This is a genomic window from Ferdinandcohnia jepli, from assembly GCF_047246645.1.
Taxonomy (GTDB): Bacteria; Bacillota; Bacilli; order Bacillales; family Bacillaceae_L; genus Ferdinandcohnia.
Window position 1 is genome coordinate 115,343 of record NZ_JBFOKR010000013.1, and the last position, 49,965, is coordinate 165,307.

Annotated in this window: 51 protein-coding genes, 1 tRNA gene, 1 other RNA gene and 1 riboswitch; of the genes, 10 read left to right on the top strand and 43 right to left on the bottom strand. The window is 37.1% G+C overall.

All coding sequences use genetic code 11. The features are described from left to right. Positions 1-8 precede the first annotated feature (8 nt). The 3 genes from AB3M96_RS15065 to uvrB all read right to left on the bottom strand — a co-directional run bounded on the left by AB3M96_RS15065 (position 9) and on the right by uvrB (position 5,963). Positions 9-317: a magnetosome magnetite crystal formation protein family gene (locus AB3M96_RS15065; RefSeq protein WP_412968448.1), complete on the bottom strand. Its 309-nt coding sequence runs from the start codon at positions 315-317 to the stop codon at positions 9-11. Positions 318-1,102: 785 nt separating this feature from the next. Beyond that, entirely contained in the window at positions 1,103-3,976 is a 2,874-nt protein-coding gene (gene uvrA / locus AB3M96_RS15070) for an excinuclease ABC subunit UvrA (RefSeq protein WP_412968449.1), read from the bottom strand. A gap of 7 nt (positions 3,977-3,983) precedes the next feature. Further along, positions 3,984-5,963, bottom strand: a complete 1,980-nt coding sequence (gene uvrB / locus AB3M96_RS15075; protein WP_412968450.1) for an excinuclease ABC subunit UvrB — start codon at positions 5,961-5,963, stop codon at positions 3,984-3,986. Between the two features lie 227 nt (positions 5,964-6,190). On the opposite strand from uvrB, the gene AB3M96_RS15080 reads away from it, so the two are divergent. After that, positions 6,191-7,204, top strand: a complete 1,014-nt coding sequence (locus AB3M96_RS15080) for a DUF3231 family protein (RefSeq protein ID WP_412968451.1) — start codon at positions 6,191-6,193, stop codon at positions 7,202-7,204. Between the two features lie 87 nt (positions 7,205-7,291). On the opposite strand, the gene AB3M96_RS15085 is transcribed toward AB3M96_RS15080, so the two are convergent. The 9 genes from AB3M96_RS15085 to AB3M96_RS15125 all read right to left on the bottom strand — a co-directional run bounded on the left by AB3M96_RS15085 (position 7,292) and on the right by AB3M96_RS15125 (position 18,005). Then, positions 7,292-7,519: a DUF2198 family protein gene (locus AB3M96_RS15085; protein WP_412968452.1), complete on the bottom strand. Its 228-nt coding sequence runs from the start codon at positions 7,517-7,519 to the stop codon at positions 7,292-7,294. Between the two features lie 105 nt (positions 7,520-7,624). Further along, positions 7,625-9,208 carry a peptide chain release factor 3 gene (locus tag AB3M96_RS15090; protein WP_412968453.1) on the bottom strand — a complete coding sequence of 528 codons (1,584 nt, stop codon included), beginning with the start codon at positions 9,206-9,208 and terminating at the stop codon, positions 7,625-7,627. Positions 9,209-9,708: 500 nt separating this feature from the next. Beyond that, positions 9,709-9,795, bottom strand: a riboswitch (cyclic di-GMP riboswitch). A 29-nt stretch (positions 9,796-9,824) separates the two neighbouring features. Next, positions 9,825-10,364, bottom strand: a complete 540-nt coding sequence (locus AB3M96_RS15095; protein ID WP_412968454.1) for a DNA-binding protein — start codon at positions 10,362-10,364, stop codon at positions 9,825-9,827. A gap of 325 nt (positions 10,365-10,689) precedes the next feature. Further along, positions 10,690-10,977 carry a hypothetical protein gene (locus tag AB3M96_RS15100; RefSeq protein ID WP_412968455.1) on the bottom strand — a complete coding sequence of 96 codons (288 nt, stop codon included), beginning with the start codon at positions 10,975-10,977 and terminating at the stop codon, positions 10,690-10,692. Between the two features lie 215 nt (positions 10,978-11,192). Continuing rightward, positions 11,193-12,056 (bottom strand): peptidylprolyl isomerase, encoded by an 864-nt coding sequence (locus AB3M96_RS15105; RefSeq protein ID WP_412968456.1) that lies wholly within the window; start codon positions 12,054-12,056, stop codon positions 11,193-11,195. Positions 12,057-12,089: 33 nt separating this feature from the next. After that, positions 12,090-13,502 (bottom strand): S1C family serine protease, encoded by a 1,413-nt coding sequence (locus tag AB3M96_RS15110; protein WP_412968457.1) that lies wholly within the window; start codon positions 13,500-13,502, stop codon positions 12,090-12,092. A 637-nt stretch (positions 13,503-14,139) separates the two neighbouring features. After that, positions 14,140-15,693 carry a hypothetical protein gene (locus AB3M96_RS15115; protein WP_412968458.1) on the bottom strand — a complete coding sequence of 518 codons (1,554 nt, stop codon included), beginning with the start codon at positions 15,691-15,693 and terminating at the stop codon, positions 14,140-14,142. 159 nt (positions 15,694-15,852) lie between these two features. Beyond that, positions 15,853-17,256 carry an ATP-binding protein gene (locus tag AB3M96_RS15120; protein WP_412968459.1) on the bottom strand — a complete coding sequence of 468 codons (1,404 nt, stop codon included), beginning with the start codon at positions 17,254-17,256 and terminating at the stop codon, positions 15,853-15,855. A 44-nt stretch (positions 17,257-17,300) separates the two neighbouring features. Next, on the bottom strand, positions 17,301-18,005 hold the full coding sequence (locus tag AB3M96_RS15125; protein ID WP_412968460.1) for a winged helix-turn-helix domain-containing protein: 705 nt from the start codon (positions 18,003-18,005) through the stop codon (positions 17,301-17,303). 212 nt (positions 18,006-18,217) lie between these two features. Here AB3M96_RS15125 and AB3M96_RS15130 point away from each other — a divergent pair, with 212 nt between their 5' ends. Both AB3M96_RS15130 and AB3M96_RS15135 read left to right on the top strand, forming a co-directional pair. Then, entirely contained in the window at positions 18,218-19,651 is a 1,434-nt protein-coding gene (locus tag AB3M96_RS15130; RefSeq protein ID WP_412968461.1) for an ABC transporter permease, read from the top strand. Positions 19,652-19,664: 13 nt separating this feature from the next. After that, positions 19,665-20,363, top strand: a complete 699-nt coding sequence (locus AB3M96_RS15135; RefSeq protein WP_412968462.1) for an ABC transporter ATP-binding protein — start codon at positions 19,665-19,667, stop codon at positions 20,361-20,363. Between the two features lie 327 nt (positions 20,364-20,690). On the opposite strand, the gene AB3M96_RS15140 is transcribed toward AB3M96_RS15135, so the two are convergent. Genes AB3M96_RS15140 through AB3M96_RS15155 form a run of 4 tightly spaced genes read right to left on the bottom strand, consistent with a single transcriptional unit; the run spans position 20,691 to position 24,344 of the window. Continuing rightward, positions 20,691-21,974, bottom strand: a complete 1,284-nt coding sequence (locus AB3M96_RS15140) for a serine hydrolase domain-containing protein (protein ID WP_412968463.1) — start codon at positions 21,972-21,974, stop codon at positions 20,691-20,693. A 51-nt stretch (positions 21,975-22,025) separates the two neighbouring features. After that, positions 22,026-22,976: a cation diffusion facilitator family transporter gene (locus AB3M96_RS15145; RefSeq protein ID WP_412968464.1), complete on the bottom strand. Its 951-nt coding sequence runs from the start codon at positions 22,974-22,976 to the stop codon at positions 22,026-22,028. A gap of 12 nt (positions 22,977-22,988) precedes the next feature. After that, positions 22,989-23,297 (bottom strand): ArsR/SmtB family transcription factor, encoded by a 309-nt coding sequence (locus AB3M96_RS15150; RefSeq protein ID WP_412968465.1) that lies wholly within the window; start codon positions 23,295-23,297, stop codon positions 22,989-22,991. A 3-nt stretch (positions 23,298-23,300) separates the two neighbouring features. Further along, on the bottom strand, positions 23,301-24,344 hold the full coding sequence (locus AB3M96_RS15155) for a flavin-containing monooxygenase (RefSeq protein WP_412968466.1): 1,044 nt from the start codon (positions 24,342-24,344) through the stop codon (positions 23,301-23,303). A 140-nt stretch (positions 24,345-24,484) separates the two neighbouring features. Between AB3M96_RS15155 and AB3M96_RS15160 the strand changes: the two genes are divergently transcribed. Continuing rightward, positions 24,485-24,919: a hypothetical protein gene (locus tag AB3M96_RS15160; RefSeq protein WP_412968467.1), complete on the top strand. Its 435-nt coding sequence runs from the start codon at positions 24,485-24,487 to the stop codon at positions 24,917-24,919. A gap of 17 nt (positions 24,920-24,936) precedes the next feature. Beyond that, entirely contained in the window at positions 24,937-27,414 is a 2,478-nt protein-coding gene (locus AB3M96_RS15165) for a molybdopterin oxidoreductase family protein (protein ID WP_412968468.1), read from the top strand. Positions 27,415-27,601: 187 nt separating this feature from the next. On the opposite strand, the gene AB3M96_RS15170 is transcribed toward AB3M96_RS15165, so the two are convergent. The 3 genes from AB3M96_RS15170 to AB3M96_RS15180 form a co-directional block, all read right to left on the bottom strand. Next, the gene (locus AB3M96_RS15170) at positions 27,602-28,174 is read right to left on the bottom strand and encodes a GNAT family N-acetyltransferase (RefSeq protein ID WP_412968469.1); all 573 of its coding nucleotides are present in this window, start codon (positions 28,172-28,174) and stop codon (positions 27,602-27,604) included. 63 nt (positions 28,175-28,237) lie between these two features. After that, complete coding sequence (locus tag AB3M96_RS15175) at positions 28,238-29,440, bottom strand: MFS transporter (protein WP_412968470.1); 1,203 nt, start codon at positions 29,438-29,440, stop codon at positions 28,238-28,240. An 83-nt stretch (positions 29,441-29,523) separates the two neighbouring features. Next, positions 29,524-29,766, bottom strand: coding sequence for a glutaredoxin family protein (locus AB3M96_RS15180; RefSeq protein WP_412968471.1), 243 nt, complete (start codon positions 29,764-29,766; stop codon positions 29,524-29,526). A 211-nt stretch (positions 29,767-29,977) separates the two neighbouring features. On the opposite strand from AB3M96_RS15180, the gene AB3M96_RS15185 reads away from it, so the two are divergent. Continuing rightward, positions 29,978-30,430, top strand: coding sequence for a hypothetical protein (locus AB3M96_RS15185; RefSeq protein ID WP_412968472.1), 453 nt, complete (start codon positions 29,978-29,980; stop codon positions 30,428-30,430). Between the two features lie 150 nt (positions 30,431-30,580). Here AB3M96_RS15185 and AB3M96_RS15190 read toward each other — a convergent pair whose 3' ends face one another. The 14 genes from AB3M96_RS15190 to AB3M96_RS15255 form a co-directional block, all read right to left on the bottom strand. Beyond that, complete coding sequence (locus AB3M96_RS15190) at positions 30,581-31,537, bottom strand: acetamidase/formamidase family protein (protein ID WP_412968473.1); 957 nt, start codon at positions 31,535-31,537, stop codon at positions 30,581-30,583. Between the two features lie 412 nt (positions 31,538-31,949). Beyond that, a complete protein-coding gene (locus AB3M96_RS15195) occupies positions 31,950-32,162 on the bottom strand; it encodes a hypothetical protein (RefSeq protein WP_412968474.1) in 213 nt (70 codons plus the stop codon). A gap of 19 nt (positions 32,163-32,181) precedes the next feature. Then, positions 32,182-32,535, bottom strand: coding sequence for a VOC family protein (locus tag AB3M96_RS15200; RefSeq protein WP_412968475.1), 354 nt, complete (start codon positions 32,533-32,535; stop codon positions 32,182-32,184). Positions 32,536-32,565: 30 nt separating this feature from the next. Further along, the gene (locus tag AB3M96_RS15205; RefSeq protein WP_412968476.1) at positions 32,566-33,372 is read right to left on the bottom strand and encodes a GNAT family N-acetyltransferase; all 807 of its coding nucleotides are present in this window, start codon (positions 33,370-33,372) and stop codon (positions 32,566-32,568) included. 102 nt (positions 33,373-33,474) lie between these two features. Further along, complete coding sequence (locus AB3M96_RS15210; RefSeq protein ID WP_412968477.1) at positions 33,475-34,254, bottom strand: class I SAM-dependent methyltransferase; 780 nt, start codon at positions 34,252-34,254, stop codon at positions 33,475-33,477. Between the two features lie 40 nt (positions 34,255-34,294). Then, positions 34,295-35,551, bottom strand: a complete 1,257-nt coding sequence (locus tag AB3M96_RS15215; RefSeq protein ID WP_412968478.1) for an MFS transporter — start codon at positions 35,549-35,551, stop codon at positions 34,295-34,297. A gap of 450 nt (positions 35,552-36,001) precedes the next feature. Continuing rightward, positions 36,002-36,367 carry a VOC family protein gene (locus AB3M96_RS15220; protein ID WP_412968479.1) on the bottom strand — a complete coding sequence of 122 codons (366 nt, stop codon included), beginning with the start codon at positions 36,365-36,367 and terminating at the stop codon, positions 36,002-36,004. 1 nt (position 36,368) lies between these two features. Further along, positions 36,369-37,229, bottom strand: coding sequence for an AraC family transcriptional regulator (locus tag AB3M96_RS15225; protein WP_412968480.1), 861 nt, complete (start codon positions 37,227-37,229; stop codon positions 36,369-36,371). Positions 37,230-37,279: 50 nt separating this feature from the next. Further along, complete coding sequence (locus tag AB3M96_RS15230) at positions 37,280-37,738, bottom strand: NUDIX hydrolase (RefSeq protein WP_412968481.1); 459 nt, start codon at positions 37,736-37,738, stop codon at positions 37,280-37,282. Beyond that, positions 37,731-38,255, bottom strand: a complete 525-nt coding sequence (locus tag AB3M96_RS15235) for a GNAT family N-acetyltransferase (RefSeq protein WP_412968482.1) — start codon at positions 38,253-38,255, stop codon at positions 37,731-37,733. Before AB3M96_RS15235 ends, AB3M96_RS15230 begins: the two co-directional genes overlap by 8 nt. 18 nt (positions 38,256-38,273) lie before the next feature. Beyond that, the gene (locus AB3M96_RS15240) at positions 38,274-39,173 is read right to left on the bottom strand and encodes an ABC transporter permease subunit (RefSeq protein ID WP_412968483.1); all 900 of its coding nucleotides are present in this window, start codon (positions 39,171-39,173) and stop codon (positions 38,274-38,276) included. Positions 39,174-39,183: 10 nt separating this feature from the next. Further along, positions 39,184-40,113: an ABC transporter permease subunit gene (locus AB3M96_RS15245; RefSeq protein WP_412968503.1), complete on the bottom strand. Its 930-nt coding sequence runs from the start codon at positions 40,111-40,113 to the stop codon at positions 39,184-39,186. Positions 40,114-40,315: 202 nt separating this feature from the next. After that, positions 40,316-41,359, bottom strand: a complete 1,044-nt coding sequence (locus AB3M96_RS15250) for a DUF3231 family protein (RefSeq protein WP_412968484.1) — start codon at positions 41,357-41,359, stop codon at positions 40,316-40,318. A 94-nt stretch (positions 41,360-41,453) separates the two neighbouring features. Beyond that, complete coding sequence (locus tag AB3M96_RS15255) at positions 41,454-42,164, bottom strand: hypothetical protein (RefSeq protein ID WP_412968485.1); 711 nt, start codon at positions 42,162-42,164, stop codon at positions 41,454-41,456. A 161-nt stretch (positions 42,165-42,325) separates the two neighbouring features. On the opposite strand from AB3M96_RS15255, the gene ssrS reads away from it, so the two are divergent. Then, positions 42,326-42,520: non-coding RNA, 6S RNA (gene ssrS / locus AB3M96_RS15260), on the top strand. An 88-nt stretch (positions 42,521-42,608) separates the two neighbouring features. Here ssrS and AB3M96_RS15265 read toward each other — a convergent pair. The 3 genes from AB3M96_RS15265 to AB3M96_RS15275 all read right to left on the bottom strand — a co-directional run bounded on the left by AB3M96_RS15265 (position 42,609) and on the right by AB3M96_RS15275 (position 44,126). After that, positions 42,609-42,998, bottom strand: coding sequence for a DUF3888 domain-containing protein (locus tag AB3M96_RS15265; protein ID WP_412968486.1), 390 nt, complete (start codon positions 42,996-42,998; stop codon positions 42,609-42,611). Positions 42,999-43,151: 153 nt separating this feature from the next. Further along, complete coding sequence (locus tag AB3M96_RS15270; RefSeq protein ID WP_412968487.1) at positions 43,152-43,352, bottom strand: hypothetical protein; 201 nt, start codon at positions 43,350-43,352, stop codon at positions 43,152-43,154. 63 nt (positions 43,353-43,415) lie between these two features. After that, positions 43,416-44,126 carry an HD domain-containing protein gene (locus AB3M96_RS15275; protein ID WP_412968488.1) on the bottom strand — a complete coding sequence of 237 codons (711 nt, stop codon included), beginning with the start codon at positions 44,124-44,126 and terminating at the stop codon, positions 43,416-43,418. A gap of 259 nt (positions 44,127-44,385) precedes the next feature. Between AB3M96_RS15275 and AB3M96_RS15280 the strand changes: the two genes are divergently transcribed. The 3 genes from AB3M96_RS15280 to AB3M96_RS15290 all read left to right on the top strand — a co-directional run bounded on the left by AB3M96_RS15280 (position 44,386) and on the right by AB3M96_RS15290 (position 45,819). After that, positions 44,386-44,459: transfer RNA gene (locus AB3M96_RS15280), tRNA-Arg, on the top strand. A 265-nt stretch (positions 44,460-44,724) separates the two neighbouring features. Beyond that, positions 44,725-45,102, top strand: a complete 378-nt coding sequence (locus AB3M96_RS15285; RefSeq protein WP_412968489.1) for a PH domain-containing protein — start codon at positions 44,725-44,727, stop codon at positions 45,100-45,102. A gap of 51 nt (positions 45,103-45,153) precedes the next feature. Continuing rightward, on the top strand, positions 45,154-45,819 hold the full coding sequence (locus AB3M96_RS15290) for an Ltp family lipoprotein (protein WP_412968490.1): 666 nt from the start codon (positions 45,154-45,156) through the stop codon (positions 45,817-45,819). A 41-nt stretch (positions 45,820-45,860) separates the two neighbouring features. On the opposite strand, the gene AB3M96_RS15295 is transcribed toward AB3M96_RS15290, so the two are convergent. From AB3M96_RS15295 to AB3M96_RS15325, 7 genes are all read right to left on the bottom strand, one after another. Beyond that, positions 45,861-46,013, bottom strand: a complete 153-nt coding sequence (locus tag AB3M96_RS15295) for a hypothetical protein (protein WP_412968491.1) — start codon at positions 46,011-46,013, stop codon at positions 45,861-45,863. A gap of 125 nt (positions 46,014-46,138) precedes the next feature. Continuing rightward, positions 46,139-46,414: a DUF6958 family protein gene (locus AB3M96_RS15300; RefSeq protein WP_412968492.1), complete on the bottom strand. Its 276-nt coding sequence runs from the start codon at positions 46,412-46,414 to the stop codon at positions 46,139-46,141. Between the two features lie 14 nt (positions 46,415-46,428). Beyond that, positions 46,429-47,559 carry an acyltransferase family protein gene (locus tag AB3M96_RS15305; RefSeq protein WP_412968493.1) on the bottom strand — a complete coding sequence of 377 codons (1,131 nt, stop codon included), beginning with the start codon at positions 47,557-47,559 and terminating at the stop codon, positions 46,429-46,431. A 191-nt stretch (positions 47,560-47,750) separates the two neighbouring features. After that, positions 47,751-48,119, bottom strand: coding sequence for a VOC family protein (locus AB3M96_RS15310; RefSeq protein WP_412968494.1), 369 nt, complete (start codon positions 48,117-48,119; stop codon positions 47,751-47,753). 94 nt (positions 48,120-48,213) lie between these two features. Beyond that, positions 48,214-48,633 carry a DUF1801 domain-containing protein gene (locus AB3M96_RS15315; RefSeq protein WP_412968504.1) on the bottom strand — a complete coding sequence of 140 codons (420 nt, stop codon included), beginning with the start codon at positions 48,631-48,633 and terminating at the stop codon, positions 48,214-48,216. 157 nt (positions 48,634-48,790) lie between these two features. Further along, positions 48,791-48,976, bottom strand: a complete 186-nt coding sequence (locus AB3M96_RS15320) for a hypothetical protein (protein ID WP_412968495.1) — start codon at positions 48,974-48,976, stop codon at positions 48,791-48,793. Between the two features lie 208 nt (positions 48,977-49,184). Next, entirely contained in the window at positions 49,185-49,763 is a 579-nt protein-coding gene (locus AB3M96_RS15325) for a nuclease-related domain-containing protein (protein WP_412968496.1), read from the bottom strand. Between the last annotated feature and the right edge of the window lie 202 nt (positions 49,764-49,965).

Below are 49,965 nucleotides of genomic sequence, written 5' to 3' on the forward strand. Positions count from 1 at the left end.
CCTTATCTTTAGTCCTGAACTAAGACCTTAATCCCTTTTACAACATTCCAAATCACAACACCAATATTAACAATAACTAGAATAATAAATATTAAAAATGTAACGGCCGCAAAAGCTTCAATTGACCAAAAAAAGAAAAACGGAACTACCACAAACACAACCGTTAATGCTGGAATTATATGCGAGATTAGTGCATGCAACGCATGTCTCTTAACTTCTGGGTTCGATACTATAAAATAAACTGCAATTGGTAGAATAAAACCTGCAAAAAAGATACTGAAGTAACACAAAGCTGAAATTAACTTATCAGAATTCATTTATCATCTCTCCCTCTACATGTAATACGGTTGAAAATGATAAATAGTTTCATATAAAAGTAAAAGTTTTTTGAGATATTTTGGGAGGGGGGTGGAGTTGATTATTGTTTTGTGTTTATTTAGTTTCAATGATTTTGTACATGTTGGATAAAGCGGGTGTTTAGTTGGTTAGTTTGACCCAGGCTAGTCAATTGGAATTACAGTTCGACATGGTCAGGGGATAGTACCTTTCTTATCGACCAAAGTTTGGGCTTGCTCTCCGTTTCGGGCGGTTAGAACACCTCTTATCGACCCAACTCTGGGCTCACACTACATCTCGGGCGGTTAGAGCACTTCTTATCGACCCAACTCTGGGCTTGCACTCAATCTCGGGCGGTTAGAACACTTCTTATCGACCCAACTCTGGGCTTGCACTCAATCTCGGGCGGTTAGAACACTTCTTATCGACCCAACTCTCGACTCGCACTACATCTCGGGCGATTAGAGCACTTCTTAACTCTCATTACGATCTAAACAATCGTATTTGACTACCTTTTATTCCAATCTATTCTCGTTAAATGGCTCATAGACTTATTCTATCTTACTTCCATTCCAATCTTCCCTCGCAAAGTGGCTCGTAGACCCACTCTATCTTACTCTCATCCCAATCTTCCCACACTGAATGGCTCGTAGACCCACTCTATCTTACTCTCTTTCCAATCTTCCCTCGCCGAACGGCTCGTATATTTAATATGCTCTCACTAAAACAAAGAATCCCGACTGCACCTGCATGTCGGGATTTCTCATTATTTCGTTACTGCTTCTTTTTCTTGTATGAGCTCTTTCATTCGTTGGCGGTCTCGTTCCAAAATCGGTTTTAAATAGTGTCCTGTGTGTGACTCTTCAATTTTAACGATATCTTCAGGAGTTCCTGTTCCTAGGATTGTTCCACCTTTGTCTCCACCTTCTGGGCCAAGGTCAACAATGTAATCAGCTGTTTTTATCACATCTAGATTATGTTCAATCACGAGAACTGTATCTCCATTTTCAACAAGGCGTTGCAATACCTTTAAGAGTCTTGATATATCATCAACATGTAGACCCGTTGTTGGTTCATCAAGAATATAGAAGGTTTTGCCTGCAGATCGCTTGTGCAATTCAGATGCTAATTTTACACGTTGTGCTTCTCCACCTGAGAGTGTTGTCGCTGGTTGACCTAAAGTAACATACCCAAGACCGACATCAAAAAGTGTTTGGAGCTTACGCTTAATTTTAGGTAGATTTTCAAAGAAAGCGACCGCATCTTCTACTGTCATATCTAAAATATCTGAAATATTTTTGTCCTTGTATTTTACTTCAAGTGTTTCACGGTTATAGCGTTTACCATGACACACTTCACAAGGTACATATACATCTGGTAAGAAATGCATTTCAATTTTAATGATTCCATCACCGCGACATGCTTCACAACGTCCGCCTTTTACGTTAAAGCTAAAACGGCCTTTTTTATAGCCACGAACTTTTGCTTCATTAGTAGTAGCGTAAACATCACGAATGTCATCAAACACTCCAGTGTATGTAGCAGGATTTGAACGTGGTGTTCTTCCGATTGGGGATTGATCAATATCGATAACCTTTTCCAATTGTTCAATTCCTTTAACTTCTTTATGTTCACCAGGTTTACTTTTTGCTCGATTTAGCTTTTGGGCCAATGATTTATGAAGAATCTCATTGATTAACGTACTTTTACCAGATCCGGATACTCCAGTAATTGCAATAAACATACCTAATGGAAACTTGACTGAGACATTTTTTAAATTGTTTTCTTTTGCTCCAACAACTTCGATATAACGCCCATCTGGCTTACGGCGTTCAATTGGTAATGGGATGAATTTTTTACCCGCAAGATATTGACCAGTTAAGGATTTTGGGTCATCCATAACATCTTTTGGTGTACCTGCCGAAATAATTTCACCACCATGAATACCCGCTCCAGGTCCTATATCAATTAAGTAATCCGCAGCAAGCATAGTATCCTCATCATGCTCTACAACAATCAACGTATTACCGGTATCTCTCATTTGCTTTAAAGTCCCAATTAGTTTGTCATTGTCGCGCTGGTGAAGACCAATCGATGGCTCGTCCAGTATGTAAAGAACACCTGTCAACCTTGAACCAATCTGCGTGGCAAGACGGATACGTTGTGCTTCTCCACCTGATAGAGTTCCTGCTGCACGACTCATCGTTAAATAATCAAGACCTACATTAATTAAGAAACCTAGTCTTTCCTTAATTTCTCTAAAAATAAGGTTTCCAATTTGCATATCTTTTTCTGATAGCTGCAGAGTATCAAAAAAGTCTGAGGCTTCTTTAATTGATAACTCTGTCACATGACCGATATGCTTATCTGCGATGATGACCGCAAGAGTTTCTTTTTTTAGACGATAACCTTTACAAGTGTGGCAAAGTTTTTCACCCATGTATTTCTCCATTTGCTCACGAATGAAATCTGAACTTGTTTCCTTATAGCGTCTTTCGACATTACGTAAAACACCTTCAAAGGCCACATAATTTTCACGTAGTTGACCAAAATCATTTTCATAACGGAAGTAGATTTCTTCGCCGTCACTACCGTATAAAATTTTGTCCAACAGATGTTTTGGTACATCCTTTACAGGCACATCCATATCAATGCCATAATGATTACATACTGATTCTAAAAGTTGCGGATAGTATTGAGAGCTTGTTGGTTGCCATGGTGCAATTGCATGCTGTTTTAATGTAAGATCCCAATCAGGTATCACAAGGTCAACATCAACTTCAAGCTTTGCTCCTAACCCATCACAATCAGGACAAGCACCAAACGGACTATTAAACGAGAACATTCTCGGTTCAAGTTCACCAATCGAAAATCCGCACAATGGACAAGAATGTAGTTCACTGAATAAAAGCTCTTCAACATCGATGACATCAATAATGACTTTACCTTCACCAAGGCGAAGTGCGGCTTCAAGGGAATCAGCAAGTCTTGCTGTTACACCGTCTTTTACAACAATTCGATCAATTACCACTTCAATCGAATGCTTCTTATTTTTATCAAGCTCGATATCATCGGTTAATTCCATCATTTCACCGTCGACACGAACCCTAACATAGCCTTGCTTTTTAATAGTCTCAAATACCTTTACATGTGCTCCTTTTCGGCCAGATACAACTGGAGCAAGAATCTGAAGTTTCGTTCTTTCCGGGTATTCTAGAATACGGTCAACCATTTGCTCAATTGTTTGGGATGCAATTTCGATACCATGATTTGGACAAACCGGTTTCCCTACTCTTGCAAATAACAAACGTAAATAATCATAGATCTCGGTAACCGTTCCGACTGTTGATCTTGGATTTCGACTTGTCGTTTTTTGATCAATTGAAATAGCTGGAGAAAGTCCTTCAATTGAATCCACATCTGGTTTATCCATTTGTCCTAAAAATTGCCGAGCATATGCAGACAAAGACTCAACATAGCGTCTTTGCCCCTCAGCATAAATGGTGTCAAAGGCAAGAGATGATTTACCAGAACCAGAGAGTCCTGTCACAACGACTAATTTGTCTCTTGGAATGGTTACATCAATGTTTTTAAGATTATGGGCCCTTGCTCCTTTGACAACTATTTTTTCAATTGCCATTTATGTGTCATCCTTCCGATTTTAACTCAAGAATAAGATCGCGTAGCTCTGCTGCACGTTCAAAATTAAGTGCCTTTGCAGCTTCCTTCATTTCAACTTCCATTTCCGCAATTACTTTATCTCGTTCTTTCTTAGATAATCCTGTTAACTTTGGTGCAGTATCGTAAGCTTCAGTCGTTTCTGCAGCTTGAGTTGCACGAATTACGTCTCGGATTTCTTTTTGAATTGTTTGTGGAGTAATACCATGCTTTTTATTGTATTCTTCTTGTATCTCACGCCGGCGTTTTGTTTCATTGATTGCAATTTCCATGGAATTCGTCATTTTATCTGCATACATAATTACTCTTCCATTTGAATTTCTCGCTGCCCGGCCAATTGTCTGGATAAGAGATCTCTCTGAACGAAGGAATCCTTCTTTATCTGCATCAAGGATGGCCACTAATGAAACCTCCGGAATATCTAACCCTTCTCGCAGAAGGTTAATTCCAATAAGAACATCATGTTTTCCCATACGAAGATCACGTATGATTTCAATTCGTTCAAGCGTTTTAATTTCAGAATGGAGATAGGTTACTTTTATACCAATGTCCTTTAGGTAATCTGTTAAATCCTCTGACATCTTTTTCGTTAGTGTTGTTACGAGAACACGTTCATTACGTTCCACACGTGCCTGGATTTCACCTAATAGATCATCAATTTGACCTTGAATTGGTCTAACATCAATAATCGGATCTAATAATCCTGTTGGACGAATAATCTGTTCAACCATCTCTGGAGTATGTTCAAGTTCAAACGGCCCTGGTGTTGCGGAAACGTAAATTGCTTGGTCAATATGCTTTTGAAATTCCTCAAAGCGCAGTGGTCGGTTATCTAAAGCAGAGGGTAACCGGAATCCATGGTCGACCAACACTTGTTTCCTTGCTTGGTCTCCATTAAACATACCGCGAATTTGAGGTAGAGTTACGTGCGACTCGTCAATTACAATGAGTAAATCCTTTGGAAAATAATCCATCAATGTGTATGGTGTTGAACCTGGTGGCCGTAGTGTCAGATGTCTGGAGTAGTTCTCAATGCCAGAACAGAAGCCCATCTCCCGCATCATTTCAAGATCGTAGTTTGTACGTTGTTCTAGTCGCTGTGCTTGAAGAAGTTGCCCTTGCTCTCTAAGTTCAGCTAATCTCTCCTCAAGCTCTTTTTCGATATTCTCGATTGCAATTTTCATTTTCTCTTCACGTGTAACGAAGTGAGATGCCGGAAAGATTGCTACATGATCTCTTTCACCAAGGATTTCTCCAGTTAATGCATCTACCTCACGGATACGGTCGATTTCATCTCCAAAGAATTCTACACGTATACAATGTTCATCTCTTGAAGCTGGAAAAATCTCAACTACATCTCCTCTAACACGGAACGTACCACGTCGGAAGTCTATGTCATTTCGCTCATATTGTACATCTACTAGTTTATGTAAAAGCTGATTGCGTTCAAGGTCCATTCCTGTTCGTAAGGAAACAACTAATTCACTATATTCTTCTGGAGATCCCAAGCCGTAAATGCAAGAAACACTTGCAATGATAATTACATCTCGTCTTTCAAAAAGTGCAGACGTAGCAGAGTGCCGTAACTTATCAATCTCATCATTCACACTTGAATCCTTCTCAATAAATGTATCAGAAGAAGGAACATACGCCTCTGGTTGGAAGTAATCGTAATAACTTACAAAGTACTCAACTGCATTATTAGGAAAAAACTCCTTAAACTCACTATACAATTGACCTGCTAAGGTTTTGTTATGTGCAATAATGAGGGTTGGTCGGTTTACTTCTTTAATTACATTAGAGATCGTAAAGGTTTTTCCTGTCCCTGTAGCACCAAGAAGGGTTTGATGCTTTTTACCTGCTTTAATGCCTTCAATAAGTTGTTGAATAGCTCTTGGCTGATCGCCCTGTGGCCTATACTTAGAGACTAACTCAAATTGATTGTTCACAAACATCCTCCATTCCGGAATGCAAAGTAACGTTACTGTATGAGTGTTCTAAAAGGTAGTTATTTACATCTTTTATGTTACAAACATTGTACCACAAAACTACATAAAACAAACAAAAATACGAACTGATATTCGATTTTTTATTTAAACTAAAACAAATTCATTTTTTTGTATAAAAGGGTAACCCTAATGATAGATAAGAAATATGAAGTAAAGGTTGGGCTTTTATGAAAACAGAGCATAATATCAAATTAACGTCTGCTGAGCTTGTTAGTCTTTGGTCAACTTACATAGCTGATAGCATGTCCATTTGTATGTTTACCTATTTTTTAAATAAAGTAGATGACCTCGAAATAAAGCCTATACTTGAACACGCATTGAGTATATCGAAGCAGCATGTAGCAAGTATAACTGAAATATATACTGCAGAAGGGCTGCCTATCCCGCATGGTTTTACAGAGGATGATGTGAAACCTGATGCACCCCGTTTATTTCAAGATGGGATGTTTTTATACTATGTTAAGCATATGGCAAAGGGTGGGCTTGCAACATACGGAGCCATTCTTCCGAATATCGTTCGAAAAGATGTGCGTGAATTTTTTTCAAGTTCCCTTGCCTCAACCACAACTCTATATAATGAAGCAACCTCTTTACTGGCTTCCAAAGGTTTAGAGGTAAGAGCTCCTTATATTCCCTATCCGACTGAGGTACAATTTGTAGAGAAACAAGGATTTTTAGCTGGTTGGTTTGGTGAACAACGTCCATTGACAGGATCAGAGATCATGCATCTTTATGCGAATATACAAACTAATAAAATAGGTGAAGCAATTACCCTAGGTTTCGCTCAGGTCGCAAAATCTAAAGAGATTCGGAACTATTTCCAAAGAGGTAAGGAAATTGCAAAAAAGCATATGGAAATATTCGCTGGTCATTTAAGTGAGTATGATCTTCCTGCACCAATGACTTGGGATCATGAAGTTGAAAATATAACAGATGCACCTTTTTCAGACAAGTTAATGCTTTTCCATATAGGAGCATTAACTTCAGCAGGTATCGGAAATTATGGTATGGCGATGTCAATGGCCCAACGTAGAGATCTTGCAACTGATTACGCCCGTCTAAGTACTGAAATAGGAAAGTTTGCTGAAGATGGTTTAAACATTTTGATTGATAAGAAATGGCTGGAGAGACCTCCACAAGCGGCAGATCGCGGAGAATTGATAAAGCATAAAAAGCATTAAGAAAGCATGTATCCTTTCAACGATGTGGCTACTAGGCTCATCGAACTCAAATGCCCAAGACACTTATGTTCTTGGGCATTTGTTTTTTCACGACCTGGCACGCTCTCCCATCCCTTTTGAGTACCAAAATCCTACTGCAAGGGATACGATATCAAGAATGATGATATATATGGAATCACTATAACCCTTATAAATCGATGCACCGATAAGGGCAATAGCAAGGAGCAATCCAACATAATAATTATATGTAACTCTAGTAAAAAGAACGACTAGCAATCCTGGTAGAAGGAGTGCAAGCAAGATTTTTAAAAGCATGGAATCCAACCTTTCAACGTAACTATCTTTACTATAGCAAATCCTTTCATATATTACACTTTTTACTATTAAAAAAGCTGTTCAAGAATCTTGAACAGCTTTTTGTTATACACTTTTATAATCATTGCTTTCGTATAGGTCTATTAACTCGATATCCTTGTTTTTATCCTGGAAGTATCGATACGTAAAGTCATTTTCAAAAAGAACAACCAATCTGTCATGACGGTCACGAACGAGTAAACTTCTAGAGTCAAACAGTCTATGATCAACATCTTTGTTTCCAATCCATCTTGGAATTCGGTTACCAAGGGTGGTGAATTCTACAGAAACATTGTACTCAGCTTCTAGTCGATATTCAAAAACATCATATTGAAGTTGACCAACAGCACCTAAGATGAATTCATCGTTTGATTCTTGCTTGAATAGTTGAATCGCACCTTCTTGAACAAGCTGTTCAATCCCTTTTCTAAATTGCTTTGCCTTCATAACGTTCTTCACTCGAACCTTACGATACATTTCTGGCGGGAAAACTGGCAATTCTTGATAATGAATATTTTCTCTACCTGCTGTTAATGTATCTCCAATTTGATACACATTTGGATCATAGATACCAATGATATCACCCGGATATGCTTCATCAACTGTTTCACGACTAGCAGCCATGAACTGCTGTGTTTGATTTAGCTTTATTGACTTCCCAGTTCTTGTAATCGTTACAGCCATTCCACGTTCAAATTTACCAGAGCACACACGTAAAAACGCGATTCTATCACGGTGCTTGGTATTCATATTTGCCTGGATTTTAAAAATATACCCAGAAAAAGTTTCATCCTCAGGTGGAACAAGACCTTGGTCCGTTTTACGAGGCTTTGGAGCTGATGCAAAACGCAAAAATGTATTAAAGAACGTTTCAACACCAAAGTTTGCAAGTGCACTACCGAAGAATACTGGCGTCAGTTCTCCATTAATCACACGTTCCACATCAAAGTCATTACCTGCTTCATCAAGTAAAAGTAGTTCATCCTGTGTACTTTCGTAAACTGGGTTTTCTGTTATCTCAGGATACTTACCATTTTCAAGATCGTCCATAGATAAAATTTCTTCGTCTTCGTTTCCATTAAAATGTACAAATTCATTGTTGTAACGGTCGTAAATTCCTAAGAAACGTTTCCCCATTCCAACTGGCCAGTTCAATGGGTATGATTCAATACCCAACACCTCTTCGATTTCAGCTAATAAATCAAGTGGCTCTTTTCCTTCACGGTCAAGTTTATTAATAAATGTAAAAATCGGGATTCCTCTCATGCGACAAACTTTAAACAATTTAATCGTTTGTGGCTCGACACCCTTTGTTGAATCAATGATCATCACAACACTGTCTACCGCTGTTAATGTACGATACGTATCTTCACTGAAATCCTCATGTCCAGGTGTGTCTAAGATATTTACATAATAGTTGTCATATGGAAAACTCATTACACTTGATGTTACAGAGATTCCACGCTGTTTCTCAATCTCCATCCAGTCAGATGCAGCATATTTTCCAGTCTTTTTACCTTTAACCGTACCCGCTTCACGAATAACATTTCCAAACAATAATAACTTTTCCGTCATCGTTGTTTTACCTGCATCCGGATGCGAAATAATCGCGAATGTACGGCGCTTTTTCACTTCATCTATATAAGCCATAAATACTTCCTTTCTAAAACACGCACTTTATCCGGTAATAGATGGCCGACATCTTCTCAGCAAAAAGTGAGAGGAAACTGGCCATAGAATCGGATTAGTTTCACTTTATCGAAAAAACTATATCACAATTGGAAAAGAACTACAACGAGATTTGAATCCCATTTCTATTATATAAAAATAGATAAGATTTGTTATTTAAATCAAAAATATCCAAACCTGTGATTTGAATCACAGATAGTATAAGTAGTTCTCACTATAATAAAGGTATCAACAATATTTATATTAATAAGGAGTGACGTACCATGTTTATGGCGTATTTCATTACTTTTGGACTTATTGTAACTTGTATCGGGTTTGCAGTTGCTATTATGAACTCTATTAAGAAGATTGATAACGAATCAGTCTAGGCTCAAAATGAAAGTAAAAAACGGGAAAAAGCTGGTTAGCAGACCAGCCTTTCCCGTTTTTAGTCGTCATCAAATAAAGGTAACCTTCCATTCTATAGCAACCCGGCCGCCGTAGAGACTCAACTCCTTAGGCCCGTGGCTTTGCGTCATCGTCTTTCAACAATTTTGCCTTTTGTATAGTTTGGTTTAAGCTTTTTATCTATGATGAATCATTGAACTACGCTGTTCACACGATTCATGCGCTGATATTTTCGTTGTATACTAATGGGACTTCTATTCAACCTTTTTCCGATATCAGTGAAGGTTGTTCCTGTCGAAACCAATTCAATCATCGAGTGAATTTCAACAGTTGTCCACGCTCTGTAATTGACTCTCTTTTGTTTCGAACGCTCCCCCTCTACCCAAGCAGGCTCAGGAACGATGGTTTGCTTTTCAATTTTTGAGAAATCAACTTTTTCTTTATGATTCTTTGCCCAATCCCAAAAATCTTCAGGCTTGATAAAGTAAAACTTTCTTGTATTACGTGTTGCTTTTCTAGTGTACTTAAGACCATGGTTATCAATCCATAATTTTACAGACTTTGGATCAATTTTTAAAAGAGTAGCTAGCTCATGCATCGTAAGCTGCCCAGTAAAAGATTTAGTGTTTGATAGTCCCAAACGCTTAATCTTCAATTCTACAGCAGTCTCCGTACGATCCAGCTGATTAGAAATTGTTGAGATTTTCATTCTCCCAACGTTATCCTTCAAAAATTCTATCTCCTCAAATGTCCATGCTCGCTTCTTCAAATCAAATACCTCGTTTCATTCTTAAAATTACTAAGAATGAAAGGCCTTTGATGACATACCAACATAATATCATACTATAGTACCAAAAATACAGAAAAAACTATCACTTATCCACATTTTTCACACTACCCACAATGGTGTCAGGCACCCAAGAAATACATTTGTCCACCTCAGGCGGACATCCGGGCGGATTTCCGTTCTTTTTCTAGATTTGTATGTTGTGTGATTCTTATATTTCATGTGTTCCCAAGAAACTATTTTCTAATATGATGTTTTTTCTATGATCCTATCTTCTCACATCGGCGTAGAGATACATAATCAAGCCGATCATGGCAGCTCCCATTGATAGTATTCCATATAATTCAACCCGCTCTGGATCCAGGACAAATATATCTAAGTAAGAGATTGGTTCTCCACCATTTGAAAAAATATCAATATTAAGTAAGCCAATTGCGTTCAACGTGGCCAGAAGCATAATCGCCACACCTGATTGCTTTACGTATTGAGCTTCTTTATTTTTAAAAATCCCAATCACAATAAATAAAAGAATAATAGCTACCAAAAGAAATTTCATAATAACTCCCCCTTACACAAATATTCACTCACACCCAAATTTTAACATATCTTTTCAAACTCGACGTAAAAAACACCAAAAGGCCCAACCTATTACCTGGTTGGACCTACTTATATATAGCTAACTTTTTCCCTCAAACCGTTAAGAGCCAGATTCCGCTAGGGGGTACGGACCTTAGCAACTTGCCGGTCAGGACCTTATAAGTCCCTTTTTATCTATAGTTTTCTATCAATCTTATATTCTTCCGTTTTTTCGCTTAACCAAGTAGAGTACTCAGTTGAAATTTTTTGGTCGAAGAGTGTATCACGAATCGCTTCTTTATTGTCTTCAAACTTAGCTTCAACTGCTTCTTTCTTATTGGCTATTTTAATAATGTGATATCCATATTCAGTTTTAACAGGATCGCTTATTTCATCAATCTCCATAGCAAACGCAGCCTCTTCAAATTCAGCAACCATTTCTCCTTTACCAAAATAACCTAAATCTCCACCAGTCTCAGCATTAGATGTATCAGTTGAGTATTCCTTTGCTAATTCCGCAAAGTCCTCTCCTTCTGCAAGCTTTGCAGCTACTTCATTTGCTGTTTCTTCATCTTCTACTAATATATGACTTGCCTGAATTTGTTCGGATTGGGCAAACGTGTCTTTGTTTTCTTCGAAGTAAGTTTCAAGTTCTTTATCTGTAATTTCAATTCGAGGTTCAAGCAACTTCTTTGTCTGGATATAAATTTTTATATCCTCCTCAACATCGGCACGAGTTGCACCACTTGCCTCAATTGCACTTGTAAATGCTTCTTCGCCTCCGTACGAGTCTATTAACGCCTGCATTTCAGTGTCTACTTCTTCATCTGACACTGTTATCTTTTCTTTTTCAGCTTCTAATCCAATAATTTTATCTGTAATGAGCGATTCAAGTACTTCTGACCCATAAAATTTTTCCAAGGCTGTTTGCAACTCTGCTCTTTCAATGTCTATACCATTTACACTGGCTACAACATCTTTTTTAAATAAAGAAAAACTTAGGAGCACGATGACCACTAGGCAAAGTGCTCCAATCATCCAAACTATTCTTGACTTCATCTATTTATTAAATTCCTCTCCAGCGCAAAAGCGTTATTCGACTCCGAGATTATTACTTGTTAGTGTGAGTTTCACAGTTTGTTTTTGACCATCTCTATATAAAGTTAGTTCTACTTCATCACCAATTTTAGCCTTAGTATATAAGTACTTTCGTAAGTCAACTGAATTCGTAACCTCAGTATCATTAATTTGTACAATGACGTCTCTCATTTTCAAGCCAGCTTTTTCTGCAGAAGAGTTTTGTGCAACACTAGTTACGATAACTCCTCCTTTAACTTCTTCTGGTAAATCACTATAGTACATTCTTGGAATCTCTTCTAAGCTTGCTAATCCAATACCAATGTATGGACGTTCTACCTTACCAGTTTCAATTAAATTGTTTATGATTGGAACAAGGTCATTACTTGGAATCGCGAAGCCTAACCCTTCTACACCACTATTGGTAATCTTTAAGCTGTTAATTCCAATAACTTGTCCTTGTGTATTTAAAAGTGCTCCACCACTATTACCAGGATTAATCGCAGCGTCAGTTTGAATAACGTTTAACTCCCATTCACCTGCAGAAGTTGAGACCGAGATGCTGCGCTCAACGGCACTTACTATCCCTGATGTAACAGTTCGTGATAAATCGAGGCCCAGTGGATTTCCAATTGCTAGTACCTGGTCCCCTGGTCGAAGCTGTGACGAATCACCAAATGAAAGTACTCCCTCAACATGGCTTGCATCGATTTCTAACACAGCCAAGTCTGTTAACGGATCTGTTCCGATTAACTTAGCACCTGTTTTTTCACCGTTGTATAATGAAACTTCAACCTCATTCGCATTCTCAATTACGTGATTGTTTGTTACAACATAGGCTTTGTTTCCATCTTTTTGAAAAATAACACCAGACCCCGTACCGCTCTCAACATTTTGTGAACTACTACGACTGAATGGATTTTGTTGTGCTGTAAGACTGGTAATACCAACAATACCCTTTGAAGCTTGTTCAACCATGTCAGCAATAGAAGATGTTGAATCCTTTACCTGAGTTGGCTGAATTTGTACAGGCCCCGTTGCTTCGATCACTTCTTCCGATTGCTCCGTTTTATGCTCAGCTGAAAATAAACCTTGTAAACCATCAATTTGCGGAGCAACAGCAAGTGTTAATGCAGATCCTAGTACACCTGCCGAAAGCATAGAAAGAAAACTCTTCACCTTTGGATTTGTTTTCTTCTCCTTTGGTTTAGATGAACGAAACTCTTGTTCTTGGACAATAGCTGGTTGGATTGTTTCAGTAGTCTGAGTCTCAGTTCTTTCAACTTCTAGTATTTCTTGCTTTATTTCTTCCGTATTACTTGAATGGATAATCTCCTTATTTTCTTCATCTTCATAAGAATGATCTATGTTGTTAGATTGTTCATTTTCATTATTCATCTCATCAAGTCGTTTATCATGAGTGTCCATATGATTTCCTCCTCTTGTCTTCTTGTTATTATCATATCTAGAAAATATGAACAAATTATTAACAAACCTTGAAAAGACTTAGAAAAATAAGTAACAAATCATGTACAATTATGACTATTTTTCTATATACCACTTTTCCATTATTTTCACTCGTTTTTGGTTTATTTAAACGTTTAAAATGGGAAGCATTATAAACGGATTATTTATAATTGTTGTTACTATTTCCTTTTTACATTACTGAAGGAGCGACGTACAAAGTTTGGTGATTTTCGCTCCTGTCACTCGCTTTCCGCGGGCGGACCGTGAGCCTCCTCGTCGTTACACTCCTGCGGGGTCTCACTTGACTTGCACAGGATGTGCTGACGTCTACGTTCGCCACAGGACGTGGCGGTCGTTAGTAGACGTTCCTTTTAACTTTCCCGCAGGACTTTGATATGCTCCTTTGAATTCTCCCACGCACGAAGAAAATGCAAAGCATTTTCGAGGAGTCTCGTGCCATGCGCTCCAATCACCATTTTTAAATACTTATTCAACTTCATATTTCTTTACAGCTAACAAGCAACATAGTTTACGATAGCAAAAAAAGAGCCATACTAAATGGCCCCCACATTTTCTTACTGTATAAAATTGTATATAACTATATTGTTCTTTCTCCAGTCGCCAAGTAATGACCGTAATATGAAAAAGTAAATGGTTCGTTGCAAATTTGTTCTACCTTTTCATCCCACGAATACATTTCTCCTGGCTCCATAAACTTCTGTTTAATAATTGAAAATGCTTCGTTTTCTTCATACATGCCATCAATATCTAACGTATGAAGAAGCATGTCACGAATACCATCTGCATAGATGTAATCCTGTACATAAATCGGATGTGAAATAAACAACAGCTCTGTTGCTGGATGGTACCCAATATCTTCTCCTCCAAAAACGAACTGATATAAATCATCTGCTACCTTTTTATAATCACAGTTTGGATTTTTATAAAGTGCTTCTTCAACTAAGCTGTAATAATAATAAAGTCTCATTAGAACCAATTCAAACAATTGCTGTGAACCAACGATCTCATTTATTTCTTCGTCGGATAAGTTCCAGAAATCCTTTAACCACTTCTCTTGACTAGAGATAGTTGCCATCACTTCAGCCATTGCTTCGTGGGCGATAATGCTTTTAAATTCATCAAATTCGAAGTTTTGTTTAGAAGCTAAAGCATTAAAGAGCGCATGCCCAAATTCATGGAAAGCCGTAAAATATACAGTGTTTCCAGTACGTTCGTTAATTACAACACGGATATCATCTGGAGAAATAGCCATACAAGCTCCTCCAAATGGTAATTTTGCCACTTTCACATCGATTGGTAATGACTTGTAATCAAGTCCAAATTTCTTTGTTACACATGATAAAGCTTCTATTATTTTTGTTGAGGTAAACAGCTCCTGATTGATATTACTAAAATTGCTTCCGGCAAATAGCCAATCAGAGCTGTAAATCTCTTCCCACCCGAAGCGTTCTTTAATCCGATTCTCCCATAATTGCCACGTTTCCTCAGTGTCTAGCAGAATTTTATTACACTCATTTTTATAACTTTCAAAGTTAATCCCTCTTGATTCACAAGCAAATGCATGATAATCTCTGTAGCCAAATTCTTGTGCTACTTCATTTCTTGCGAGAATTAAATCCCGAAATGACTCGGATACTTCCACCCCATATTCAGCTACCGCTTGGTGGAGATTTCTTCTGAGATTCTTGTCTGGTAATTCCATTCGGCTAGAGTTAATCGTTGCAACCGTAAAGGATTGACCCTCTACATTAAATTCCCTCTGCATCAAGGTCGATTGAAGATTGTTTCTTACTTTTACTATTCTCGGGTCTGAATCTATTATCGTTGCTTCAATTTCGTGGACCATAAGATGTAATCTTTTTCTCCAAACAGAATCCGTTATTTCAAATTCCCACTTCTTCAAAGTTTGCAAAAGTTTTGGATTTGACAGTGTTGCATGAACTTCTGCCTCAAGGTTTCCGTATTCCTCGGACTGCTCATTATTCACATAAAGGTTATAGGTTAATTCCTTTGATTTCTGCAATACCTGTTCTAGTTTTCTAATTTCATCCTCATAAGCAGCTTTCCACTTACTTTCATCTATTTCTTCCGCCAAGCGATTTATATTGATTAACTCTTTTACCTCTGTCATTATAATCTCCTCCTTTTGTTATCGACACCTTTGTCGTTATTATAAACGACATTTATGTCGGTATCAATATAAAAAAAGAAAAAAATTACATTTTATACATATACAGCCTTGGCTTTTATAAAAAAAGCCCACTATCCTAAAATGATAGTAGACTCCCATTTATTCCGTTGGAAAACGTATTTCAAATTTTGTTCCTTTGTCTTTTTCGCTTGTGACTTCAATTGTTCCATTATGCAGTTGAACGAGTTGCTTCACAATTGATAATCCTAAACCAAATTGTCCAAATGGTGTTCCAGTTCGTGAGACATCTGCCTTATAAAAACGGTGCCAGATTTTTTCGATTTCGGCAGGTTCAATTCCCATACCCGTGTCTTCGATTTCAATTATCGTTTCTTTATAGCCTGCTTTCCCCCTAATCCAAATCGTTCCTTCCTGGGTAAATTGAATGCTGTTCTTCGTTATGTTAATTAAAATTTGAATTAGACGGTCATAGTCTGCGTTAATCATTAAGTTTTCAGGCACCTCAATTACAATCTGGTCGTTCTTTTCTTCAGCCTGGGGTTCCAGTTGGTCTTTAATAATTTCAAGTACTTCTATTAATTGGATATTTTCCTTTTGAAGTGTTACTTGGTTTGAGCGGATTTTTTCATAATCCAGATTTTCGTTAACGAGACGTATCAACCGTTTTGTTTCCTGACTAACTAATTGGATTCCCCGTTCTTTTTCTTCCTCTGGGATTAAGTCATTTTTTAAGCCTTCAATCACTCCAGATATTGTCGTCAGGGGTGTTCTCATTTCATGAGATACATCAGCCATAAACTTTCTTCTTCGGCTTTCAAGACTTTCAATTTCCTCCATTGAATAATTGAGCCTTTTAACCATCTGATTAAAATCACTTGAAAGCTCTCCGATTTCATCAAAACTTGACGTAGGCAAATCAACAGAGTAATCTCCCGCGGATACCATTGAAGTTGCTTCTCGCAGCCGTTTAATTCGATGAACATGTATTCTTGATAAAATCCAACTCATTAAGAGAGAAACACCTAAGGTGAATAACATTGTATAAAATAAATATTTATTAATTTCAGTAATCATTTCTCTTGTACCACTTATCGGTGCTGTTAAAAGCACACCCCCAATAAATCGGCCATCGATCAAATAAGGAACAACAACAAAGGTTACTTCTTGTTCAAAGCGTTCCACATCTCGTTTTACGGAAACGATTTCCCCACTACGTACTCGGTCCCATTCTAGCTTTTTAAATTCTACAGTTGGTACGAATCGACCGACAGGATTTATGCTGATCCCTTTTTCATTAAAAACGGAGAAAAGTATATTTTGCTCACTGAGCACGTTGGAATATTGATTTAGTAGTGGGTCCAGTCGGCTTGTACGACCTACATCGTCAAGGATGGCCTCCCCATACGATGTTAATTCCTCCACTTTATCTTGATAGACCAGGTTCTCCACATAATGAGCAAAAATAAAGTTTAATAGTAAAAAAGCAACAACAATAACACTTATGTGGCTAGTTAATTGTTGATACATATATTTGAATTTCATTTTTCATTTACCTTTCGTAATAAGGTTATGACTCTTGCTGCATGTCATTTCTCTTCAATTTCGACTGATTCATCAAATTTGTAACCGACACCCCATACTGTATGAAAAAATGGTTGCGTAACTGTCCCTAGTTTTTTACGAAGTCGTTTAATATGAACATCAACGGTACGTTCATCTCCATAAAATTGATATCCCCAAACACGTTCTAACAATTGTTCTCTTGAAAAGACTTGTTTCGGATGCTGAATAAAATAATACAGCAGGTCAAATTCCTTTGGAGTTAAGTTTGAGATGGGTGTTCCGTTTAGGAGTACTTCCCTTGTATCTCTGTTTATTTTAAAAAACTGAGTTTGAATCACGTTTTTCTCCACTTCATCTGTTGGTACCGCATTATATCGACGGGTGACCGCCTTAATTCGTGCCATCAATGCCAACGGGCTGAACGGCTTTGTTACATAATCATCGGCACCCATTTCAAGGCCTAGAACCTGATCAGATTCACTATCCTTTGCAGTAAGCATAATAATCGGAACCGTACTTTTTTCCTCGCGAATTTTTCTGCAGATCGTTACACCGTCCATACTTGGAAGCATCCAGTCTACAATAAGCAAGTCCCAATTTTCCGATTTGTAACGGTTATATCCCTGCAAGCCATCGTGTACGAATTCTCCCTGAATTCCTTCCTTAGAGAAAAACATCTCTATCATTGAACAAACACTTTTATTATCCTCTATAACTAATACCTTCATTTTTAACATCTCCTACTTTAACTTTTACGCCCTAAATAAAACCTCTTTAAACAAAGTTAAAACGAATTTCAAAAGATATCAACTTTTTTCTAAATTCTTCCCCAATTGTTACAGATTAAGAAATAGATTGGTCATAGTTTTTTCATATTTTCAAAATAAGCTTGTCACTATCAAGGTGGACATTAATCAATTTAATCAAAGGAGATATCAAAATGAATTTTATAAAACGTGCATTGTTAAGTGTTAGTGCTCGAAAAGGAAAGAGCCTACTGCAAATTGTTGTATTTTCTGTTATATGTGTTTTGGTTTTATCAGGGCTTTCGATTCAATCAGCAGCTGAAAAGTCTACCATATTAGCAAGACAACAGCTTGGTGGTCAGGTCACACTGCAGTTTGATATGGAAAAAGCAAGGGAACAACAGGAAGCAAATGGTGAGCGTACTCGATTCCAGGCTACTCCCATTCCAGTCGAATCTGCAACCGAACTACTTAGCTACTCTGAGGTAAAAGGATATAATTTTTACTCATCGGCAAACGCGTTAGCAAAAGATTTTGATTCTATTGAAAGTGATACAACTGAAGAAGCGGCACCAAGCCCAGCACCACCAGGGGGAGAAAGACAGGCTATGTTCGATGCTGATGTTAGTATTCAAGGGGTTACATTTACAGATTCGGTAACAGATTTTATGGAAGAAACCTCTACTCTTGTTGAGGGAAGACATTTAACAGAAAAAGATTTAGATACAAACGTTACAGTTATTGAGAAGTCGTTAGCTGAAGAAAATGAACTTTCTGTAGGAGATACCATTACTGTCACTTCTACTTCAGATGAAACGCTGTCTCACGAACTTGAAATTGTCGGTATATATGAAACAACAGCAACAGGGTCAGACCTTGGTATGAATCTTTCATTCATGAATCCATACAACAAACTCTATGTTCCCTATACAGTTGCTACTTCCTTAAAGGGAACTGATTATACAGAAACTGTTGATATTGCAACTTATTATGTTAATGACCCAGCAAATATCCAAGCTTTCGTTGATGAAGCAACTTCATCTAGTTCGATAGACTTCGATACTTATAAACTTGATGCAAATGACCAATTATATGAACAAATGGTTGGACCAATTGAAAATGTAGCTTCATTTTCCCAAAATGTTGTTTATTTAGTAACAATTGCGGGCGGAGTTATTCTTGGTCTTATTGTCATGATGTCGATAAGAGAACGAAAATATGAAATGGGTGTTCTTCTAGCAATTGGTGAAAAACGCTGGAAGCTAGTAGGACAATTTATAGCAGAGATTTTGATTGTGGCAGTACTTGCCCTTGGAATCGCTACTCTTAGTGGGAATGTAGTAGCAGGACAAATTGGTGACCAGCTGCTGCACCAAGAGCTTGCACAATCTGAGGAAACTGCTGCAAATCCAGCATCATTTGGACGTGGCATGGGAGGGAGAATGGGATTCGGTGCAGTTCAAGTCCAGCAGGCAGATCCAATTGATGAGTTAACGGTTGAAGTGACTTCTGAAGACCTGGGCATCCTTGGTTTAATTGGATTAGCGATTGCAGTTCTATCAACCTTGCTGCCGTCATTATCTGTATTACGACTTCAACCAAAAGCAATCTTAACAAGACAAGACTAAGGAGGAACCAATCATGAGTTCATTACTAGAATTTAAGAATGTTAGCTATTGGTATAAACATGAAAATAAACTTCAGAATATCCTAAAAAACGTTTCCGTAGAATTTGAGAAAGGACAGTTCTATACAATTGTAGGGCCATCCGGCTCAGGTAAAACAACTTTCCTAGCACTTGCATCAGCCCTTGATTTGCCAAAGGAAGGCAGCGTTTTGTATGAAGGAAAAGATATTAAAAAAATCGGCCTTTCAGCGTTCCGCAATAAATACGTTTCAATTGTCTTTCAATCTTACAATCTTTTGCCGTACATGACTGCGTTACAAAACGTATTAACTGCTATGGAAATTACCGGATCATCTATTAAAAATAAAAAGGAGTTTGCTCTTCAGAAGTTGGCAAAGGTCGGCATCGATGAAACTCATGCTCGCCAAAAGGTTCTCACCTTAAGTGGCGGACAGCAACAGCGTGTTTCCATTGCGCGCGCACTCTCTTGTCAGTCAGACTTGATTGTGGCTGACGAGCCAACGGGAAACCTTGATGAAGATACCGCAAAGGATATTGTACGCATCCTTAAAGATTTGGCAAATAAAGAGGGAAAATGTGTGATTGTTGTAACACATGATCCTAGTATAGCGGAGATTTCTGATACTACGATTAAATTTTCAAAAGGTCAGATTACAGTAAAAAGCTTGCGTGATAAAGTAGTTTTGGTTTAAACAGGAAACAAGCACCCGGGTGGGTGCTTGTTTTATTTTAGCATCCAGGAAAGCTGCATAAGTGCAACTACTGCTCTGCTGTCGCCTAAAGGCTCGGCAATCGCCGAGTTTTCTAATGAAAATTGCTAAAAACCGTAAATGTTATTTAAAAATCGTATTTCCTGATTAAAAACCGTAAATCTCAATTAAAAACCGTATTTCCCAATTAAAAATCGTAAATCAAAAATAAAAACCGTAAATACATTCTGCAAGACCAACAAAGCCCTTTTCATCCGCAAATCTTCACCAATTTACGTACTAGTAAACTATAAATCACTCAAAAGCGACTCAATTTCTCAAAAACTCTTGTTCCGTACCATATCCGTTAACATAAATGAGTGATATCCCATCCTCTTTAACTAAGAATATAGCTTTTTCATTAATAAACTCGGCTATATAAACGAGTCGTCCGTTCTCGGCATTCACAAGTTGAAAAGGTATCGTATATGGTACACCATACTTTTTAGGAGCCGTTACAAAGATTGAGGTAGCATCCTTTTGTTCAACACTTATTGTTACTCCATTATTCTTGTATTCTCCCACAACACTTTCAGTATCTGCAACAAGGTGCCCTTCGGGTATTATTTCTACCTCAATAGACTCTCCATTCACTATTTTAGCAATGTCTGCACTTATTTTTTCAACAGGCGTGATATTTACATTCGATAACATAATAATCGTGATTCTATCATCTAAAAATAATTGAAAGTCACTTACAAAACCATTAATATCCCCAGAATGGCTTGCTATTTTTTTAGGCTTGTCCGTTAAAAACCAGCCATACCCATACCCATCCATATTTTCCGTAAACATAAGGTCAAGTAGGTTCTTATTAAGAATGGTTTCATTCATTAATGCTAGGCCCCATTTATGTAAATCTTCTACCGATGAATATAAGCCGTATGCTCCTTGTGGAATGGACATATCAATAAATTCAGTATGAATGATTTCTTTATGAACTGTATGCCCAGCAGCCAACTGAGGGACAATGGTTCTTCCGTTGTCCACACCAGAATCTAGCATGTTAAGAGGTCTAAATATCTCTTCTGTTAGAAACTCAGAAAACGAGATTCCTGTTACTTTTTCAATGATTGCGGTTGCTACCAGATATCCGGAGTTGCTATATTCCATACGTTCACCAGGCGAAAACTCCAACGGCTTTTCTTGAAGTGTCTCTACTAATTTTTCAAGTGTTGTAGGTAGTCGCATATCACGTTCCCAGTAATCAGGTGAAGCCGCAATATCTTCAATACCTGATGTATGGGTTAATAAATGATGGATAGTAATTTTATTTCCCTCTTGAAAACTAGGAAAAAACAAATCAATTGTTTCCGTAAGGTTCAATTTACCTTGTTCCACTAGCTTTAAAATCCCTACGGCTGTAAATGCCTTTGAAAGTGAACCTATTCGAAATTTGGTTTTTGCGGTATTAGGAACCATATACTGAAAGCTTGCCATTCCGTAACCCTCTGAAAGCAGTATTTCTTTATCACAAGCAACTAGTATAGAACCATTAAAATGACCGCTCCCCCCTAGTTTCTCCATATACTTTTGAAGTAACTGTTTACTCATTTTTAATCCCCCTATGTATCAATGAGCTACAGAGGTAGCCCATCAGAAAAATTATACCTTCATCTCACCATGCTGGATGTCTGACTTTTCAATTTGAATGGTTGTGTGCTCTATCTTAAAGGTTTCTCTAATCGTATCGATTGCCTGTTGTAAGACGACCTGGCTATCAGCATCATCTTTAATTGTGATATGGCAGGTTAGTGAGTCTAAACCTGACGTAATCGTCCAAATATGCAAATCATGAACATCAATGACACCTTCAATTCCCTCGATGCTTGTTTTTACTTCATTTTGATTAATCGTGATTGGTGTTCCCTCCATTAAAATATGGACTGAATGTGTAAGAACTCCCCATGCACTTTTTAATATTAAGAGCGCCACAAGTACCGAGATAATTGGATCTGCAATATACCAATCAAACAGTAGCATGACTAAACCTGCGATAATTGCACCTACAGAACCAAGGGCATCACCAAGTACATGGAGATACGCACTTCGAAGGTTAACATTGTTTTTTACATCTCCCTTACTAATAAGCGACCACGCACTAAGTAGGTTTGCGAGTAAACCTACTCCAGCAATCATCATCATTGTGCCGCTTGCTACTGTAGGAGGCTCGAAAAACCGTTCATATGCTTCGTACACAATAAATCCTGCAATGACAAATAAAGTAATTGCATTAAATAAAGCTGCTAATATCTCAAAGCGATAAAATCCATAGGTCTTTGTGGGTGACGCAGGACGTGAGGCAAACCATATCGCAACTAAACTTAAAAACAATGAACTTGCATCACTTAACATATGACCAGAGTCAGACAATAAAGCCAAACTATTCGTAATCAGTCCCCCAAAGAACTCCAACAACATTATCCCTGCTGTGATACATAACGCGATTAGTAAACCCTTTTTATTTCCTTCTCTTGTTTCATCAAAATGGTGATGATGACCATGATGATCGTGGTCATGGCCGTGACCGTGATGATGGTGATGATGGTGGCCCATCTTATTCCCCTCCTATTCATGTTCAATATGATGGATGACTTGGCGAAGCAGTGTGATAACATGATCATCATCATATGTATAAAAGAAACTATTTCCTTCTCTGCGATATTTAACAAGACGTAAATTTCGCAACAGGCTAAGCTGGTGAGAAACGGCAGATTGTGACATTTCCAACACCTCTGCTATATGTGTTACAGAACATTCTTCCTCTGATAATAAGTATAAAATTTTAATTCTTGTAGGATCAGCTAACGCTTTAAAAATACGAGATGCTTCTTCAATCGTAGCTTCTGATAAAAATGAATGCTCTTTTTGTTCCAATGTTTATCCCTCTTTCACTATTTTTTGAACAATATATTCAGCATCATAACCAACGCCTTGTAGTAAAGCAGAACCTCTTCGGTACTGCCAAGGTAATCCAATAAAATACAACCCTTTTTTATCCGTTATTCCTCTTTTGTGGATTGGAAAACCTGTTTCATTAAAAATAGAGGGAATATCAAGCCAGCTATAATCTGATCTAAAACCAGTTGCCCAAATTACATTTGCAATTTTTAGTTCACTGCCATCTTGGAAGTGGACCTTATCATTTTCCGCATGTGTAGCTCTCGCTTTAATATTTACCTTCTTATTTTTAATTGCTCTTTTAAGCTCATATCCAAAGATAGGATCTGGACGTTTTTTTATAAAAGCTCCCAGCTTTGTATTCACATTTGTTTTTAATATACCTAAATTGTCAAACCACCAGAAAATGCTTTTCCCTGCGAAATCCTGCGGTAAGAAAGTTGGATTTTGGCTCACCGATAGAAAAACTTCTCTGTCCTTAGAAAGCTCTACTGCAATCTGAGCCCCTGAATTTCCTCCGCCAACAATTAGAGTTGGTCCATTCTTTAATTGCGAAGGTCTTTGATAAATTGATGAATGGAACTGAGATACTTTATTTGAAAGTCTATTAGCAAATGTAGGAATCAGCGGATTCTGAAATGGTCCTGTAGCAACTACAATGTTTTTACTTTCCAGTTCTCCCTTTGACGTCAGGAGCTTAAAGCCATTATTAAAATGCTTGGATACCGAAATTATTTCTGTATCTTGTTGAATCGGCAACTCTAAGGTATCTGCATACTGTTTTAGATATTCTGCAATCTCATCCTTTGTCGGATAAACCTGTTCATCTCCTATTAAAGGCAGTCCCGGCAGTGAGCTATACATTCTCGGTGTAAAAAGAGTTAGAGAATCATATCTATTTCTCCAAGATTCACCGATTTCTTTACCTTTATCTACTAGTAAAAAAGAAAGTTTCGCACTTTTTAAGAAGAATCCTAAAGCTAAACCTGCCTGACCAGCACCTATAACTATAACATCATACATAATAGACCCTCCAACAAAGTATATGAACATATGCTCATATACAATATATGTTAATTAGTAATTTTTGTCAATAACTCATAAAAAATTATTTTTTCACATACATTAATTTGAATATGGGTTTATAAAGGAGGAAGATGTCTTTGAATTCCATACTTTATCACCACTTATATGAAAGCTATAAAATCGTCCAGGAGCTGCTAAAAGGGTTTCCTGTAAATAACAACCCTCTAGAAATGATACTTTCCCCACTATTCTATGAACAACAGGTAAAACTTTGGGAAGCACTGTTACTCCTCCAGCAATCACCATTAAATACTAGCCAATTCCGTGAAATTATCTCTGTTCTTTATAGAAGTAATGAAGCCTTTGACCCCACTTATCGCGCATGGATACGGGCATCCAGATGGATGGATACAGCAGATTCAAGCCTACTTGAACAGAAAAAAGAATTAGCAAAGAAATTCAGGGAGCATCTAAGGAATGCGGTTCCTCCAATTCAGCAAATCTATGGCAACTTTGAGACAAGGTTCATCATTCCACCATTGTTTAGATCCGAGCCACAACCACTGTATTAGGGAGGAGGACCATATTATTGAAGAATAGTCGTGTTGACATGAATGTTTATTCACAGGGTGAAGTAGATAGATGGGTCTATAATACTTGTAATATTTGTTCTATCGGTTGTGGTTGTTATATTGCCGTAAAGGATAATAAAATAGTTGGGATTAAGGGCAATTCTAACCATGATATTAATCGGGGACGGTTAGACCCAAAGGGTGAAAATCAATGGTATGCAAACAACAGTCCAGACAGACTTTTACACCCTCTAATACGTAACCGGTCTGGTAGACTAGTAACTGCTTCCTGGGACGATGCAATGGGACTAATCGTTGAAAAAGCAAAAGAAACATTGCGGACATTGGGGCCAAATGGGATTGCCATCTATTCCACTGGACAATCTACTCTTGAAACCTATTACACCATCGCAAAAATTGGGAGAGCAGGGTTACGTTCTCATTTATTAGATGCCAATACACGTCTTTGTACAGCAACAGTTGAATGGTGCTTAATGGAGTCTTTTGGCTCAGATGGTGTACCTGCTTCATATGAAGATGTTGATATTGCTGATACAATCATCTTATTTGGTCACAATCCCGCAGAAACAGGAACCGTCTTTTTTGAACGTATCATGTCTCGAAAAAAGAGGACTGGAAAACCATATTTAATAGTCGTAGACCCTCGAAAAACACTTACCGCAAAAGAAGCAGATTTATTCTTACAACTAAAACCGGGAACAAACCTTGCCCTTTTAAATGGAATACTTAATATAATCATAAAATCAGGTAATATCGACCTATCATTTATTGATAAGCACACGATTGGGTATAAAAGTATGGCTGAGTCTATAGAAAATTGGACCCCTGAACTAACTGAAAATATAACTGGGGTGCCTGTTGAACTAATAAAGAAAGCTGCGCAAATAATAGGTAAAACAACGACGCTTGTTACTACAACTCTACAAGGTGCATTTCAAAGTGCTGATGCAACCAGTTCTTGTGTTGCAATTAATAACCTACACCTTATAAGAGGATTAATTGGTAAACCAGGTTGTGGTCCGTTACATATGGCTGGCCAACCAAGTTCATCAGCCAACCGGACAGTAGGCGGAGTAGGAACGTATCCTGGGCAACGTAATTCAAATAATCCTACACATATTAAAGAAATGGCTCAATTATGGAATGTCGATCCTTCCATGCTGGAAATCGGCCCTGAAAAAGGAATTGAAGAAATTGTTCATTTAATGGATATAGGGGAGATTGGACTGTTTTGGAATATCTTCACAAACCCAATGGTTTCCCTCCCCAATAGAAATGAGGCACGTAAAGCTTTTGAGAAAACATTTGTCGTAGTCCAAGATCCTTTTCTAACTGAGACAACGGAAGTTGCAGATGTGGTCCTTCCACCTGCAATGTGGGGAGAGATTGAAGGAACGTTAGAGAATGCGGACCGCACTATTAACTTAATGAGAAAAGCAGTAGATCCTCCTAATGGCGTTCGTTCTGACTTCGAAATTCTAATCGACTTTTCAAGAAGAATGGGATTCAAGGATAAGGAGGGCAATCCTCTTATTAGCTATGAGACACCGGAGGAATGCTTTGAGGAATGGAAAAAGGTTTCAAAAGGTAGACCAGCAGATATGACAGGAATTACGTATGAAAAACTTGAGAAATACAATGGCTTACGTTGGCCTGTGAACGCTGAGCACCCTTTAGGAACACCTCGTCTCTATAGTAATTTCTACTTCCATACTGATATTGACTATACACAAACATATGGGAAAGATATTTTTACAGGTCGACCACGAACAAAAGAAGAATATGAAAAACTGAATCCGAATGGTAGGGCCATCTTATATCCATTGTATTTTGTACCACCTGCAGAACAACCACGAAAAGAATATCCTTTCTGGCTTACAACTGGGAGGTTAGTCTGGCAATGGCATACTCGAACAAAGACAGGCAGATCTCCTTACCTACAAATGATTGCACCACAAGGATATATTGAGATAAGTATCGAGGATGCTGAAAAACTCTCACTACTACCAGGAGAAATTGTTCGTGTTGTTTCTCCTAGAGGATCCATACAGGTCCCAACCCGCATTGTTGATACGGTACAGCCAGGCTTAGTTTTTGTACCTTTCCATTATGGAAGCTGGGAAAACAACCAAGCAGCTAATGAATTAACAGTAGATTTTACAGACCCTTTATCAAGTCAACCCACCTTCAAACAATCATCGTGCCGAATTGAAAAAATCAGAAAAAAAATTACAATTTCTGAGAACTTTACTATGCAGGACATTGCTAAGGAGAATGGGTTTACGTTAGAAGAGTTAGCTAGAATCAATAAAATGATGCCCCCATTCCGTGCCGATATAGGTGATGAAATTGAAGTGCCACTTTCAAGGGTTAATGTTGTTATTCCACCCTATTTACCATATCGAGAATTAGAACCTCTCCCACATTTTAAACAGTCTAATTTAGAGGTAACAAGGATGGATGCAGAAGATTAGAAACTCGGCGATTGCCGAGCCTTTAGGCGACAGCAGAGCCGTAGTTGTACTTATGCAGATAGGAACGAATTTTATACTTTCCTTTCTGCTGAAAAAGAACCTACCTGAAATGGTACTGAACCCCAGAAGTTAGATTTTTAACTCTAACTTCTGGAGTGCAGTACAAAATCTGGTAGGTTCTTTTCTTTTATACTCTCTTTCTCTCCCACTCTTCTCTTAGTAACCCCATTCTAATTGAGTCATAGTAAACACCATTGTAGTAACGACATTTTCTCATTCTTCCTTCTAATGTCATCCCTAATTTTTCACCGACCTTCATCATCCGGTGATTACCAGACCAAGTTGTGTAACCAACTCGTTCAATGGTAGGGATTGATTCAAATAGATAATCAATCCACATATTTATTGTTTCTGTTCCGTAACCACCATTCCAATATTCAGGCAAGTAAATGACAATGCCCATTTCTAGCCAACGTGTTTCTTTATCTTCCCAGTAATAAACGACCGTGCCAATTATCTTATTATCTGCCTCAATGATTAATTGGTTACTTGGCTGTTGTGAATTATTCAGTTGTTTTAAGGATTTTTCAATAAATACATCTCTTTCCATTCTTTCATGAGGAAAATAAGGGGCATCCCATTTTTTCCACTCTGGATTTGGATCAGCATATCTTAATTCCCAAAGTGTTTCTAAGTCCTCTGTCTCAATACTACGTAAAATAACCTTTTTACCTGTTAATCGTACTAATTGTTGATTCATCTTTTCCCCCTGTATTGCTTTAAGTAGTTTATTAGGTACTCTCTATCTTAGGTTTGCAAAAGCCTATCCCTTACTTCGACTACTTACCTCAAATTGTTTGAACTTTATCATAGATAAGATTCCAAGGAGTGGACCTATTGCTAATATTGAAAATACCCAATCCCAGCCTATTAATTTTTGAACTAGTGGGATTAGATTAATAGATGCAATAGTTAATAGGAAACCTACACACATTTGAAACGTCAGGGCCGTTCCAACATATTCTACTTCAGCAAACTCAGACACGGCTGCTGAAAACTGAGCAGAATCTGATATCACAAATATTCCCCAAACAATAGCGAGCAGCAAAGTTAGCCATATTGATTCACCAAAAGTAAACCCTATTAAAATAGAACATAGTCCACTAATTACCATCGATAGGATTGTTAAATATGATCGACCTAGCTTGTCGGCTACTATTCCCCCTAAGACACAGCCAATACCACCTGCAATTCCAATTGAAAGAAATGAGGCGAGGGCACTAAAAGAGTGGGAAATATCAGGAGTGTTTTGACTAAAACTAGCTATCAAAAATACTGGTAACCAAGTCCACATCGCATATAATTCCCACATATGTCCGAAATATCCATAGTTTGCTAGCATGACTGGTTTATTTAAAAAGACCTTTTTAAGTAGTTTAATCGAAAACGGCTGTTTCTTAGCAGTAACCGGAGGGTCACCTACCAAACCATAGATAATACTCGACGATAATAAAGCTAATATTGAACTACTAATGATAACGACTTTCCAATTGACTGCTGAGAGGAATACTACGATAAAATGTGGAAGAGATGACCCTAATGTAAGTGCTGCAATTAAGATCCCAATTGCTAACCCCCTTTTTTGAGGAAACCATTGGGAAAGTATTTTTACAGCGGGTGGATAAACCCCAGCTAACATAATTCCAGTTAATATCCTTAGCAAAATACCCACAGTTGCTGTATCAGTAATTAGTAAAAGTCCATTTACTATTCCCCCGACAAGTGCGGACAGAGCAAAGATTTTTCTTGGATTAAAACGATCTGCGAATCCGAAATAAGAACTAACAAAGGCACCTATCACAAAACCCATAGGGACAGATGCACTTACCCATGCTTCATTACTGGAACTTAGATTCCAAAGTTCACGAAGCTCAGGTAATATAACCGATGCACTGAACCAAAGACTTAATGCAAATAACTCAGCAATCCCAATCCATAGTAACGCTCGCCACTTTCCACTTTTCAAAGTATCCCTCCGTATCACAGTCTAAACTCTCTTATCTCATATTTTAATACTAATCCACTAGGTTGTACCTTACTAAAATAATCTCAAGACTTTTTAAGAGTTTCTAGCAGGGGAATTAAATCTGGCGTAAATCCTTTTACAGCTTTTTCGCCAACAACTGTGACCGGCACCCCTAGAAAACCATATTTCTCAACTTCTTTTTTATATTTTTCGTTTTCCGCTATGTTTCTTGTTTCATATGGTATTTCCTGCTCTCCTAGCACACGCTTAACAAAGGTACACTCAATACAATCATTCGTTGTATACACAATAACTTTTGGTTCCATCTACATTCTCCTTGTTCATTATCATAACAATTTATTTTCTTTTATAGTAACATACCCAAACACAAACAATATTGCCGAATGCCTGCTTAACCTCTTTTAAAAAACGACATTTTCCATCATAGGTAAAAACCCATTTTACTTAGTACAAGTTGATAGGCAAGTGACTAAAGAATATGATGTTGTGAGTCTTAAAAGAGAAGGAGTGCATCACATGTATCCAAACCATATGTATTGGTATGCTAGCAATCCATATATCCAAGACGATTTTGTATACCAAGATGAGTATTATGATCCTTTTTTAGAAGAGAGACAAATGGGTCAATTTTTCCCGCCAATGGGTCCACCACCTAGCGCACCAGGCTTCCAACCGCCATTTTCACAACAACCAGGTCAAGGACCAGGTGCAGGTCCACCAACAGCACCACCACCGTCATTTGTTCCTGCACAGACGCAACAACAAGCGCAAGCATTTGCTGTAGATCCAGGTAGTATTAGAGGATGTTTATTTAGGTACACATATGTATGGCTTAGAAACAACCAACAATTTTGGTTCTACCCAACGTATGTTGGCCGAAGATCCGTTTCTGGCTACCGATGGAATGGCTTTAGATGGCTTTACTTTGGAATAAGCTTACGCCAAATCCGTTCGTTTACTTGTGTGTAATTGAGGAATTTGCGTTATTTCAAGGAATCAATTTAAAACTACCGAAGTAAACAAATAAATTCAATTGAAACACTATAGTACCAGGCGCTGCTCTTTATGTATGAATAAAAAGGTGCAGTGCTTTTTTTATGATTACCCTTATGCTGATAACTACTTTTCACTTTGATTCATATGTGTTATTTTATCATGCCCCAATACCGCATGGACTCCTTTAACCTCATTAACAATTTGTGTTACTCGTAGATCAACAACCACACTAGCTAATGCTGTTGCCTCGGCTTTTTCCAATCCATATTCATCTTGCAAAAGCTCTAACATCCCTTCTAGAGCGATAATCATTGCTTGGTTTAAATCCTCGTGAAATCCAAAAGTAATCCAACCATTCGGAGTATTTGCTCTTGGCATTTTTATATTCAAATCTTCCCTAAGTCGTATTAATAATTCCACTTTATCCATAGGACATTCAATTGCTTGTCCAGAAACTTCTCCGTCACCTTGTGCAGCATGTCCATCACCAATCGAGAATAATGCACCATCCACAGAAATTGGTAGATAGAGGGTACTCCCTTTTACGAGCTCCTTACAGTCAATGTTTCCTCCACAATATCTAGGTGGCATTGTGGAATGTATACCTTCTTCTTTAGGAGCAACACTCATGAAGCCCATAAATGGTGATAGAGTCACTTGAAAACAGTGATCCTGGTAATTACAAGTTCCAAGATTATTGTTATAATCTAACTCCCAATCAAATACTACTTCATTTGATTTTTCCAATCCAAGCTGTCGATTATGCCAATTACTATATCCTCCAGCACAAGTCCATCCATACCAACTCGGAATAATATCATTAACTTTCACTTCCAAAGTCATTCCCTGCTTTGCACCATGAATAGCTATTGGGCCAATAATTGGATGCCCCCATTCGGACTCTTTTTCTCTAGAGTTGAAACGAATGCGTCTTCCATTCTTTTCGGTAAAGCCCCAGCCAACGTCAATCGTATTTAGCTCAATGGAGTCTCCAGAATTAATAGTTAAAATTGGATTGTATTTATTACTTATAGAGGCATGAAGGGTCTCTTCATTCGCCTTAATTTTATATTTGTTCATTGGATTCATTTTTTATATCCCTTCATAGTTTCAGTATCTAGCAGAATTGCTATGATACTACTCTATTAAATTTATTTGATTCCTATATCAAAAAGATGCCTGCTTAATGAAAAGGTCTAAACCTTCCTTTAACTGCTTCTATTCCCCGCCACTTCTTAAGAGAATTGTCGTGATTTGTTAATTGAGTTGACACTTTTCACTTCCTCATATGGAATAAACTTTTAAAAATATATAATATGTTTCACCTTTTTATAAATGCGACAACATTTTCTTCGTATTTCCGAGGAAATACAACATCTTACATTTCATATATTGCGCAAATGGACTATTTTCGAGTAATACTGGCATTTAAGACAAATCCCGATAAATTTATGCTTGGGTTATTAGAATTGTCGAGAATAAACCCTAGCTGCTAGATTTTCCAATTCCACTCAAAGAAAACAATTGCTAAGTGAACAACAACTAAAATAACAATGCCTGGCACAAGTTCATACCACTCAAACCTCCCAGTAAAAACACCGACTATCAGAAGTGCAAGTAAAGAACCTACAATTGAGTATACTAGTTTTTTGAAATACATAATTTCCCCTTTCTTTTCAAAAATAAAACAATAGCGTTTCCACATTTTGCAGAAACGCTCCCTTTTATTTCCTCTCGATTAACCCAATACCTATACCAGTTGGATCAACTAGGTACGCTAAGTAAAACTCTTCAAACTCCATCTTTTCTCTGACGACCATAGCCCCAAGATGCTTCGCCTTTGCTACTGTTTCATCTAAAGAATCAACCTCAATTTGAATACGAGTACCATGCGGGTAATCACTCGGACCTTTACTTATTCCGCCATTAATCCCCTTCTCTTGTTCAGTGCTTTTCGCAGTAACTTCCCAATAATCCCATTGAGGTTCTGATACTTTCCATCCAAACACATCTGAATAAAACTTCACAGCTTTTTCTGGTTCTTGACTACTCATTTCAAAGCCTATAACTTTTCCCATTGATATGCTCCTATATTAAAAATCATTTTCTTATTTCCTTACCCAAATTGCCTTTGTATAAGCAATCTTCATGCCAAGCCGTTCCATATTCCGTTGACTGGTTGACCCAAACTTAGCTTGTCCCACCACTAACTGACAATTATCTACCATAGCCTGTTTGATACGTTCCTTGATTAAGGCACTTTGTACTCCTTTACCACGATGTTCTGGGCTTGTGGCAGCAGCTGCAAGGTTGGCAATCCCGTTTTTCTGATATAAAACTCCAATTCCTGCGGCCACATCATTTACACTGGCAAGATAAAATGTCCACCCTTCTTTGTTAAAAAGGATCGAGTTATTTTGAGCAACTCCCTCTTTTAAAAATGAAGGCATTTGAAAACCCCTCGTATATATATCTGCAAAGATATCAAATTCATCCTCTTTTATCTTACGTATTAAAACTCCTTCATAGGAGGGAATTTCAATCTTAGTGCCTGTTTGATAAAGCGTAGTGTGAAAATCACACTGATAAAATCCTAAATCATTCAAGTATGTGAGGATTTCTGATGAAACATGTGCCGGCGTTAGTTCAAAACGGATGGGAATTTTCTTTTCATTATAATAATCAATAATCTGCTCTATAAAATCGTTATCCTCATTATGCAATCCTTTAATTGTATTGAAAGAAGGACCTGGGATGTTTTTTACAGAAAATGCTGTTGCGTTACCGAACTGTTTAATATCGACACCCATTGGGTTTCCAGCTATCTCTTGTATGGCAGAAAGTCTTGACGATAAACAATCAATTTCTGCTTGCTCTACTATTTTTGCCAAGTCTACATCCATTACAGAATTCATATGTGCACTCCCTACTAAGTTATCTTAATACTATTTCTTCCTCGATTTCACAACTGTAAAAAAATGTAAATCTATGTTTAACTTCAATAACAACTCTTAAATTTACTTCTTCTGACATACATAGATCATTTGATAACTATCACTTGTTAACGGGTTTTCATTCCAATCCCTATAGATTTCTAGAACTTCTAACCCGTTTTCATTTAGTAATCGTTTCATTTCTTGAGGGAAAACATATCTAAGTGCGATATTCGATTTGGTCTCACTCACAATGTTTCCATTCTCATCTTTACTTCTTCTTATTGTTATATAATGTTGAACCTGTGTTAGAGAATCATAGTTATTAATAGTAGAAACATCTACTATTCTTCCTGTTTCTTCGTCTCTATAACTCTTCCAGTATTCTTCAGTAGGAGGTTGCAATAATTCGTCAGCACTTGGAAATCTCGTTCCGAAAACAAAAACACCATTCTCCTCAAGATGATTCCTTATAGAAGTGAGCAATTGATTTTGAACTTCATTCGTAAGGAAATGTTGAAAGGAGTTTCCCACCATGTAAATAAATGGACTCTTTATTCCTAGATCTAGTTTTGTACAGTCTTGTTCCACCCAGGAAACAGGAAGATTCTTACCATCCGTTTTCTTTCTGGCTAACTCTAACATGCCCGTATGTATGTCTACTCCTAGCAATTCAAACCCTTTTTCAGCAAGCGGAATTGTCGCTCTTCCTGTGCCACATGCCAAATCTATTATAGGACCTCCCTTTTTCTGGGCCCATTTCATAAGAAACTTCACATCATCAATGTACGGATTATTTTCCTTATCATATAATTCCGGATTATCGTATTCCTCAAGATTCTTCTTTTCATTTAGTATTTCCATTCTTTTATTCCCTTCCAGACTTTTCTGAGTAACATCATTGTCATTGTTTAATAGATACTGTTTCTGTTACTACAACAGATTGCTTTTTAATAACGATCACAAAGAGTGTTGCGACAATGCACAATACCCCCGCTCCAATAAATGTCATCGTATAGCTATTGAATACTTCGTAAAAGTAGCCTCCTAAATATGCAGCAACTCCGGAGCCGACTTGATGTGCCGCAAAAACCCATCCATAAATAATTGCACCATTTTCCCTTCCGAAAAAGTCAGAGGCTAACCGTACAGTAGGTGGTACAGTTGCAATCCAGTCCAAGCCATAAAACACAGCAAAGGCTATGAGCATTACATAAGATTGCATTTCGAAAGCATAAGGCAACACTAGTAAAGACAAGCCTCGCAGGCCATAAAACCAAAACAATAGCCAACGATTGTCAAATCGGTCTGATAACCAGCCCGCAATCATCGTTCCAATAATGTTGAAGACGCCCATAAATGCAAATATGCTTGCCGCATGTACCTCAGGTATGCCATGATGGGTTGAAGCAGGGATAAAGTGAGTCCCAAGTAGTCCTGCCGTAGATAAACCACAAATAAAGAAACTAATTGATAATAACCAAAAAGGTACAGATCGCACTCCAATCCATAACACGTCAAAGGCTGCTGTAATTGGATTTTTTGTTTCGTCCGTTTTCTCGACTTCCTTCTCTGCTCCATATGGAAGCACGCCTAGATCTCTTGGTTTGTCTTTCATCCACAGGAAAATAACTGGGGTGACTAGTAGTCCCAACCCAATAAACACTGACATTGCAAGTCGCCATGAGAATTCTCCCGTTAAATATGACAAGAGTGGGAGAAAGATCATTTGACCTGCTGCGGTAGCTGCCATTAACAAACCTAACGCAGACCCTCTTTTCTTCTCAAACCAAGTATTTGCAACATTTGCAGAAAGTACTGAAAGAAATACCCCAGAACCTAAACCAATAATAATTCCCCAGATTAGATGTAGCTGCCATATCTCTACCATAAATAAACTGGTTACGAGGCCAAATACTAAAAGGAGCATCCCGTATGACATTGTTTTTCGAAACCCAAGCTTCTGTAGTCCCGCTGCAACAAATGGACCTGAAATACCATATAAAATTAGATTAATAGCAAAAGCAAAAGAGATGGTCGAACGGCTCCAATCAAACTCTTCCTCAAGAGGTATGATAATTACTCCAGTAATTGAGCGAATTCCCGCTGCAATTAGTACTGCGATGAACGTAATCCATACAACCACCCATCCATAATGCATACTTTGCACCCCCGTAACTTATTAAAACCTTAGGTCACTTTTCTTTTTCTTGGATCCAGAGATGTATTTCCTTTGCAACTCCTACGGGATTATCCCAATGCAACATATGCCCGCATGCCGGGAGATAGAGTAAATTATATATCCTCTGAAATACACATGAAGTTGTTTGCTCCATTATATTATTTACATAAATTTCTGTCTATTCTAGCAGTTTCAAACACATTATACACATCTACATGCTTTGCATATGTATTTAAGTGATTACTTTATTGCACTATTGTAGCAATAGCAGTTTCTTCATCTTTTCATATATTAGAAAACTCGACGATTGCCGAACCTTTAGGCGACAGCAGAGCGGTAGTTGCACTTATGCAGATAGGGAAGAATTTTATACTTCTCATATCTGCCAAAAAAAGATGTGTGGCAATTCAACCACACATCTTCATAGCTTTATTTTCCTACTAAAACAAATACATTTTTATCAGGTGCTTCCATTACCGCAACATGACCGGATTCTGTTGCAAAAGGAGTTTTAATCCAGTTAACTTTATTATTTTCACTTAAAGTTTTGTAGGTCTCTCGTACATCTTCAACCAATATCTCTACTTCTGTAAATGATAGTTCTGGGTGATTACTCAGTACCAGTTCAGAACTTTCATTACTCGGGAACCTTAACCCAACCAATTTCCAGACTACTCCACTTTCAAGTTCTCTATCAATTTGCCAATGTACGGTCAGACCCATATTTTTATAAAAATCTAAAGATGCTTGGATATCTTTTGTGTGAATACATACACATTCTAATTTAACAAACATCTTATTTTACAGGAATCCAGATTTCAGAATAATAGTTTGGATCTGACGGATTACCTCCAGGATACACCTCTAACTCTGGTGATGCAGCATGCTCATAGCCACTTGAAGGGAACCATTCAGAAAAGATTTGCTTCCAAACCTTTTGCATGGCATGTGGCATTGCCCCATGCACTTCAAAAACGGCCCATTTCGATGTAGGAATGTCTAATGCAAGAAAACCATCGACATTTCCACCTTCGTGTTCAACAGCCACCCAATAATCAATTGCTCTTTTTTGCGGAGTCGTTTGATCTACACAGACACCCAGCACACCTTTAATTTTTCCGTTCATTTCCTCGATTAGTGAATCACATGTGCCATCTGTATTCACTTCATCCCACAATTTAGGAATACCTATTAAGTTTTCATCGTTTACTACCGAAAACTCACGCTTTACGCCTACTACCTTAAAACCTTCTCTTTCAACAATCGAATACTTCATTGGTTCTGCCCCTTTCAGACTCACCTGGATGACCAGGCGGTTAAATGATTGCAGCTTTCCAAGTCCCTTTCGCACTTCACTTGGGCTTACGCCATGTTGTTTACGAAAGGCCTTTGTAAAAGCCTCGGGAGTGTCATAGCCATATTTGTAGGCCAAGTCAATGATCTTGGTGTCTGTTCGGGTTAGTTCTTCAGCTGCTAATGTTAATCGGCGCCGGCGCAGATAATCCCCTACACTACTATCCGTAAGTATGGAGAAAGTACGTTGGAAATGGAATGTTGATGCATTCGCTTGGTATGCAATGTCATCGATTGAAATATCCTCTAGAATATGCTCCTCCATATAATCAATTGCTTTTTGTAATGACTCTAGCCATGCCATATAGCTCACCCCTTACCTACATTCTATCTATCGAGATATTGTTTCTCCTGTCATTTTCTGCTTTGTTCGGACAGATTTTGTATAATAAACGTTTTTGTATCTTCATGTGTGACGCGCTGTATTAGATCATCTACTCTAAGAAACTGCAACTCTGCTATCTCATCATCTTTAGGGATAAGGGTTTCTTTTTCATCTGTGAATTCCACAAGAAACATTGTTGTTTCTTGCTTTTCGTAGCCAATTTTGTTTTGAATTTCTGAAGGAAAATCAAAACATATCTTCCTTTGATATTGACTTATCACCTTAAATTGAGAGGACCCCGTTTCTTCCTCAAGTTCACGTAGAATAGCATGCTCAAGTGTCTGGTCAACAGGTTCCACGCCACCTTTTACTACATCCCATTCCCCATCAATTTTCTTTTTTCCTTCTAGAGTATTAATTTTTGTCTTTTGTACAACTAAAAATAAGTCATCTTTATATACAATTGCACCCACAGCCTGTCTAATCATTCGTGAAGTTTCCTAGTTGTTTATAGTAAAGAACAGTTGTATCGAAACTTCCATTAGCCGACTTAGCGAAAAATGGGATTTCCCCTGCCATTATATATCCTAATGATTGATATAAATGATTCGACGGATCACCTTTACGAGTATCTAAAACGAGCAAGGCTCTCTCCTCCTGTACTGCGATCTCCTCAGCAACTTCCATAAGTTTGCGAGCAATTCCCATGCGTCTATAAGCAGGATTCGTCATTAATTTAGCAATTTCTGCGCGGTGAGTCCCGTTTTGTTTCGTACACAAATGAACTTGAATACTGCCTGCAATCTCCCCATTATCGATTGCTACAAAAAGACGGACATCCTGGTTCAATACGGAATTCCAATAGTCTACAGCGACGACATCCTCAAGTGGTGGTAAAAATCCAATTGAAGCTCCGTCATCTACTACTTCTTTTAAAAGTCCAGACAGTTGATAAATGTATTCAGTTACCGATGTCAGTTCAATAATTTCAAAACCTTTTTTCAAAGAAAGCACCCCAATCTATTATTGTTTTAACGAACGATCAAAATATCTTCGAAGACCTTCACCTAGAATAGTAAATGTAAAGATTGTGAGAGTTATAGCTAAACAAGTATAAAATGGAATCCACATTGAACTAAGCATATCTTTTCTTGTCGAACCTAAAAGAGTCATCCAATTTAGACTTGTATTTTCCATCTGTGCAGCAAACGCACCACCTTGAACAAAAACCTGGGTTATAAATATCGCAAAAATCCCCATCTGTCCAACTAATAAGGCAGTTCTACCAATATCTATAAAAAAGCTTACGATAACTGATGGAAAGATATTTGGCAAAATATGATGAGTTAGTTGTCGAATCGGGTGCACACCTACCGTTATACCAGCCTCTATATATGGCTTTTTTGCAATCAATCGCGTTTCCTCTTGAATGATAAAACTTACTTTACCAACTTCTATCAAAGATAATATAAGGATGGACCAAATAAGTCGGTTATCATCTAAAACAAGAACAGGAATACTTAAAAATAACATCTTAGAAAAGATAGTCGGAACACTAGAAAAAACCCTGTTCCAAGCGGAAACAAGCCAAGTAAAAAAGCCATGATTTCTTGATGCCAATAAACCCAATGGGATAGCCAGGATGTAACGAAGGATTGTGATGCTTAAAATGATGAGTATCGTATCCCTTGTTCCTGCAATAATTACGATTAATAAGTTGCGGCCTTCATGGTCTGAACCGAATGGGAATTCTTGTGACGGTGAAAAAGGAGCAGTAAGTATATCGTTTTTTTCTCCAAATCGAACTCTGCTCGCTTCCTCCAATTCTTTTTCTACAAAAGGTAAATACGGGCCAATAATAGCAAGAAGCAACAGGAAAGTACACATGATAATCCCTATAACTAGTAATCGATTTCCCTTCATTTCTTCCCTCCTATTTCGGCTCGAATCGATATTTCACTAGATTTCCAATCACATGAGCAATCATTACTAATAGCAAGAAACAAATACTAATCCCTATAATGAGACCACTCTCATCTACTATTACACGATCACTAACAAAGCTTGGAACAATCTCATTTGTATAACCGATAGCAGAGAAAAGTCTATATGCCGCTCCTTCATATCCAATTAAGTATTCAACAACCAATAAATTCGATAATAAGAAAACCATAATCGATGGTAAATGATTTGATAGTGAAATAAAACAATGCCTCATTAAGTGATTTGATAAGATAAGCTTTTTTGTTAAACCTTTTGAAGCTGCTACCTGGACAAACGGCTCATGCTCTTGGGTAACCAAAGCCACATTTGTAATACGAGCAATATAAAACATAGGTGAAATTGAAACAAGTATTCCTGGTGCAATAAACTTATACCAACTCATGCTGCCCATTATGCTGAAAGGCGCAAAAAACCAAAACAACCAAATGACGCATATTGCAATAAAATAATCAGGTATTGATTGAAATAGCCATGTTGAACCATTACCAACTACATTCAATTTTGACTTCGATGCTCTAAAATCATATATGCCCTTCCAAAACCCTATTAACATACTTAAGATAAACCCAAGTCCTAGTACGGCTAAACTTCTTGGCATATATTTTAGGATTTCATCTTCAGCTGAACGAGTTGGCCACTTGGTACCGCCTAAGGAATTATTTTCATACACAGATTTAACGTATGTAACAATATTATCCTTGTATTCCTCGAGCATGAACTGTTCTTCTTCGACGTTAAGAACCCCTCCCCAACCCGGCTCAACACCAACCTTAGGTGTTCTCGGAAAAAGCACAATTAAAATAATGCAAATAAGAACAAAAGAATAGATACCCGTTATCTTAAGTATCTCTTTCATCATCTTCACTAGAGAACCCCCATCACGTTTTTATATAAAGACTGGAAAAATACGCAAAAGGTTTCAATATTATATAGTTAAGTTTTAATAATTAAAACATTAAATTATATTCCTACTAATTCTCTTTATTGGAAGAAAATCCTTTTAAAGATATATATAAGAAATAGTCAGACATTCACTAAACGATTGTCTGACCTTTTTCTATCTATTCTTTAGCTAATTCATTCCGATCAACTGCATGTGGAGGTTCCTCCATCCAGCCTTTATCTATCATGATATTTGTTGCATCTTCAACGTACCTACCAACATCCAAAACAAACTTTCCATACATTGCACCAATATCACGTCTACCGTTAAGTGATAATGCATTGGAATATGATCTAATTTTCATGGAAAACATATCGATTTTGTGGGCAATCATTAACTTATCCGAAAAAGGAGCAATTGTTGATACTTCCACTAAATCATCTAGGATTGGGTGTGCAGGTAGATTGTCTTTATGAAGTTTCTCTGTACACTTATTTATATGATTCATTGTAATTTCCTTCCCTCTCAGGAAGAATTCCCTTGACTTCTTACTTTGTGCAACTTGACTGAACCCTATTAAGAGACATTTACTCGTAACATTATTCTCAATATTATCATGAATATGAGCAATTTCCAGCGCATGTAGGGGCCTAAGGTCACCGAAAAAACCGTTTAAATAATCTTGTTTTTGTACAAATGAATTACTTGGAGGTACTGGTATAATTGGGGGTCTTACTAAGTACCCCTTTTGGCCCAGCTGTTCGTTTAACTCTTTCACAAGTTCAATTGTTTTTAAATCCATATAAATTACTAATTCTATAATATCTTCACGTATCATTAATGGTATTGCAGTTGAATATATACTTAGCCCAGCTTTTGCTACATACTTTAAGTAATGTAGATAAAATTGATCAGCAAACAATCTAGGTGCATCAACATTTACATCATCCTCTGTGAATCCAATTGGAATTGGTACACCCTCTTCGTTGAACACCTTACGTATTTTGTCCATAAAATCCTTGCTCATTTCAAGCGCTTTTTGGACTACATCTTTAATTTCTGTATCCTCCACATGATTCAAGAAATAGGACAATACACAAATAGACATCGAGTTCCCCATATAAACAACCCACAGCTTTCCAATTTCTGCAGATGTTAATTTCTCTTTTATTTTCTTAGAGTGTGTTTTGGAGATTTCATTTGTTTGGTTATTGAGATCCATTTATGTTCTCCTCTTTTTTTCCTATAGTATTTTTCATCTCGTAAGAATGTATTCCTTTTATTTACTAAATAGGACTTTATACAGATGGATACAATTAAGGGAGTTTTTCTTGAAATCTCTTATATAATTCTTGATGTTTATCCAGAAAACCATCCAATTGTCCCTCACTTCCTTGAACAGATACTGTTTTATAAAATAATTCATTCTCGAAATATAGACTTATTGTGATACTGTCAGGGTGCAATGTTTCATGCCAAATCGACGAATGAAGTAAATGAATACTTAAAATTTCACGACCAATGAAGTCTTCAATAATTACATTTTGTATATTGTCTGAATTCGTATTTTGTATTAAATACTGAAACCTTTGTAATGCTATTTCTTCATTAACTTTATAGGAAAGAACCAGCACTTTATTTCTGTAAGAGAAAAAAGAGTCGCTTTCATTTACATATTCCGTTAAGAAACCTTCTGACAGACTTCTAATGGATTGTTCAGTTGGTACATTGTTTTTTAAAAACGTTTCATGCTCTTGAGTTTTAGTTATTTGAACTACATTCGAAACTCCATAAACGACTAACGGAGACATAAGCCAAAAACCAAACAAAATGATACGAGGTAAAAGATTTTTCCCATCTCGATACGAAGTAATAATCCAAGTCACAAGAAAATAATTGATCACAATAAAGCCACCAATAATTGCAAAATAAAGAGCAAACAAGATTTCCATTTCCTGTGACGTAATTATCAAATACAGACTGGCGACTAACCAAATGGCTGTGAGTACAAAACCAATTTTTTTCATGAGTTCCTCCTGTAAAACCTTCTTCTACTTACTTAGACGTAATTTATGGGATTATTTTCAAGTTGTAGTTGAGTTCATTACAAAATATTTTTCGACAACGCTTTTTGTATTTGGGTATTTTTTACATTTGCTTTCGTACTCTCAATCATGTAGTATACAAATACAAGCTACGTTGTTCGTAATCATAATAAAGTTTAACCTTTGAACTGGAATAGGGAGTTTAACATTGAAGCGGGAATGGCAGGCCTTCGTCTTTGACGACATGAAGGACATACAGGAATGTTTCTGAAAACACCCACTTTGAGGAGTGGTGGTTTTAAACTTTCTTAGCGTATTACGGCAATTGTGGCTTCTAAAATCGACCTCATAATCCATCTTCCAATCGGAGGATGGATTTTTTATATAGAAAAAAAAAGTCTGGAGAAGCTCCAGACTTACGTTTCTTTACATATTTTTATAATACATGACTAAAGATATTTGCATGCCTTCACTTACTTTCACTGAGAACTTAATTGAATCATTTCCCAATGTGTTTGTTTCGTCTTGGTCTTTTACTTCAACATGGACATTTACATAGTATCCTTCGTAACCCTCTTCAGTTCGCTCGGTTACTTCAAAGGCTTTTACATTATAACTGGCACTATGTTCTTCATCGAAATTATATTGCTGATTAATTGCTTTCTGGATGTCGGTTGCTAATAGGTCTAATATAAGCTGATTCCGTTGGTCTTGATCACCTTTGGCACTTTCTTCTGTACTTGTTTCAATTGATTCTGTTTTCGGATTATCCTCGCCGCTAATGAAAAAACTAAATACACCGATAAGTACAAGCACAAGAAAAACCCCTGTTAGTACGAAACTTGATTTGTTTACCCGCATAATTGACCATCTCTTTCTCTATTAGTTTGACCTAAGCGCTTTAGAGTTCCCCCTTTTTAGTAGCTATCATTTTAATTTACATTCGCTGTTTATACATTTTTTTCCTTTTCAATATGTGAAATAGTACGATTTTTTTAGAGAGCGGACTTTTGATAGTAATCCTTGCGAATCTTCACATAGATCAGTTAAAGGATTACCGTCAATTAGTGGGGTCTTATCATAGATTTTTTTAACTTCAATTCTATCTGCATCTGCGATTGGTTCGCTGTTCCAGTTGATTTTTTCTGGATACCAAAGAATAGTGGACATAATTTGATTAACCACCGGGTGCTTAGAGTTTTGTAACAATTGTAGTAGCTTATTATTCGTTAGCTATTGTATGTTTGTTAATTCTACGTTTGTTTCCTCTGTAAAAGTGGATATCGCTTTGGCTAGTAATACGTCTAATGCTAAATTAATTGGATGTAAAAAACATGAATGGTCATGATAGATTGCCTCCATAATGTGCTTTCCTGTTGCCATATCCGTTTCTACATAATAATGATTAAATGATAAGGCTTTTAAAATATCAGCTGGATGCATCCTTAGCTTCCCTAGCATATAAGCATCACGTAAAAAACTATCCAAATGATCAGCACTTAAATAGGCTGTTTTATGAGATACCGGTGTATCTCTGTTAAGCAAGTCAATGATTGTAGTTGGAGAGAAACCATGTTTTTGAAGAATTGTCGAAATTTCTTCCCCCTTGATATACTCTTCTGTAATATGATGGTGATTAAATCCTAATGTTCGTTCGACAGCATGAGAGAACGGCAAATGGCCTACATCATGAAGTAGAGCTGCAATTCGTAACTCCTCTTCTTTTGGAAAGAAAGTGGCTATGAGCGTCCATACCCCAAGTGTATGTTCGAATCGAGAGTGCTTGGCTGAGGTAATGAGAGAACCTGCGCCATAATGAGATAGAAACTTAAGTCTTCTAACTGTGGTAGTCTGAAGTAATTCATACTCCCAGGGGAAGAGTTCTACATCTTTTTGGTAAAAAGGCTCATGAAAAACAGTTGGGTTAGTCAGGCTATAAATCATATTTTGTTTCCTCCTTTTTCTGAAACATAAAAAAGCCCGCTTCATATCATGTAAGATACGAAACCGGCCCATCAAAGCAATGAGAGTGGATCATTCCACGGTTTATCAGTTCGTTTAAAAACAACCATTTATTTGAAATATATGATAAATTATACAAATTAGCATTTTGAGAAGTCAATAAAAATTTCATGGTGGTCATAATTCTTGACCAGCAATGGTTTTAAATTTTATAATAAGAACCTACTATTATATTATTTATGTCCCAGTAGCTCAGTAGGATAGAGCGACAGCCTCCTAAGCTGTAGGTCGTTGGTTCGATTCCAATCTGGGACGCTTACATTAGAGAGTGCAAAACCTTTGTTATTCAAGGGATTTGCACTCTTTTAACATTTCTTAGGGTGTTAACTTTTCATATACCATTGCTGTCGATTAGAAAGTGGAGCTACTTCAAGTATCAAGATATAGATACGAGTCTGTTGAAAATTAGTGGGCTTTATGGCGTTCCAAAGTTTTAGGTATTTCTGAGTCTGAGGAGGAAATAATAATGTTTGTCCGTGATGGTATTGGACTTGGTATTAAAAATTAGGGGGTAGTTATTGTGGGATTATTAAGTGGTCTTATGGGAAATGCCTCTACAGTTAGTAAAGAGGAAGTTTCAAAGGAATTAGGACAACTTTTGACTAATGGTGAAGAGATTGATGTAGCATTTAAGTTAATAAGAGATTTGATCGTTTTTACTGACAAACGTTTAATATTAGTCGATAAGCAAGGAATCACAGGAAAAAAGGTTGAGTATCATTCAATTCCTTTTAAGAGTATTTCCCACTACAGCGTAGAAACTGCTGGGACTTTCGATTTGGACGCAGAACTAAAAATATGGATATCAGGTGGACAATTACCAGCTATACAAAAGCAATTTAAAAAAGATAAGAGTATTTTTGATGTCCAAAAGGTACTAGCTGCTGTTTGCAGCTAATGAGTTTTTTTAGCCACTATACACAATTTCTATAAGATTAGGGTGATTTTAATGGCAAAAGAGAAAGTAAAAAAACCTTTTTATAAAAGATGGTGGGTTTGGTTGATCGCAGTTATCCTAGTTATAGCACTTGCAACAGGTGGTGATGACGAAGAAAGTTCTAATAATGATACTAATTCTGAACCTCAACAATCTAAGCAAAACGAATCAGCTAACACTGAAGAGAAGAACCAGGAGGAAGAAGAACCAGAGGATGATGTTCCTGCTGAATATAAATCTGCTTTGAAAAAAGCTGAATCATACGCAAAAACTATGCAAATGTCTAAAAACGCTATTCTTGATCAATTAACCTCAGAATATGGCGAAAAATTTTCTGCAGAAGCAGCCGAGTATGCAATGAGCAATCTTGAATATGATTGGAAAGCAAATGCATTGAAAAAGGCAGAGTCCTATTCAGACACCATGTACATGTCAAAACAAGGAATCTATGACCAACTAATTTCTGAACAAGGTGAAAAATTCACTGTAGAAGAAGCACAATACGCAATAGATAATATAAAAGCTGATTTTAAGGAAAATGCCTTAGCAAAAGCAAAGAGTTATCAGGAATCAATGGATATGTCACCTGAAGCGATCAGAGAACAACTGACTTCTGATTACGGTGAGAAATTCACACAAGAAGAAGCTGATTACGCTATCGAGAACTTAGATAAGTAAAGCATACGAAACGAAAACCCTCCACATGGAGGGTTTTCAATTTAGACTTCTTTCGTTTCTGATGTCTTTTTCGTTTCATCATTATAGGCGGAAACTCCTTCGCCAATAACACGGTCAATATCTAAATAAGGTTTTCCTTTTAATGCTGTATTTGAGAAGATTTCAATGCTTTCTTCTTTTGTATTCTTTGGCAACACGATCACCTCCAGGCCAACTAGCCATATTTTAGGCAATCATTATTTAAACCATTCGTTATGATTTATTTGTTATTTAAAATGAAGGTACCTGCACTCTATAATAAATCAGTTACTTTTCAAGCTTATCTGGTTATTTTTTGAGGCTTGGAACCCTCGATACGGCGAATAATGCCTTTTGCTTCTAGATCCAATTTAACAGCCGTACAATACCAAGACGGCGAGCCTTCAAAATTGGGTAATCGGTGTACAACTTCACTCATCAACTCTTTAAACTCTATTACTCCTCTTTCATCGATAACCTTTAGAATAGTATCTTTTACCATTTTGTATTTTGCCTCATCGACCTTTGCACCCTTTTTTGTCGGGTCCGGGTTGAGTAACTGAATTTTATGTGTCATATTTCCTGCACCTCTTATTTACTTATATGAATATCTGTCTTTATCACACTACTTTTCTTCATTTTCACCCCAAAAGCCCATCGTAATACTGATATTCTTTTTATTACCCATTCATAGAGGCCAAATGAAAGCATGACCGTTAGTAGCATTATTAAAATAAACGAAGGATAAATGCCAAGTCTTGCTTTTAAGACAAAGAAAGCGACCACAACCAACACACTTTGATGGACAATATACACCGGAAATGCGGCTTCATTCATGTAAGCTACCAACTTATGTTTTTTGTTTAAATATTTTTGGCCATATCCTAAAATAGCAATTAGTGTTAACCAAAGTAAGAAGGTTCGTAGAAATGTTAACAATATATCAATACTTGAAAACCTTGTATATCCTTGATGGTATTGCAGTAATACGAGCCAAGTAGGAAGTAAAATAACAACTGCTAGTAATGCTTTCCATCTAATTTTAGTAAACATCTCTTGATAAGCTTGATGGCTTGATGTTATGAACCCCATTAATAACAGTGCGAAAAAGAAAAATGGGTTTTGACCACCAGGAGCTGGCAATGCTTGTGTTATCATGATCACAATAAAAGTAAAAATAAATACCCATGGCTTTCTAAAGATTTGATGAAATTTCTCTACATTTTTAGTCTTAAACATTTTAAAAAATGGTACAGCAACAGCTGAGAGTACAAATAGATAGAGAATAAACCATAAGTGTGCAGGTGTAAATGTACCAAAATATCCGGATAAATCACTAAAATTGGTAAAGAACTCAACCATGTAAGGAAGGTATGCTGCTACTTGTCCCTCGTGGTCTAATTTTGCTATATAACCCTGAATTGGAACAACTAATAGAAGACCAAAAACTAATGGTATTAATAATCTGTCTACACGGTCTTTTATGTATTCTCCAGTGGTTCTTTTTGTAAGTGCATACCAACTAGCAGAACCTGCCAGCCAAAAAAGTAATGGCATAAACCAATAGCTTGTCGCCGCAATAAAATAACTTAATCCCCAGCTTAGCTCCTCACTCTTTACATAAAACGGATCCCAATGATCAAATACTCTTGCAGAATGAAATGGAAATAATAATAAAATTCCAAGATTGCGCAACCAGTCAATGTCATATCTTCGACTCACATACATTTCTCCCCATATTCAAATAGAAAACTCTATCCCATTATTACCATAAAATACAAGTTTTTGAAATACTAGAAAACTTGGCGATTGCCGAGCCTATAGGCGACAGCAGAGCCGTAGTTGCACTTATGCAGATAGGAAAGAATTTATACTTTCCTATCTGAAAAAAAAGGCAGAACGGTAGTTCCACCTTAGTTCCATTCCAAAAACTCTAAACGATTTCCTACAGGGTCAAAAGCATAAAACCGTGTTGCCCCTGGGAGATTATCATCCTCATTAATAGGGATATTGTTAGCACGAAGATGTTGCTTAAGTTGTTCTATATTCTCCACTTCAAATGCTGGATGTGCCTTTTTTGCCGGAGAGAATGGTTCTTCGATTCCTATATGGATTTGATACTGACCAAATTGAAACCAAACTCCACCTCTTTTCTTCAGTTCCTCAGGTTTCTCGATTTCTTCAAATCCAATAACTCCTTGAAAAAATTCTCTGAACTGATTTTCACTATCCTTCGGAGCTGCAAGTTGAATATGATGAATTGCTTTAAAGGTATACGCCATTTTGAATTCCTCATTTCGTTACTTTTTCTTCATCGTATACCTTTTCCTGAAATATCTAAATGACTTTATTTTTATACAAATCTATAAGATTTCCTTATGAAGGATAGGTTTCCTTTAAAAATGTAACCGATTGTTGTATTAATTCTTTTAAAACTTCAACGTCTATATCTGCGATTTTGTTAATATACACACACGCTTTCCCAGTAGTATGCTTTCCGAAACGCCCAAGTAATTCCTCACGCTGCGTGTCGCCAGTAGCAAAATACAGACTGATTTTTGCCTTTCTCGGTGAGAAACCCACTAAAGGTGCATCTCCCTCATGACCTGAAGCGTACTTATAATGATACGACCCGAAGCCAATAATACTTGTCCCCCACATTTTCGCAGGATAGCCGGTTGTTTCTGTAAAAATATCTAATAGCTTATATGCATCTTCCTTCTTCTTAGGACTGTCCACTGCTTCAATAAACTCTATTATACTTCGATCATTTTCTTTTGTTTTTAATTCGTACATAGTTCCACTCCCCTTCGTTTTACTAGTATTCATTATGGACGAGATTTGGTTTGTTATTACTTCAAGATTGGTGGGGGGAATTCCTGCTAACATTAAAGGAGGACTATCAACATCTGTTATCTAATAGCCATAAAATCCAATAATAGATAATCAAAGTCTATTTTAAAGGTTGGAAATAATAAACTCTACCTTTCAAATCACCTTTATACTCTAATTGTAAAGTTAAAAGGATAGTTTTTGCAGCGGATCGAGACTGTAAATCTAAAAATTGACGAAGTTGCTGGTTTGTTATTGCATTTCCAATTAATAAACGATAATCCATTATTGATTCAATGAATGCCATACTTGAGGAGTGGTTACACGAGGGGCACTTCCATGTCCTAGAAGTGCGTTTCATAGGAAGATTTCCACATTTCGGGCACCTAACACCTTTAATTAACTCACTTTGTGTAATATCAAAATGTTTCAAGATATCCTCGTCATGTGTGGTATGTTGTTTTAAGAGGAACTTTGACAACTTATGAAGTTGTTTTTTATCAAACATTTCACTTCTATATTTTTTTTTCAATCAAGTCTATTTTTGAGAGAAAACTTGTACTTTTAATTACTTTATGAACTTGCTTATGGTCTGGGGTTGCCGTAATTATGGCTGAAGGATTTGTAAAAACAACTAGGTTTTCGATCTGAATAGAGGGAAACTTCGCAGATTCTAATAATTTCCTTAGCTGCATTTTGTGTCTGTTCGTTTGTGCGATGGGACAAGAATATGATTTCTTTTTATCTCCAACCGTTTGTATGAACTGATCAAACTTTCCATCAAAATGTAATTCACCACGATAATTTTTAGCATCGATAGTTAAGAGGAATTTTGGGCTAATTAGAAGTAAGTCAATTTCAAAGAAATGTTCACCGGAGGTATCGGGGAGTCGCAGATTATGAAAGATGAGGTAGTTTTTATCCTTTAAAAGGCTTAGATAGTATTTTAATGATTTTTCACCGAGGTAACCAGCCATTCTTCTGCCGTATTCCTCACTTATAATCGAGTATTTTGGAAATGTTTCATGTAACCTTTTCAAAAGTGCATCAATTTTTCTCAGTCTTAGTGGTATTTCTAATTCTTTTTTGTTCATATATTCATCTCCTTTTAGTTTCATATAGCATTTTTCTACAAAATCTACTAAAAATCCTGCAAAACATTTAAGGATTAATCATAATAGTCGATATATGGCTGTTATAAAAGATTTATGGCCGTTATCGGCTTAACCCCCTAATTATTGTACACAATCTCCTTTTTTCTAGGTTTATCTTAGTTTTTCATTTTTCTTTAAAGGA

Bases quoted from the DNA above. Each gene is read 5' to 3' on its own strand.
- AB3M96_RS15205 (WP_412968476.1), bottom strand. From the start codon at position 33,372: ATGAATTCTGTAATGGATGTAGACTTGGCAAAAATAGTAGAGCAAGCA.
- AB3M96_RS15130 (WP_412968461.1), top strand. From the start codon at position 18,218: ATGAATTTTATAAAACGTGCATTGTTAAGTGTTAGTGCTCGAAAAGGA.
- AB3M96_RS15100 (WP_412968455.1), bottom strand. From the start codon at position 10,977: ATGAAATTTCTTTTGGTAGCTATTATTCTTTTATTTATTGTGATTGGG.
- AB3M96_RS15185 (WP_412968472.1), top strand. From the start codon at position 29,978: ATGTATCCAAACCATATGTATTGGTATGCTAGCAATCCATATATCCAA.
- AB3M96_RS15105 (WP_412968456.1), bottom strand. From the start codon at position 12,056: ATGAAGTCAAGAATAGTTTGGATGATTGGAGCACTTTGCCTAGTGGTC.
- AB3M96_RS15255 (WP_412968485.1), bottom strand. From the start codon at position 42,164: ATGAAAAAAATTGGTTTTGTACTCACAGCCATTTGGTTAGTCGCCAGT.
- AB3M96_RS15110 (WP_412968457.1), bottom strand. From the start codon at position 13,502: ATGGACACTCATGATAAACGACTTGATGAGATGAATAATGAAAATGAA.
- AB3M96_RS15225 (WP_412968480.1), bottom strand. From the start codon at position 37,229: ATGGCATGGCTAGAGTCATTACAAAAAGCAATTGATTATATGGAGGAG.
- AB3M96_RS15245 (WP_412968503.1), bottom strand. From the start codon at position 40,113: ATGATGAAAGAGATACTTAAGATAACGGGTATCTATTCTTTTGTTCTT.
- AB3M96_RS15085 (WP_412968452.1), bottom strand. From the start codon at position 7,519: ATGCTTTTAAAAATCTTGCTTGCACTCCTTCTACCAGGATTGCTAGTC.
- AB3M96_RS15120 (WP_412968459.1), bottom strand. From the start codon at position 17,256: ATGAAATTCAAATATATGTATCAACAATTAACTAGCCACATAAGTGTT.
- AB3M96_RS15320 (WP_412968495.1), bottom strand. From the start codon at position 48,976: ATGGCATTCATTGAATCAATAATGGATTATCGTTTATTAATTGGAAAT.
- AB3M96_RS15135 (WP_412968462.1), top strand. From the start codon at position 19,665: ATGAGTTCATTACTAGAATTTAAGAATGTTAGCTATTGGTATAAACAT.
- AB3M96_RS15155 (WP_412968466.1), bottom strand. From the start codon at position 24,344: ATGTATGATGTTATAGTTATAGGTGCTGGTCAGGCAGGTTTAGCTTTA.
- AB3M96_RS15220 (WP_412968479.1), bottom strand. From the start codon at position 36,367: ATGTTTGTTAAATTAGAATGTGTATGTATTCACACAAAAGATATCCAA.
- AB3M96_RS15315 (WP_412968504.1), bottom strand. From the start codon at position 48,633: ATGTACGAATTAAAAACAAAAGAAAATGATCGAAGTATAATAGAGTTT.
- AB3M96_RS15080 (WP_412968451.1), top strand. From the start codon at position 6,191: ATGAAAACAGAGCATAATATCAAATTAACGTCTGCTGAGCTTGTTAGT.
- AB3M96_RS15170 (WP_412968469.1), bottom strand. From the start codon at position 28,174: ATGAATCAACAATTAGTACGATTAACAGGTAAAAAGGTTATTTTACGT.
- AB3M96_RS15065 (WP_412968448.1), bottom strand. From the start codon at position 317: ATGAATTCTGATAAGTTAATTTCAGCTTTGTGTTACTTCAGTATCTTT.
- AB3M96_RS15230 (WP_412968481.1), bottom strand. From the start codon at position 37,738: ATGATTAGACAGGCTGTGGGTGCAATTGTATATAAAGATGACTTATTT.
- AB3M96_RS15145 (WP_412968464.1), bottom strand. From the start codon at position 22,976: ATGGGCCACCATCATCACCATCATCACGGTCACGGCCATGACCACGAT.
- AB3M96_RS15210 (WP_412968477.1), bottom strand. From the start codon at position 34,254: ATGGAAATACTAAATGAAAAGAAGAATCTTGAGGAATACGATAATCCG.
- AB3M96_RS15090 (WP_412968453.1), bottom strand. From the start codon at position 9,208: ATGGCTTATATAGATGAAGTGAAAAAGCGCCGTACATTCGCGATTATT.
- AB3M96_RS15310 (WP_412968494.1), bottom strand. From the start codon at position 48,119: ATGGCGTATACCTTTAAAGCAATTCATCATATTCAACTTGCAGCTCCG.
- AB3M96_RS15275 (WP_412968488.1), bottom strand. From the start codon at position 44,126: ATGATTTATAGCCTGACTAACCCAACTGTTTTTCATGAGCCTTTTTAC.
- AB3M96_RS15240 (WP_412968483.1), bottom strand. From the start codon at position 39,173: ATGAAGGGAAATCGATTACTAGTTATAGGGATTATCATGTGTACTTTC.
- AB3M96_RS15115 (WP_412968458.1), bottom strand. From the start codon at position 15,693: ATGACAGAGGTAAAAGAGTTAATCAATATAAATCGCTTGGCGGAAGAA.
- AB3M96_RS15290 (WP_412968490.1), top strand. From the start codon at position 45,154: ATGGCAAAAGAGAAAGTAAAAAAACCTTTTTATAAAAGATGGTGGGTT.
- AB3M96_RS15200 (WP_412968475.1), bottom strand. From the start codon at position 32,535: ATGGGAAAAGTTATAGGCTTTGAAATGAGTAGTCAAGAACCAGAAAAA.
- AB3M96_RS15125 (WP_412968460.1), bottom strand. From the start codon at position 18,005: ATGAAGGTATTAGTTATAGAGGATAATAAAAGTGTTTGTTCAATGATA.
- AB3M96_RS15300 (WP_412968492.1), bottom strand. From the start codon at position 46,414: ATGACACATAAAATTCAGTTACTCAACCCGGACCCGACAAAAAAGGGT.
- AB3M96_RS15140 (WP_412968463.1), bottom strand. From the start codon at position 21,974: ATGAGTAAACAGTTACTTCAAAAGTATATGGAGAAACTAGGGGGGAGC.
- AB3M96_RS15250 (WP_412968484.1), bottom strand. From the start codon at position 41,359: ATGGATCTCAATAACCAAACAAATGAAATCTCCAAAACACACTCTAAG.
- AB3M96_RS15190 (WP_412968473.1), bottom strand. From the start codon at position 31,537: ATGAACAAATATAAAATTAAGGCGAATGAAGAGACCCTTCATGCCTCT.
- AB3M96_RS15270 (WP_412968487.1), bottom strand. From the start codon at position 43,352: ATGTCCACTATTCTTTGGTATCCAGAAAAAATCAACTGGAACAGCGAA.
- AB3M96_RS15325 (WP_412968496.1), bottom strand. From the start codon at position 49,763: ATGAACAAAAAAGAATTAGAAATACCACTAAGACTGAGAAAAATTGAT.
- AB3M96_RS15180 (WP_412968471.1), bottom strand. From the start codon at position 29,766: ATGGAACCAAAAGTTATTGTGTATACAACGAATGATTGTATTGAGTGT.
- uvrA (WP_412968449.1), bottom strand. From the start codon at position 3,976: ATGGCAATTGAAAAAATAGTTGTCAAAGGAGCAAGGGCCCATAATCTT.
- AB3M96_RS15215 (WP_412968478.1), bottom strand. From the start codon at position 35,551: ATGCATTATGGATGGGTGGTTGTATGGATTACGTTCATCGCAGTACTA.
- AB3M96_RS15195 (WP_412968474.1), bottom strand. From the start codon at position 32,162: ATGTGGAAACGCTATTGTTTTATTTTTGAAAAGAAAGGGGAAATTATG.